The 57,671-nt window shown below is 27.7% G+C and carries 55 protein-coding genes, 1 pseudogene and 3 riboswitches (2 of these 59 cut by a window edge); of the genes and pseudogenes, 43 read left to right on the top strand and 13 right to left on the bottom strand.

All coding sequences use genetic code 11. The features are described 5' to 3' along the window. The 6 genes from I2A66_RS05500 to I2A66_RS05475 form a co-directional block, all read left to right on the top strand. A protein-coding gene (locus tag I2A66_RS05500; RefSeq protein ID WP_195251171.1) for a beta-glucoside-specific PTS transporter subunit IIABC crosses the window boundary here: on the top strand, positions 1–930 show its 3' portion. 987 nt of this gene lie to the left of the window's left edge; 930 of the gene's 1,917 nt are visible here — the last part of the coding sequence; its start codon lies off the left edge, out of view; its stop codon occupies positions 928–930. Between the two features lie 82 nt (positions 931–1,012). After that, positions 1,013–2,440 (top strand): 6-phospho-beta-glucosidase, encoded by a 1,428-nt coding sequence (locus tag I2A66_RS05495; RefSeq protein WP_147516257.1) that lies wholly within the window; start codon positions 1,013–1,015, stop codon positions 2,438–2,440. Between the two features lie 13 nt (positions 2,441–2,453). Beyond that, positions 2,454–3,911, top strand: coding sequence for a glycoside hydrolase family 1 protein (locus tag I2A66_RS05490; protein WP_195251169.1), 1,458 nt, complete (start codon positions 2,454–2,456; stop codon positions 3,909–3,911). 164 nt (positions 3,912–4,075) lie between these two features. Beyond that, positions 4,076–4,573: an RNA polymerase sigma factor gene (locus I2A66_RS05485; RefSeq protein ID WP_147516258.1), complete on the top strand. Its 498-nt coding sequence runs from the start codon at positions 4,076–4,078 to the stop codon at positions 4,571–4,573. Positions 4,574–4,579: 6 nt separating this feature from the next. Beyond that, a complete protein-coding gene (locus I2A66_RS05480; RefSeq protein WP_243113381.1) occupies positions 4,580–5,434 on the top strand; it encodes an anti-sigma-V factor rsiV in 855 nt (284 codons plus the stop codon). Positions 5,435–5,499: 65 nt separating this feature from the next. Continuing rightward, a complete protein-coding gene (locus I2A66_RS05475) occupies positions 5,500–6,387 on the top strand; it encodes a polysaccharide deacetylase family protein (RefSeq protein ID WP_122640131.1) in 888 nt (295 codons plus the stop codon). A gap of 77 nt (positions 6,388–6,464) precedes the next feature. Here the strand turns inward: I2A66_RS05475 and I2A66_RS05470 are convergent, their stop codons facing one another. Further along, positions 6,465–6,944 (bottom strand): NADH-quinone oxidoreductase subunit NuoE family protein, encoded by a 480-nt coding sequence (locus tag I2A66_RS05470; protein WP_147516259.1) that lies wholly within the window; start codon positions 6,942–6,944, stop codon positions 6,465–6,467. A 336-nt stretch (positions 6,945–7,280) separates the two neighbouring features. On the opposite strand from I2A66_RS05470, the gene I2A66_RS05465 reads away from it, so the two are divergent. The 10 genes from I2A66_RS05465 to I2A66_RS05420 all read left to right on the top strand — a co-directional run bounded on the left by I2A66_RS05465 (position 7,281) and on the right by I2A66_RS05420 (position 18,742). Further along, a complete protein-coding gene (locus I2A66_RS05465) occupies positions 7,281–8,675 on the top strand; it encodes a PTS transporter subunit EIIC (protein ID WP_122640129.1) in 1,395 nt (464 codons plus the stop codon). A gap of 23 nt (positions 8,676–8,698) precedes the next feature. Continuing rightward, complete coding sequence (locus I2A66_RS05460) at positions 8,699–10,105, top strand: glycoside hydrolase family 1 protein (RefSeq protein ID WP_122640128.1); 1,407 nt, start codon at positions 8,699–8,701, stop codon at positions 10,103–10,105. A gap of 141 nt (positions 10,106–10,246) precedes the next feature. Then, positions 10,247–10,419, top strand: a riboswitch (Lysine riboswitch). Between the two features lie 127 nt (positions 10,420–10,546). Beyond that, on the top strand, positions 10,547–11,977 hold the full coding sequence (locus tag I2A66_RS05455; RefSeq protein WP_207734734.1) for a YfcC family protein: 1,431 nt from the start codon (positions 10,547–10,549) through the stop codon (positions 11,975–11,977). A 157-nt stretch (positions 11,978–12,134) separates the two neighbouring features. Continuing rightward, positions 12,135–13,154, top strand: a complete 1,020-nt coding sequence (locus tag I2A66_RS05450) for an ABC transporter substrate-binding protein (RefSeq protein ID WP_122640126.1) — start codon at positions 12,135–12,137, stop codon at positions 13,152–13,154. A gap of 9 nt (positions 13,155–13,163) precedes the next feature. Further along, the gene (locus I2A66_RS05445; RefSeq protein ID WP_243238667.1) at positions 13,164–14,255 is read left to right on the top strand and encodes a FecCD family ABC transporter permease; all 1,092 of its coding nucleotides are present in this window, start codon (positions 13,164–13,166) and stop codon (positions 14,253–14,255) included. Continuing rightward, complete coding sequence (locus I2A66_RS05440) at positions 14,255–15,016, top strand: ABC transporter ATP-binding protein (protein WP_122640125.1); 762 nt, start codon at positions 14,255–14,257, stop codon at positions 15,014–15,016. The genes I2A66_RS05445 and I2A66_RS05440 overlap by 1 nt, the downstream gene beginning before the upstream one ends. A 110-nt stretch (positions 15,017–15,126) precedes the next feature. Next, positions 15,127–15,804, top strand: a complete 678-nt coding sequence (locus tag I2A66_RS05435; protein WP_279265881.1) for a sensor histidine kinase — start codon at positions 15,127–15,129, stop codon at positions 15,802–15,804. 134 nt (positions 15,805–15,938) lie between these two features. After that, complete coding sequence (locus I2A66_RS05430; RefSeq protein ID WP_195251167.1) at positions 15,939–17,291, top strand: alpha-amylase family glycosyl hydrolase; 1,353 nt, start codon at positions 15,939–15,941, stop codon at positions 17,289–17,291. A gap of 116 nt (positions 17,292–17,407) precedes the next feature. Then, positions 17,408–17,908 carry an MATE family efflux transporter gene (locus I2A66_RS05425; RefSeq protein WP_122640124.1) on the top strand — a complete coding sequence of 167 codons (501 nt, stop codon included), beginning with the start codon at positions 17,408–17,410 and terminating at the stop codon, positions 17,906–17,908. A gap of 27 nt (positions 17,909–17,935) precedes the next feature. Continuing rightward, entirely contained in the window at positions 17,936–18,742 is an 807-nt protein-coding gene (locus tag I2A66_RS05420) for an MATE family efflux transporter (protein ID WP_195251165.1), read from the top strand. Here I2A66_RS05420 and I2A66_RS05415 read toward each other — a convergent pair. Both I2A66_RS05415 and I2A66_RS05410 read right to left on the bottom strand, forming a co-directional pair. Further along, positions 18,735–19,190: a threonine/serine exporter family protein gene (locus I2A66_RS05415; RefSeq protein WP_147516264.1), complete on the bottom strand. Its 456-nt coding sequence runs from the start codon at positions 19,188–19,190 to the stop codon at positions 18,735–18,737. The two genes, I2A66_RS05420 and I2A66_RS05415, sit on opposite strands and share 8 nt — an antisense overlap. Further along, entirely contained in the window at positions 19,190–19,978 is a 789-nt protein-coding gene (locus I2A66_RS05410; protein WP_122640121.1) for a threonine/serine exporter family protein, read from the bottom strand. Before I2A66_RS05410 ends, I2A66_RS05415 begins: the two co-directional genes overlap by 1 nt. A gap of 240 nt (positions 19,979–20,218) precedes the next feature. Here I2A66_RS05410 and I2A66_RS05405 point away from each other — a divergent pair, with 240 nt between their 5' ends. The 5 genes from I2A66_RS05405 (at position 20,219) to I2A66_RS05385 (ending at position 23,990) form a co-directional block, all read left to right on the top strand. Beyond that, complete coding sequence (locus I2A66_RS05405) at positions 20,219–21,103, top strand: FUSC family protein (protein ID WP_122640120.1); 885 nt, start codon at positions 20,219–20,221, stop codon at positions 21,101–21,103. A gap of 161 nt (positions 21,104–21,264) precedes the next feature. Beyond that, positions 21,265–21,954: a DUF969 domain-containing protein gene (locus I2A66_RS05400; RefSeq protein WP_147516265.1), complete on the top strand. Its 690-nt coding sequence runs from the start codon at positions 21,265–21,267 to the stop codon at positions 21,952–21,954. Then, a complete protein-coding gene (locus I2A66_RS05395) occupies positions 21,954–22,883 on the top strand; it encodes a DUF979 domain-containing protein (protein ID WP_147516266.1) in 930 nt (309 codons plus the stop codon). The genes I2A66_RS05400 and I2A66_RS05395 overlap by 1 nt, the downstream gene beginning before the upstream one ends. 34 nt (positions 22,884–22,917) lie before the next feature. Beyond that, positions 22,918–23,559 (top strand): pyroglutamyl-peptidase I, encoded by a 642-nt coding sequence (gene pcp / locus I2A66_RS05390; protein ID WP_122640117.1) that lies wholly within the window; start codon positions 22,918–22,920, stop codon positions 23,557–23,559. Then, the gene (locus I2A66_RS05385) at positions 23,559–23,990 is read left to right on the top strand and encodes a gamma-glutamylcyclotransferase family protein (protein WP_195251163.1); all 432 of its coding nucleotides are present in this window, start codon (positions 23,559–23,561) and stop codon (positions 23,988–23,990) included. Before pcp ends, I2A66_RS05385 begins: the two co-directional genes overlap by 1 nt. Positions 23,991–24,039: 49 nt before the next feature. Here I2A66_RS05385 and I2A66_RS05380 read toward each other — a convergent pair whose 3' ends face one another. Then, positions 24,040–24,735 carry a GntR family transcriptional regulator gene (locus I2A66_RS05380; RefSeq protein WP_147516268.1) on the bottom strand — a complete coding sequence of 232 codons (696 nt, stop codon included), beginning with the start codon at positions 24,733–24,735 and terminating at the stop codon, positions 24,040–24,042. A 185-nt stretch (positions 24,736–24,920) separates the two neighbouring features. Here I2A66_RS05380 and I2A66_RS05375 point away from each other — a divergent pair, with 185 nt between their 5' ends. The 6 genes from I2A66_RS05375 to I2A66_RS05355 all read left to right on the top strand — a co-directional run bounded on the left by I2A66_RS05375 (position 24,921) and on the right by I2A66_RS05355 (position 33,386). Further along, a complete protein-coding gene (locus tag I2A66_RS05375; protein ID WP_195251161.1) occupies positions 24,921–26,816 on the top strand; it encodes a beta-glucoside-specific PTS transporter subunit IIABC in 1,896 nt (631 codons plus the stop codon). 18 nt (positions 26,817–26,834) lie between these two features. Then, positions 26,835–28,304, top strand: coding sequence for a 6-phospho-beta-glucosidase (locus I2A66_RS05370; RefSeq protein WP_147516270.1), 1,470 nt, complete (start codon positions 26,835–26,837; stop codon positions 28,302–28,304). A gap of 231 nt (positions 28,305–28,535) precedes the next feature. Beyond that, positions 28,536–30,008, top strand: coding sequence for a protein adenylyltransferase SelO (locus I2A66_RS05365; protein ID WP_147516271.1), 1,473 nt, complete (start codon positions 28,536–28,538; stop codon positions 30,006–30,008). Positions 30,009–30,105: 97 nt separating this feature from the next. Beyond that, positions 30,106–30,191, top strand: a riboswitch (cyclic di-GMP riboswitch). 205 nt (positions 30,192–30,396) lie between these two features. After that, the gene (locus tag I2A66_RS17125; RefSeq protein WP_243238666.1) at positions 30,397–31,005 is read left to right on the top strand and encodes a hypothetical protein; all 609 of its coding nucleotides are present in this window, start codon (positions 30,397–30,399) and stop codon (positions 31,003–31,005) included. Between the two features lie 42 nt (positions 31,006–31,047). Next, entirely contained in the window at positions 31,048–32,577 is a 1,530-nt protein-coding gene (locus I2A66_RS17120) for a pectate lyase family protein (protein WP_243238665.1), read from the top strand. A gap of 224 nt (positions 32,578–32,801) precedes the next feature. Beyond that, positions 32,802–33,386: a helix-turn-helix domain-containing protein gene (locus tag I2A66_RS05355; RefSeq protein ID WP_195251158.1), complete on the top strand. Its 585-nt coding sequence runs from the start codon at positions 32,802–32,804 to the stop codon at positions 33,384–33,386. A 64-nt stretch (positions 33,387–33,450) separates the two neighbouring features. Here I2A66_RS05355 and I2A66_RS05350 read toward each other — a convergent pair whose 3' ends face one another. After that, positions 33,451–34,134 (bottom strand): YczE/YyaS/YitT family protein, encoded by a 684-nt coding sequence (locus tag I2A66_RS05350; RefSeq protein WP_243113376.1) that lies wholly within the window; start codon positions 34,132–34,134, stop codon positions 33,451–33,453. A gap of 108 nt (positions 34,135–34,242) precedes the next feature. Then, complete coding sequence (locus tag I2A66_RS05345; RefSeq protein ID WP_122640111.1) at positions 34,243–35,196, bottom strand: calcium/sodium antiporter; 954 nt, start codon at positions 35,194–35,196, stop codon at positions 34,243–34,245. Positions 35,197–35,442: 246 nt separating this feature from the next. Here I2A66_RS05345 and I2A66_RS05340 point away from each other — a divergent pair, with 246 nt between their 5' ends. The 14 genes and pseudogenes from I2A66_RS05340 (at position 35,443) to I2A66_RS05270 (ending at position 48,967) form a co-directional block, all read left to right on the top strand. Then, positions 35,443–36,132, top strand: a complete 690-nt coding sequence (locus I2A66_RS05340) for a Crp/Fnr family transcriptional regulator (RefSeq protein ID WP_122640110.1) — start codon at positions 35,443–35,445, stop codon at positions 36,130–36,132. Between the two features lie 42 nt (positions 36,133–36,174). Next, on the top strand, positions 36,175–37,668 hold the full coding sequence (locus tag I2A66_RS05335) for a YjjI family glycine radical enzyme (protein WP_122640109.1): 1,494 nt from the start codon (positions 36,175–36,177) through the stop codon (positions 37,666–37,668). Positions 37,669–37,670: 2 nt separating this feature from the next. Continuing rightward, positions 37,671–38,486, top strand: coding sequence for a YjjW family glycine radical enzyme activase (locus I2A66_RS05330; RefSeq protein WP_195251156.1), 816 nt, complete (start codon positions 37,671–37,673; stop codon positions 38,484–38,486). A 50-nt stretch (positions 38,487–38,536) separates the two neighbouring features. Then, a riboswitch (cyclic di-GMP riboswitch) is annotated at positions 38,537–38,620 on the top strand. 128 nt (positions 38,621–38,748) lie between these two features. Next, a complete protein-coding gene (locus tag I2A66_RS05325; RefSeq protein ID WP_164489039.1) occupies positions 38,749–38,919 on the top strand; it encodes a hypothetical protein in 171 nt (56 codons plus the stop codon). Between the two features lie 392 nt (positions 38,920–39,311). Next, a pseudogene (locus I2A66_RS17115) lies at positions 39,312–40,019 on the top strand (N-acetylmuramoyl-L-alanine amidase family protein). Positions 40,020–40,078: 59 nt separating this feature from the next. Beyond that, positions 40,079–40,297, top strand: coding sequence for an alpha/beta-type small acid-soluble spore protein (locus I2A66_RS05310; protein ID WP_147516275.1), 219 nt, complete (start codon positions 40,079–40,081; stop codon positions 40,295–40,297). Positions 40,298–40,547: 250 nt separating this feature from the next. Continuing rightward, the gene (locus I2A66_RS05305; protein WP_195251154.1) at positions 40,548–41,726 is read left to right on the top strand and encodes an SAM-dependent methyltransferase; all 1,179 of its coding nucleotides are present in this window, start codon (positions 40,548–40,550) and stop codon (positions 41,724–41,726) included. Positions 41,727–42,166: 440 nt separating this feature from the next. After that, positions 42,167–42,529: a C-GCAxxG-C-C family (seleno)protein gene (locus I2A66_RS05300; RefSeq protein ID WP_122640104.1), complete on the top strand. Its 363-nt coding sequence runs from the start codon at positions 42,167–42,169 to the stop codon at positions 42,527–42,529. A gap of 102 nt (positions 42,530–42,631) precedes the next feature. Next, on the top strand, positions 42,632–43,723 hold the full coding sequence (gene nagZ / locus I2A66_RS05295) for a beta-N-acetylhexosaminidase (protein WP_147516277.1): 1,092 nt from the start codon (positions 42,632–42,634) through the stop codon (positions 43,721–43,723). 67 nt (positions 43,724–43,790) lie between these two features. Next, positions 43,791–45,668 (top strand): carbohydrate-binding domain-containing protein, encoded by a 1,878-nt coding sequence (locus I2A66_RS05290; RefSeq protein WP_195251152.1) that lies wholly within the window; start codon positions 43,791–43,793, stop codon positions 45,666–45,668. 163 nt (positions 45,669–45,831) lie between these two features. Next, a complete protein-coding gene (locus tag I2A66_RS05285) occupies positions 45,832–46,188 on the top strand; it encodes a GntR family transcriptional regulator (RefSeq protein ID WP_122640102.1) in 357 nt (118 codons plus the stop codon). 9 nt (positions 46,189–46,197) lie between these two features. Continuing rightward, complete coding sequence (locus I2A66_RS05280; protein ID WP_147516279.1) at positions 46,198–46,890, top strand: ABC transporter ATP-binding protein; 693 nt, start codon at positions 46,198–46,200, stop codon at positions 46,888–46,890. Then, on the top strand, positions 46,883–47,701 hold the full coding sequence (locus I2A66_RS05275) for a hypothetical protein (RefSeq protein ID WP_147516280.1): 819 nt from the start codon (positions 46,883–46,885) through the stop codon (positions 47,699–47,701). The genes I2A66_RS05280 and I2A66_RS05275 overlap by 8 nt, the downstream gene beginning before the upstream one ends. Before the next feature lie 12 nt (positions 47,702–47,713). Next, positions 47,714–48,967: a hypothetical protein gene (locus tag I2A66_RS05270; protein WP_147516281.1), complete on the top strand. Its 1,254-nt coding sequence runs from the start codon at positions 47,714–47,716 to the stop codon at positions 48,965–48,967. Between the two features lie 51 nt (positions 48,968–49,018). On the opposite strand, the gene I2A66_RS05265 is transcribed toward I2A66_RS05270, so the two are convergent. The 7 genes from I2A66_RS05265 to I2A66_RS05235 form a co-directional block, all read right to left on the bottom strand. Continuing rightward, complete coding sequence (locus I2A66_RS05265; protein ID WP_122640098.1) at positions 49,019–49,996, bottom strand: aromatic acid exporter family protein; 978 nt, start codon at positions 49,994–49,996, stop codon at positions 49,019–49,021. Between the two features lie 60 nt (positions 49,997–50,056). Beyond that, positions 50,057–51,268 carry a sensor histidine kinase gene (locus tag I2A66_RS05260; RefSeq protein WP_147516283.1) on the bottom strand — a complete coding sequence of 404 codons (1,212 nt, stop codon included), beginning with the start codon at positions 51,266–51,268 and terminating at the stop codon, positions 50,057–50,059. A gap of 2 nt (positions 51,269–51,270) precedes the next feature. Further along, the gene (locus I2A66_RS05255) at positions 51,271–51,942 is read right to left on the bottom strand and encodes a response regulator transcription factor (RefSeq protein ID WP_195251150.1); all 672 of its coding nucleotides are present in this window, start codon (positions 51,940–51,942) and stop codon (positions 51,271–51,273) included. Positions 51,943–52,097: 155 nt separating this feature from the next. Then, positions 52,098–52,787, bottom strand: coding sequence for a DUF4956 domain-containing protein (locus I2A66_RS05250; protein WP_147516285.1), 690 nt, complete (start codon positions 52,785–52,787; stop codon positions 52,098–52,100). Then, positions 52,781–53,533: a polyphosphate polymerase domain-containing protein gene (locus tag I2A66_RS05245; protein ID WP_147516286.1), complete on the bottom strand. Its 753-nt coding sequence runs from the start codon at positions 53,531–53,533 to the stop codon at positions 52,781–52,783. The genes I2A66_RS05250 and I2A66_RS05245 overlap by 7 nt, the downstream gene beginning before the upstream one ends. 172 nt (positions 53,534–53,705) lie before the next feature. Then, entirely contained in the window at positions 53,706–54,338 is a 633-nt protein-coding gene (locus I2A66_RS05240) for a biliverdin-producing heme oxygenase (RefSeq protein WP_122640093.1), read from the bottom strand. A 110-nt stretch (positions 54,339–54,448) separates the two neighbouring features. Further along, positions 54,449–55,045: a DUF3793 family protein gene (locus I2A66_RS05235; protein ID WP_195251149.1), complete on the bottom strand. Its 597-nt coding sequence runs from the start codon at positions 55,043–55,045 to the stop codon at positions 54,449–54,451. A gap of 154 nt (positions 55,046–55,199) precedes the next feature. Here I2A66_RS05235 and I2A66_RS05230 point away from each other — a divergent pair, with 154 nt between their 5' ends. Both I2A66_RS05230 and nrdD read left to right on the top strand, forming a co-directional pair. Next, positions 55,200–56,354: an aminotransferase class I/II-fold pyridoxal phosphate-dependent enzyme gene (locus tag I2A66_RS05230; protein ID WP_195251148.1), complete on the top strand. Its 1,155-nt coding sequence runs from the start codon at positions 55,200–55,202 to the stop codon at positions 56,352–56,354. Positions 56,355–56,663: 309 nt separating this feature from the next. Next, a protein-coding gene (gene nrdD, locus I2A66_RS05225) for an anaerobic ribonucleoside-triphosphate reductase (RefSeq protein ID WP_122640090.1) crosses the window boundary here: on the top strand, positions 56,664–57,671 show its beginning. 1,122 nt of this gene lie beyond the right edge of the window; only the first 1,008 of its 2,130 coding nucleotides appear in the window; the start codon lies at positions 56,664–56,666; the stop codon falls past the right edge of the window.

The raw sequence follows: 57,671 nt of genomic DNA, 5'->3' as shown, positions 1-57,671 counted from the left end.
TCAAATATGATGACTATGGGATTTGATACAATATTAGTTGGAGCATTTGCACCATCTTTTGCACAAACAGCAGTAGTAGCGGCAATGTACTTTAAGTTAAAAGATAAAAAGATAAAAGAGTTATGTATACCAGCAGTTATATCTGGTATATGTGGAGTAACAGAACCTGCAATTTATGGTATAACTTTACCTAGAAAGAAACCATTTATATACAGTTGTATAGGTGGAGCGGCAGCAGGTGCTGTAATGGGTGTAATGAATATAAAAGGATACGTAATGGGTGGACTTGGAATATTTGGGATACCTAATTATATAAATCCAGCAACAGGAGATATGACAGGAGTTTATACTTCAATAGTAGCAGCAATAGTAGCGGCAATAGTAGGATTTGTATTAACATTCTTATTATGGAAAGATGATACTGTAGTAGAGGAATCTAATGATAATAAAGAACAATCAACAATAGTAAAAACTAAAAGAGAAATAATATATAGTCCAATAAAAGGTGAAGTAAAAGCTTTAGACCAAGTACAAGATGCAGCATTTTCAAGCGGAGTATTAGGACAAGGTGTAGCAATAGTACCTAAAGAAGGTAAGGTAGTAGCTCCATTTGATGGAACAGTAATGACTTTATTTCCAACAAAACATGCAATAGGAATAGTATCTGACAATGGATGTGAGTTATTAGTTCATATTGGGCTAAATACTGTCCAATTAGATGGGAAATACTTCAAATCCTTTGTAAAACAAGGAGATAAAATTAAAAAAGGTCAGACATTAGTAACATTTGATATAGAAAAAATATCAAAAGAAGGTTATTGCTTAGAAACACCAGTAGTGGTTACAAATTATTCTGATTATGTAGATGTTGTAGGAAAAACACCAAAAAATATAAACAATAGCCAAGAACTAATAACTGTTTTAGCTTAGAGTTTTTATAGGAGATAAGATATATATATTTACTTTTATCTCCTAGGGGATTTAATATACATAAATTTATGGAGGTAGAGTTATGGCACTTAGAGAAGATTTTTTATGGGGCGGAGCAACTGCTGCTAACCAATGTGAAGGTGGATATAAAGATGGTGGTAGAGGTCTAGCAAATGTAGATGTAGCACCACACGGAAAAGATAGATTTCCAGTTTTAGCTGGTAAAATGAAGATGTTTGAATGTGATGATAATCATTATTATCCTTCACATGAAGCTATAGATATGTATCATCATTATAAAGAAGATATAAAATTATTTGCAGAAATGGGATTCAAATGTTATCGTTTATCAATAGCTTGGACTAGAATATTTCCAACTGGACTTGAAGAAGTTCCAAATGAAGAAGGGTTAAAATTTTACGAAAGCTTATTTGATGAATGTTTAAAATATGGAATCGAGCCATTAGTAACGATATGTCACTTTGATGTTCCTATGTACTTAGTAGAAAAATATGGAGCATGGAGAGACCGTAAATTAGTAGAATTATACGTAAAGTACTGTGAAGCAATATTTACAAGATTCAAAGGTAAGGTAAAGTATTGGTTAACATTTAATGAAATAAATATGATACTTCATTTACCTTTTATTGGTGCAGGTCTATATATAGAAGAAGGTGAAAATGAAGAACAAATAAAATATCAAGCTGCGCACCATCAACTAGTTGCAAGTGCATTAGCTACAAAGTTAGCTAAAGAAATAAATCCAGAGTTTAAAATAGGATGTATGTTAGCTGCAGGAAATACTTATTCATATACTTGTCATCCAAATGATGTATGGAAATCTATAGAAAAAGATAGAGAAAATTACTTCTTCATAGATGTACAATCTCGTGGAGAATATCCAGCATATGCAATAAAAGAATTAGAACGTAAAGGTATAAACATATTAATAGGAGAAGATGATAAAAAGATATTAAAAGAAAATACAGTGGATTTTATATCATTCTCATACTATTCATCAAGACTTACAAGTGCAGATCCGAAGGTAGATGCTCAAACAGAAGGAAATGTTTTTGCAACTCTTAAAAATCCATACTTGGATTCAAGTGAATGGGGATGGCAAATAGATCCATTGGGTCTTAGAATAACTATGAACTCTTTATACGATCGTTATCAAAAACCATTATTTATAGTAGAAAATGGACTAGGCGCAGTAGATACTCCAGATGAAAATGGTTATGTAAATGATTATTATAGAATTGATTACTTACGTGAGCATATAAAGGCTATGATAGATGCTGTTGAATTAGATGGTGTAGATTTATTAGGGTATACTCCATGGGGATGTATTGATTTAGTAAGTGCTGGTACTGGGGAAATGAAAAAACGTTATGGATTCATATATGTAGATAAAGATAATGGTGGAAAAGGAACTCTAAAACGTAGTAAAAAGAAAAGTTTTGATTGGTATAAAAAAGTGATAGCTTCAAACGGTAAAGATTTAGATTAAGGGGGATAATAGTATGTCTTTTAGAAAAGATTTTTTATGGGGGGGAGCAACTGCGGCTAACCAATTCGAAGGAGCATGGAATGTAAACGGAAAAGGGCCATCTTGTTCAGATATGTGTACAGGAGGGTCTCATACGGTAAGTAAGAGAATAACAAGAACTATAGAAGATGGAATATTTTATCCAAGCCATGAAGCAATAGATTTTTATCATAGATACAAGGAAGATATAGCTTTATTTGCAGAAATGGGATTTAAAGTATTTAGATTTTCTATAGCATGGACTAGAATATTCCCAACAGGAATGGAAAATAGTCCAAATGAATCTGGTCTTAAGTTTTATGAAAATGTAATAGATGAATGTTTAAAATACAATATAGAACCATTAATAACAATATCTCATTATGAAGTACCATTTGCTTTAACAGAAAAATACAATGGATGGGCTTCAAGAGAAGTAATAGACTTATACATGAATTATTGTGAAGCAATATTCACTAGATACAAGGGAAAAGTAAAATATTGGTTAACATTTAATGAAATAAATTCAGCAACTATGCCTATTGGAGGATTTTTATCTCAAGGTATATTAAATGAAGGAACTACAGATTTTACTAATCAAGTAGATATACCTAAATTGAGATTCCAAGGATTACATCATCAATTTGTTGCAAGTGCAAAGGCTGTTAAATTAGCGCATGAAATAGACCCGAGCTATAAGGTAGGATGCATGCAATTATTTGCAACAATGTATCCATTTACATGTAATCCTGATGATATAGTAATGACTCAAAAAGATAGTAGAGTAATGAATTATTTCTGTGGAGATGTTCAAGTACGTGGAGAATATCCAACATATATGAATAGATATTTCAGAGAAAATAATATAGAAATAAAAATGGAAGATAGAGATTTAGAAATTCTAAAAGATGGTTGTGTTGACTTCTATACATTTAGTTACTATATGTCTATATGCGTAAGTAGTGATCCTGAGAATGCAAGCACAGGAGGCAACATTTTAGGTGGAGCAAAAAATCCTTACTTAAAGTCAAGTGATTGGGGATGGCAAATAGATCCAAAAGGTCTTAGATATACATTAAATGAAATATATGATAGATATAGAATACCAATGATGATAGTTGAAAATGGATTGGGAGCTTATGATAAAAAGGAAATTAATGGAAATATTAATGATGATTATCGTATAGAGTACCTAAAAGAACATATAGAGCAAATGAAAGAGGCTGTAGAAGATGGAGTAGACTTAATAGGATATACTCCACGGGGTTGTATAGATTTAGTAAGTGCATCTACAGGAGAAATGGCGAAAAGATATGGATTTATTTATGTAGATAAGTATGACGATGGTAGTGGAGATTTATCTAGAAATAGAAAGAAAAGTTTTTATTGGTATAAGCAAGTCATAGAATCTAATGGAGAAAAATTAGAAAATATTGAAACTGTATTAGCATAAAAGTAAATAAAATTAATAATAAAGAAAGAGCATAGTTATGCTCTTTTTTATTATTAATTTTATTTTGTTTAAGATGTATTAAAAAAAATAATTAATAAAAAATAAAAAAAGAAAACTTTTTACAACATATAAATCGTCATATATATGAGAGGTGGACGAATAAGATGAAATTACTAAGCTTAGGAATTAAAAAAAAGGAAAAAGAGGTAAAAAAATATATTGTCGACAATAAAGAATCATTATATAGATTTGCTTATACTTATGTAAGAAATGAAGATGACGCATTAGACATAGTTCATGATGCTATATGCAAATCTTTAACTAATGTAGACACTCTCAAAGATATAGATAGTATTAAACCTTGGATTTATAAGATAGTAGCTAATACAGCAATTGACTATATAAGGAAAAATAGCAAGTATGTTATAGGAAGTGATGACTTAAATTTAGAAGAATCTGCTGAGTATGATACATACGAAGATATAGATCTTCAAAGAGCACTAGAGGTATTACCTGAAAAGTATAAAGATGTGATTGTTTTAAGATACTTTGAAGATATGAAAATATCTGATATAGCAAAGATTTTAGATGAAAAAGAAAGTACTATAAAAACTAGGCTTTATAAAGCATTATCTAAACTGAAAATAAGCATTACTGAATAAAAGGAAGTGAAAACTTTGAAAAGTGATAAGAAAATAGAACAATTAAAGAATGATTATATGAATATAGAGATACCAGATAAATTAAATATCGTTGTAAATGATGTACTTAATAGACGTAATAAAAAAAGTATAACTAAGGTGTCAACACTAGTAGCATCATTAGCAGTAGTAGTAGGAATTGTTAATATTAATCCAACATTTGCAAATGCTTTAGAAAATATACCTGTAATAGGTGAAGTCATAAAAGTAATTAACTTTAGAAATTATAAAATTGATGAAGGTGGACTTGATATATCAATAGACGTGCCTAATATAGAAGGTATGAAAGATACTAATTTACAATATCAAATGAATAAAGAGTTCGAAGAAGAAGGTAAAAAATTGTATGATCAGTATTTAAAAGAATTAGAACAATTAAAACTGCAAGGAGAAGAGGGAAGAGAATCCTTTAAATCCTGGTATGAAGTAAAAACAGATAATGATGATATTTTATCTATAGTTATATACAACAACACTATAATGGCATCAAGTGATACAACTCGAAAATTTTATAATATAGACAAAAGGAATCAAACAATTTTAACTTTAGAAGGCATGTTTGGAGGAACTGATTATGTAGATATTATAAGTGAAAACATAAAACAACAAATGAGAGAAAGAATGAAGGCTGATTCAGAAGTACATTATTGGATAGATGCTAATGATGGAAGTTATACATTTGACAAAATAGATAAAAATCAAGGGTTTTATATAAATGATAAAGGTGAAATTGTAATATGTTTTGATAAATATGATGTAGCACCGGGATCACAAGGATTAACTGAGTTTGTAATACCTAAATCAATAACAGATAAATTATAAATATAAATTGAAAATAACGGACATACAAACTAGAAAAATGACATTAAAGAAAGGCACTAAGAGAGATGAGAAACGTAAGAAGAAATATAAACCAAAGTAGATTAATAATATTAATACTAATATGTTTATTTTTTATAGGAATAACAAGTAAGGCTTGGTCTTACTTTGAAGAACAAAAGCAAATAAAATTAGAGCAACAAAGAATTGAAGAAGAAAGAAGAAAAGAAGAAGAAGAAAAGAAAAAGTATATGGTTGGATGTAGTAATGATGCTAAAAAATATTCTTATGATGCTAGAAAAGTAGCTGAAAAACTTAATAGCTATGATTATTCTAATAATGGAGAAAAAATAGTATTTTTGACTTTTGATGATGGAACTTCAACAACTGTAACTCCTCAAGTTTTAAAAATATTAAAAGAAAATGATGTTCATGCAACTTTCTTTGTTACAGGGGAAAATATTGAAAGAGGTGGAGAAAAAGCAAAAGAACTTTTAAAACAAGAACTAAATGAAGGTCATGCTATTGCAAATCATTCATATACTCATGATTATCGCATATTATATCCAAATAGAGTATTAGATTTAGAGGCATTTAAAGCTGATTTTGAAAAAACTGATAAATTATTAAAAGATGTTTTAGGTAAGTATTTTTCTACTAGAGTAATAAGATGTCCAGGTGGTCATATGTCATGGAAAGGTATGGATAGTTTAGATGCTTATTTAGATGAAAATAACATGGCATCAATAGACTGGAATGCATTAAGTAAAGATGCAGAAGGAGCTAAAAAAGATGCTGATCAATTAGCTAATATAGCAATACAAACATCTAAAGATAAAGAAATGGTAGTTCTTTTAATGCACGATACTTATGGAAAAGAAGAAACAGCAAAGTCTTTACCACAAATAATAAAATATTTTAAAGAAAATGGATATGAGTTTAAAACTCTTTCATAGAAGACAAAAAGATGGACGTAATATACAGTCCATCTTTTTTATTAAGTTTATTATTTTTACTATATATAAATTAAAAACTACTTAAGTTCTTTTAGAATTAAAGAAACATCCTTAAGAGTTACATTATCATAAACTCTTCCATTTATAGTAATGACTGGAGAACGACGACATGAACCAACACACCTTGATGAATCTAAGCTAAACTTTAAATCACTACTAGTTTCACCACATTTTAAACCTAGCAATTCTTCAAATTCAGCAAGTATATTACTACTATCATTTTTAGCACATGCACCACTTAAACATACTTTTATTTTGATTTCACCTTTAAGGTCAGTTGTAAAGTAAGAGTAAAAATTAACTAAGTCATGAATCTTATCAAATGAAATGTTTAGTTTTTTAGAAATATATTTTTGAACTTCATTTGGAAGATATCTAAATATTTTTTGCGCATAATGTAAAGTACGAATTACATTATCCTCGCTTTTATCAAGTGAATTTATAAATATATCTAACTCCTCAAATGATTTACTATTACGAGAAATAAAATCACACATATAAAACTCTCCTTTATATATTATACAGATTAAACTATACAATTAATAAATATACTAAAGGCATTGTAACAATAAGTACTAAAATATTAATTAAACACCTTAATATAATAATTATTATTAATACCCTTAAATTACTAGTATAAACTTTATAAGAAATAACATTAGTAAAGAATATATTAAAGTACTTATATAATTGATATTTAAACTTATAAGTAATTATCTAAAATTATAAATAATTAAATTAGGATTATTAAATAAATGAAAATATTTGATTATCAATAAAAATAATGGATAAATAATAAAGGACATAAAGTTATAAGAAATAGGAGGTTAGATATGAATTTTAAACAGATTGCTAAAGAAGTTTTAGAAAATGTTGGTGGCAAAGATAATATAAAAGATGTTATACATTGTCATACAAGATTACGATTTACATTAATAGATTTTAGTAAAGTAAATAAAGAAAATCTTTCACAAATAGAAGGAATTATAACTGTAGTAGAAAGTATGGAACAGTTACAAGTAGTTATAGGAAGTAAAGTAGATAAAGTATTTAAAGAACTAGAACCTATGGTTGGTAAAACTAAGAATAAAAATAATGAAGAAATTAAAAAAGGTTTTTCATTAAATAAGGTACTTACAACTATTGCTCAGATATTTACGCCGATTATATATGCACTAGCTGGTTCAGGAATGATAAAGGGGATATTAGCAGTTATATCTATGTACTACTTAAATAAGCATAATATAGATATAAAGCAAAATGATACATATATTATCTTAAATGCAGCATCAGATGCAGTGTTTTATTTTTTCCCAATAATACTTGGATATACAGCTGCTAAAGTATTTAAAACACATGAAATTATATCAATGGTACTTGGTGCAACTCTATGTTATCCTAGTATAGTAGCATTAATGGCAGAAGAGAGAGTAGTAAGTTTATTTAATATTAGTATTACAAAAGCAAGTTATACTTCATCAGTAATACCGATAATTATTGCAATTTGGATGTTATCTTTCTTAGAGAAATTCTTAAAAAAAGTAATACCAGATGTAATTGAAATGATAATGGTTCCTACACTTTCAATATTAATAATGGTTCCATCCACTTTATTAGTATTTGGGCCAATAGGAATATATATAGGTAATGGAGTTAATTGGTTCTATCAATTACTTATGAACTTTAGCCCAGTTCTTTGTGGAGCATTTATAGGTGGAATGTGGTGTGTATTAGTTATATTTGGAGCTCATAGACCAATATTACCAATAGCAATAAATGATATAGCTCAAAATGGACGTCAAAATTTACTAGCATTTGCAGGAGCAGCAAATTTCTCACAAGCAGGAGCAGCATTAGGTGTATTTTTAAAATCGAAAAATAAATCACTAAAAACAGTTGCTTTATCGGGGAGTATAACTGCTTTATTTGGTATAACAGAACCTGCAATTTATGGAGCTAACTTACGCTTAAAAAGGCCAATGATATGTGCAGTAATATGCGGTGCAATAGGTGGTGGAATAATGGGATATGGAGGAGCATTTGGTATAGCATTTGCAAATCAAGGTGTACTTACAATTCCAGTATATGCACAAGCTGGAGCTAAAGGATTTTTAGCTTACTTAATAGGATGTGTTTTTGCATTCTTTGGTTCAGCACTACTTACATATATAGTTGGATTTAAAGATATAGAGGAAGAGCAAGAAGAAACTTTAAAAGAGGTTGCTTAATATAGACATTAGGAGGACGTAGTATGAAAAATACATTCCCGAAAGATTTCTTATGGGGGGCATCATCTTCAGCATTTCAAATAGAAGGTGGATGGAATGAAGATGGAAAAGGAATGACAGTTGCAGACTTTAATTCATTTAAAAAGTCAGAAATTCAAGCAGACAGTAAGGTAGCTAGTGATTTTTATCATCACTGGAAAGAAGACATAGATCTTATGAAAGATTTAGGGCTAAATATATATAGATTTTCGCTATCATGGGCTAGAATTATACCCACTGGAGATGGAGAAATAAATCAAGCTGGAATAGACTTTTACAATAAGGTAATAGATTATTTAGTAGAGTGTAATATAACTCCATTTGTTACCTTATATCATTTTGATTTACCATATGCATTAGTTGAGAAGTATAATGGATGGGAAGCTAGAGAATGTACATTTGCATTTGAAAGATATGCAAAGATTTGCTTTGAAAACTTCGGAGATAGAGTTAAGTACTGGCAACCACATAATGAACAAAATTTAATGATGCGTGTAAAAGAGCGTATGAATATATATGAAACTGATAATTATAAAGTTGAAAAAATGAGAGCACAGATGGATTATCATATGTGTTTAGCTCACGCATTAGCAACAATAGCTTGCCATAATATGGTTGAAGGTGGGAAAATAGGGCCATCAATATCGGCTACAGTAACTTATCCATACTCAAATAAGCCAGAAGATGTATGGGCAGCAAAATTAAATGATAACTTTAAAACTAATTATTTATTAGACATGCACTATAATGGACAATACCCAGCATATTATATGAATTACTTAGAAAAACTTAACATAGTTCCTAATATGCTTGAGGAAGATAAAGAAATACTTAAAAATGCTAAAATGGACTTTATAGCATTTAACTATTATCGTACACTATGTGCAAGACATCTTGAAGCAACAGAAGAAAATCCAGTTGGAACTCGTGTTAGTGAGATAGATTATGATTTATATGGATATTTTAAAATTGAAAAAAATCCTAACTTAAGTGCAACAGAGTATGGAGCGCAAATAGATCCTGTTGGGTTAAGAATAGCATTAAATGAATATTACAATAAATATCATTTACCTCTTATAATTACAGAAAATGGTCTTGGAACAGCAGATACATTAACTGAAGACGAAAGAGTCCATGATGATTATAGAATTAATTACTTAAGAGATCATATAGATGCTTGTAGAAAAGGAATTGAAGATGGTGTAGAGCTAATTGGATACTGTCCTTGGTCAGTAATTGACTTATTAAGTTCTCATCAAGGGTTTAAAAAACGTTATGGATTTGTATATATCAATAGAGAAGATCATGATTTTAAAGATTTAAGGAGAATTAAAAAAGATAGTTACTTTTGGTATAAAGAAGTAATAAGATCTAATGGGGAAAAATTATAGAAATATATTAAGGCTGAACTAAAGTAGTTCAGTCTTTTATGTTAAAATGATATAAAATTAGAAAAATATGAAAATAAAGTTAATTTTCACTTTACAATAGAAATAATATAGGTTATATTATATATAAATTAAAAATTAAATAAAAAAGATAGAGGTTGCGATCTTTAAGAGTAAATTTACAGAGTTAAGCACAGTGAAGTAAATTGAAAGGAAATATCGCCGAAACATATAACTGAGGCTTTAAGGTTATATAGTTGGGATTATGTAGAATATGCATAATACTGTCATAAATTTTATGATGAGCTATCATGACAGATATATTTTAATAAATTGGTATTTCAATTTGTAAATTATTTGAATGAAAGAATATAGTCTTGAGTGATTTCGCTCAAGACTTTTTTGTATTTAAGAAAATTATAAAAATAAAAGGGAGTGAAAGTATTGAATTTAGCACAAGCAAGAACAGAAAGAGAAAATAAAAGAGAATTAAAGGTACCTCATACTTTAGTAATCATTACTTCAATAATTATACTTGTATCAATTGCAACTTATATTGTACCAGGAGGGGCTTATGAAAAAGTAGTAAAGGTGGTAAATGGAAGTGAAAAAACAATAATTGTAGATGGCTCATTTAAATATATTGAAAGTCAGCCACAAGGAGTATTTGAAGTTTTACAAGCACCAGTAGAAGGTATTATTGGTGGTGCAGAAATAATAGCATTTTTATTTGTAGTTGGGGGAGCATTTAATTTAATTACTAGAACTAAAGCAATAGATTTTGGAATAGTGAGAGTTACTAATATATTTAAAGGAAAAGAAATTTTAGTAATTCCAATGCTTACATTTTTATTCTCATTAGGTGGTGCTGTATTTGGAATGAGTGAAGAGGCAGTTCCTTTTGTAGCAATAATTGTACCTTTAGCGCTATCTTTAGGATATGATAGTATAGTTGCAGTTGGAATTACATATTTGGCTTGTGAATTAGGATTTTCATCAGCTATGCTTAATCCATTTACAGTAGGTATTGCACAATCAATAGCAGAAATACCGATGTTCTCAGGAATAGAATATCGTACAATTATTTGGTTTATAACTACTTGTATAGGAACTGTATTTTTAATGATGTATGCATCAAAAATTAAAAAGAATCCAAAACTTAGTTTAGTTTATGAAAGTGATCAAATTAAGCGTGCAAACTTAGGTAACTATGGAAGTGAAAATGAAGATTTTAGAATGTCACATAAAATAATATTACTTTTATTGGCATTATGTATAGGAATAATTGTATGGGGAGTATTAACTCAGGGATTTTGGATTCCTCAAATAGCTGCAGTATTTTTAGCAACTGGACTTATGAGTGGTTTTATTGGAAAACTTGGAACTGATGAAATGGCAGATGCATTTATAGAAGGTGCAAAGGGAATGATAGGAGCAGCTGTTATGTTAGGATTTGCTAGAGCTATAGTAATAATTGCAGAGAATGCTAATATAATAGATACAATTTTATATAATTTATCTCAATTAATTGGTAACTTACCACCAATGATAGCAGCTTATATAATGTATCCTATACAAATGTTTATAAACTTCTTTGTTAGTTCGGGTTCAGGACAAGCAGCACTTACAATGCCAATTCTTGCACCACTTGGAGATTTAGTTGGAATATCTCGTCAATTAACAGTATTGATATATCAATTGGGAGATGGATTTTCTAATACACTATTCCCAACATCAGGAATATTAATAGCTTGCTTGGGTCTGGCAGGTGTGCCTTATGGAAAATGGTTAAAGTGGGTTTTACCACTTCAAGGGATATTATTTATATTATCACTTGGTTTTATAACAATCGGATCACTAATGCAATGGGCATAAAATAGATGGACATTCTAGTCCATCTATTTTTTTATTATTTTTACTTTTTTGTGTAAAGTGACACAGAAATGACACAAAAATGACACAAATAGGATTAAGTTTATATGTATAATATTGTAAGGTATTTATTGTAAATATATATGAGAGGATTTAGAAAATGAAGATGATTAAGAAAAAAATTACATTACTTTTAAGTGGTTTAATTATATTAAGCCTTACAGCATGTAGCACAAATAATACAAATGAAGTAGAAGATAAAGAATTAACAGAAAATATAGTTAATGAGAGTTCACATTATCCTGTTACAATAACTACATATAATTATGAAAAAAAACCTGTAGAAATAACTTTTGAAAAGTCACCTGAAAAGGTTGTAGCAGTATATCAAAATTCAATAGAAACATTACTAGCATTAGGTTTAGAAGATAAGATAGTAATGGCTTCTGGATTAGACCATGAAGTTAAGAGTGAATATAAAGAAGCTTTTAATAAAGTAAATTATTTAAAAGAATTTGCACCATCTAAGGAAACTATTATAATGGAACAACCAGACTTTATATTATCTTGGTACTCATTATTTGATGAGAAGAATTTAGGTGATGTGGACTATTGGCATAAAAATGGTACAAATACATATATGTCATTAAATAGTGGAGCAGTAGCAAGTAGAAAAGTGGAAAATGAAAAGATTGATATATTAAATTTAGGTAAGATATTTAATGTTGAAGATAGAGCTAAGGATTTAGTAAATGAAATTGATTTAAAAGTAAAATCTGTAGCTGATTCAGTAAAAAATAATGAAAAGCAAACTACTTTAATAATAGAATATATGGATGGACAGATATATACTTATGGAGCAAGTACATTAGGTGGAGATATGGTTTCAATTCTTGGAGGTGAGTTATTAAATCCTAATGGTGGAAATATAAGTGAAGAAGATTTAATAAAATTAAATCCAGATTCAATATTTGTAGTATATATGGATAGAAATGACGAGAATGTACCTAAAGAAGCTGTAGAAAATATTTTAAATAATAAGTCACTTGCAAGTTTAGATGCTGTAAAAAATAATAGAATAAATGCTATTGCATTAGGAGAAATGTACTGTAGTGGAATAAGAACAATAGATGGAATAAATACATTTGCAAATGGATTATATCCAGATTTAAATGAGTAGGCTAATTATATGGATAAGAAAGCTATAATAAGTAAAAGTAGAATAAATATAAATGAAGGAGCACCTATGTATGTAGGTGTTTCGCTAATATTATTATTAATATTAGCTTTATCTATAGGATTTGCAGTGAATTTAGGTTCTGTTGATATAAGTATAAAGGAAGTTTATAATATTATTTTTTATAAAATATTTGGAATAGGAAATGAAGAAATATTATCTAATGGAGCAGTACATGATGTAGTTTGGTTAATAAGGTTACCTAGAATTATATTAGCTATGTTAGTTGGTATAGGATTATCAGTTGTAGGAATTGTAATGCAGGCAATTGTGAAGAATCCGCTCGCAGACCCATATATACTAGGGATATCATCAGGAGCATCACTAGGTGCGACAATATCGGTTATGCTTGGAGTAGGAGCCATATTTGGAAGTAATGCAATAGGTATATGTGGATTTATTGGAGCACTTGTAACATCAATGCTTGTATTATTAATAGCTAATATTGGTCAAAGAGCAAATTCTATAAAACTTCTTTTAGGAGGTATGGCGCTTAGTTCGGTTTGTAGTGCATTCTCTAGCTTTATAGTTTATTTTGCTAATGATGCTCAAGGAATGCAGACTATAACATTTTGGTTAATGGGAAGTGTAGCTGGTGCAAAATGGGAGCAAATAATGTTTATAATGCCATTTGTTTTAATAGGGACTATATTCTTTTTAACTCAACATAAGATATTAAATTTAATGTTATTAGGAGATGAAGTATCTATAACATTAGGAACAGATCTTCATAAATATAGACATGCTTATTTAATAATAGCATCTTTGATGATCGGAATTTTAGTTTACGCATCTGGAATGATTGGATTTGTAGGGCTAGTAATACCTCATATTGTTAGAATAATTCTAGGACCAGATCATAAGAAAATAATTCCAATAGCAGCGCTGCTAGGTGCAATATTCTTAATATGGGCAGATATACTATCTAGAGTAATTATAAAGGGAACAGAGATACCGATAGGAATACTCATTTCAATGATAGGTGCACCATGTTTTATTTTGTTAATGATTAGAAATACTTACGGCTTTGGAGGTAAAAGCTAATGAAAATAAATGTAGAAGATATTAAATTTAAAATAGGGAAAAAGGATGTATTAAATGGAATTAATATAGATGTAAAAAATAAAGAATTTATAGGTATAATCGGACCTAATGGAAGTGGTAAATCAACATTATTAAAATGTATTTATAGAATATTAAAGCCAACAAGTGGAATTATTAGATTAGACGATATAAATTTAAATGATCTTACTACTAAAGAAAGTGCAAGAAAGATGGCAGTGGTTTCACAGCATAACTATTATGATTTCGATTTTAGTGTAAGTGAAATAGTTTTAATGGGAAGATCTCCTCATAAAAAATTAATGGAAAGAGATTCTTTAAATGATTATGAAATAATGGAGGAATCTTTAAAGAAAGTTGACATGCTTAATTGTAAAGATAGAAACTTTAATACACTTTCTGGTGGAGAGCAGCAAAGAATTATATTAGCAAGAGCTCTTGCTCAAAAAACAGATTGTTTAATACTTGATGAACCGACTAATCACTTAGATATAAAATATCAATTACAGTTAATGAATACAGTTAAGAATTTAGATATAGAAGTAATTGCTGCCATTCATGATTTAAATATGGCATCAATGTATTGTGATAAAATATATGTTTTAAAAGACGGATACATAGTTGCATATGGAAATCCAAAAGAAATTTTAACAAAAGAACTTATTAAAGATGTATATGAAGTTGATGCAGTAGTAAATTACGATGATGGACTTGATCTAGTAAATATAATATATAAGTTGTAAAAACTAGTTACATAAATTTAAATATATTAAATAAAAGTATATTAAGGAAGTTACATTAAATAAATTTTTAAATATATTAATAATTATAAGAGAGTAAAAATAGTTATTTAATTAATTTATCTCATGAGTTAAGAAAACCTTTGAATGTTATAAATAGCACAAATCAACTAATCTTAGGTTTAATGAAAAAAGGTTCAAATCTTGAACACAGTAAATTGAGCTATTATATAGATATATCACAAAAAAATTGTGATAGATTATTAAATTTAGTTAACAACATAGTTGATAATACTAAACTACAAAATGATATGTATGTTATAAATTTAAAAGAAGTAGGTATAGTATACTTAGTTGAAGAAACTTCATTGGCACTAGTTGATTATGTACAATCAAAAGGTATTGATATTATAATAGACCCAGATGTTGAGGAGAAAACTATATTCTGTGATTCTTATGAAATTGAAAGATGTATAGTAAATTTAGTTGGTAATGCAGCTAAATTTACACCAAAGGGTGGTAATATAACTGTAAGTGTAAAAGATTTAAATGATAGGGTTATGATAAGTGTTAAAGATACAGGCGTTGGAATAGATGAGAAATATCATAAAACTATTTTTGAGAGATTTAGTCAAGTAACAGAAATGAGTAATAAAGCAAAATTAGGAAGTGGACTTGGGCTTGCAATAACTAATCAAATTGTAAAGTTACATAAAGGCGAAATTTATGTGGAGAGTAAGCTTGGAGAAGGTAGCAATTTTGAATTATATTACCAGTTAATCCAAATTTAAAAGATAAAAAATGAGCAACAAATAAAAGGACTAGCTAAGCGTAGCTAGTCCTTTTATTATATACAACTGAATAACAAATTAAAAAAACTAATATAATGAATATAAGGTATTTAACTATGAAAGGAGAGATTGTTATGGCATGGTATGATAAGGCTGTAATATATCATATATACCCTCTTGGACTTTGTGGTTGTAGACATGAAAATAGTGGAGTGGCAGAAAATCATTTTGAAAAACTTAATAAATGGGCAGAGCATGCTAAAAAAATAGGATGTACATGTATTTATATAGGTCCCTTATTTGAATCTGGTTCACACGGATATGATACTATAAATTATAGAAAAGTGGATAAAAGACTTGGAAATAATAAAGACTTTAGAAATTTTATAAGTAATTGCCATAAAATAGGGCTAAAAGTAATTGTAGATGGAGTATTTAATCATGTAGGTAGAAATTTTTTTGCTTTTGAGGATTTAAAGAAAAATCGTGAAAATAGTAAATATAGAAACTGGTTTTGTAATGTAAATTTCTTGGGAAATAATGAGTATAATGATAGATTATGTTATGAAAATTGGGGAGGATATAATCTTCTTGTCAAATTAAATAATAACAATGAAGAAGTAGTGAAATACCATCTAGATACAGTTAAGTTTTGGATAGATGAATTTGATATTGATGGAATACGACTAGATGTTGCAGAAGTTTTAGATTTTAATTTTATGAAAAGACTTAGAATATTTACTGAAAACTTAAAAAATGATTTTTGGTTAATGGGTGAGGTAATACATGGTGATTATAGTCGTTGGGCAAATAGTGAGATGTTACATTCTGTGACGAATTATTCAATGTATAAATCTATTTACTCAAGTCATAATGATCACAATTATTTTGAGTTAGCACATAATATTAAACGTATGATAGAAATGACAGGGAAATTAAGGCTTTATACATTTGTAGACAATCATGATGTATCACGTATATATAGTATTTTGAAAAATAAAGAACATATATATAACACTTTATTACTTCAATACACCATACCTGGCATTCCTTCTATATATTATGGTTCAGAATTCTGTATAGAAGGGAATAAGAATCAAGGTGATGATTGGAATCTTAGGCCATGTTTAGACTTAAACAATTATAAAGATTATTATTATAAAAATAAAATAACTAATCTTTTATGTAAACTAGGAGAACTTAAAGCAAATTATTTAGAATTAACTTATGGTGATTATAAAGAACTTAAATTAACAAATCGTCAATTTGCATTTGCTAGAATATTAGAAAATCATGCAGTTGTAACAATAGTTAATAATGATTACAAATCTATAACTATGGAAATAGATATGCCATTTGAAGTAAGTAATGCTGTTGACATTTTAGATACTACTAAAAATAATAATTTATTAAAGATAGATACAAAAAGAAAGAAATTAATTATAGATATTCCTTCTAACAGTGGGGGGCTTTTATATATTAAGTAAGAGCAAAAGTATTATTAAATAAATTTATTTATATGATTAAAGTATCATGAAACTTAATTGATTGTAATATAAAACAATATGAGAACTTAATGATAATAGAAAAATAAGGTGATTTTATGGATATAGAATGTGATAAATTAAATCAAAGTGAATATCTAAAGATTGCAATACCATTTATGTTATCAACACTTACTCAACCTTTATTAGGTATAGTTGATACTGCAGTAGTTGGAAGAATGGAAAGTCCTATATTTATAGGGGGAGTATCCATAGGAGTTACTATATTTAATACATTATATTGGTTATTTGGATTTTTGAGGGTAAGTACTACTAGTTATAGCGCTCAGGCCATAGGGGATGATAATAATAAAAAGAAAATAGAAGCTTTTATACATCCCTTAATTATAGCTATTATAGTAGGATTAGGATTTATATTAATGAAGGATATTATATGGACACTGGCAATGAAGATATTAGCACCAGAAAAATTAGTAATGGAGCAGTCACGTATATACTATAATATATTAATTTATGGAGCTCCTGTTGTATTTGTAAATTATGTTATTTTAGGATGGTTAATGGGGCAATCAAAAGTGAAAGAGTCTGTTACAATGTAGGTTGTTGGCAATATAGTCAATATAGTATTGGATGTATTATTAGTATGGAATTTTGGAATGAAGGTAGATGGAGTAGCTATAGCTACTTTATTTTCTCAATTATTTACATTAGTATTAGGTATTAAATTCATGTTCAGTTCTAGTGGATTTAAATGTAAAGATGTATTAAATAAAAATATATTAGATAAGAATGAAATACTTAATAAGATATTTGCTAATTCAGATTTTATAATACGTACTATATGTCTTTTGATAGTGAATAATATGTTTATGGCAAGTAGCTCATCTTTTGGAACTGAGATACTTGCAGCAAATACTATCATTCTACAACTAGAAAGTGTGATTTCATATTTATTTGAAGGATTAGCAAATGCATCTAGTGTATTTGCAGGAAGGGCAGTAGGAAATAAAAATAGTAATTTATTAAATAATACAATAAAGATAACCTTTAAGTGGAGTTTTATATTTATGGTTTTACTTACTATACTTTATATATTTTTTAGAGAGAGAGTAATTTTTTTATTTACAAGTATAGAAGAAGTTGTTACAAATGTTAAGATTTATGATTTTTGGATAATCATTTATCCATGTATAGCATGTATGAGCCTTACATTTTATGGGGTTTTCACTGGAGCTATGGAAACTAAAGCGATAAGAAACTCTACATTTTTATCAATGATATTATTTATAATAACTTTAAAAATAACAGCTCCTATATTTAAAAATCATGGTCTTTGGTTTGCGTTTTTAACATATTATTTTGGCAGAACTATATTTTTATTAATTTACCTAAGAAAATTGAATAGCAATATAAAAGATAAAGCTGCTATTTAGCAGCTCTTTTTAATTCAGATATGTTAACTGTTTTTACTAATGATGTTACAACAAGTACACCTAGAGTTATTGCACCACCAACGAATAGCACACTAGAACCTTTAGATATTGCTAAGGCGAAATTACTTTGTACTAAGTAAAGCATGGTCTTATACATACCAAGTCCAGGGACAAGAGGTATAATTCCGGGAATCACAAAAACTATAGCTGGTTGCTTTAATTTTCTTGCTAGTATTTCACTTACTAAAGAAACTAAAAAAGCAGCTATAAAATTTGAAAAAGGATCATTATATGTAAATGTATATAAATAATAATATACACTCCACCCCAATCCTCCGGTAAATCCACATGGAATCAATGTAGATTTAGGTGCATCTAAAAATACGGAAAAGCCTATAGTAGCAAAGAATGAATATAAAAAATGCATATAAACAGGCATATTTGTCATTAAAGTATACCTCCTAATCTGATCCAAATATCTAAAATAATACCAACTCCGCAGGCAATACTTATAGCAGTAACAGTCGCGTCAAAAGCTCGAGCTACACCGGAAATTAAATCTCCAGAAATTAAGTCTCTAATTCCCTTAATAAATGAAACACCAGGAAGAAGAGGCATAATAGATCCTACGATTAGCATGGTTGGTGTATCTACTATATTAATATGGGATAATAAAACCCCAATAAAGGCTATAAAAATAGATGCAATTAAGCTAGAAAATGCAGGTATACTACTCAACTTCATAGTTTTATTGTAAATAATAACTGCTAAAATAGATGTAATAAAGGTAGATATAAAAGTTTGTAAGTTATCTCCACTTAAAACACCTGCGAAAAAGGCTGAGCCAATTCCTGTACAAATATAAGCTACTATAGGAGAATATGAATTTACACTATTTAATCTTTTTAGTTCTATCATAGCATCTTTAACGGATAAATTAGTATCATTTACAAATTTCCTAGAAAGGCTATTTAATAATGAAATTTTGTTTAAATTTATAGATCTAGACTTTATAGTTTTCATAAATGCATAACCATCAAATCTATAATCAGAAATGATTATAACTGTAGGAGACGTAAAAACATTTATATGGTTAAAACCTCTAGACTTACAAATCCTAAGTATTGTATCTTCAACACGATAAGTTTCAGCTCCATTTATAAGCATAAGTTCACCAATAAATAGTGCCAGTCGAAGAACATTTTTTTTATAATCATGATCAAACTCTTTGTCCATAAATAAACCTCCTATAAATTTAGCAAGAGTTATAATTTATTTTTCCTAAATAGTCCATCTTATATTTATGTAATATAAAAAAACTAGGTTTTATCTTGTAAACTTATTGGTAAGTATAAAATACAAATTTAAATTTTATTTACAAGATACTAGAACAAGTTGTTCTAGTATTTTTATGTGTTTAAATAATTGTATATAATTTACATTATGATATAGTAATATTGAGTGGAGGTGTTGAATTTGAAATTACAAAAACCTGGAATGAGAACTATAAAAACCGGTATAGGTGTTATGTTGTGTATATTAGCTGGAAAGTTAAATATAGCTGATAACACTTTTTATGCTGCAATATCTTGTGTTATATGCATGCAAGCAACAGTAAAAAGTTCTTTAGTCGTAGGTAAAAATAGGTTAAAGGGTACATTTGTAGGTGGTGTAGTAGGATTTTTATTTGTAAGTATTAGACCTGGTGACCCTATATTATCATGTTTAGGAGTAATTGCGACTATATATATATGTAATATTTTAAATATAAACAAATCTATAAATATTGCATGTATAGTATTTTGCGCTATAGAATTAGGAACTGGAAGTTCAAATCCATTGAGCTATTCTATTTATAGAATATTAGATACATCGATAGGTATCCTTATCGGAGTAGCTGTAAATTATATAATATATAGACCTAACTATTTAGATAAAATCTATAATGAAATTAAAACAATAGAGGATAAATCTATTGAGCTATTAAGATATGAGGTTGAAAATGGAATTCATATGGATAAATCTTCTTTAATTAAAGATATTTCTAACCTTGAAGCACTATATAAAAAATTCTTAGAAGAGCTAGAATATAGTAATTCAGAAATTGATGATAAAAAAATTAACAATATAATAGAGATTTGTAAGCAGATATACATGCATCTTCAAGTTTTAGAAAGTATGAAGAAAAAATGTTATATAAATGAAGAAAATTATAATAAATGTAAAGATTTATATGATGAATTAGCTAATGATATAGAAATAAAAGATGATATAAGTCCAGTTTATAACTATCATATAAGTATCGTAATTCAGCATATAAATGAAATTCGTAATATATATGAAGAAAAATCAATTAGCTAGCAAAGCGAACTCTAAATAGAGTTCGTTTTTTTATATATAGAGAAATAAAATATAAGTAAAAATTTTTAGAAAATTTTAAAAAGTATGTCGAAAAATGTTTACATTTAAAAATTAACATTATATAATAAATTAACTGAATATTAAAAAAAGGAGAAGTCAATATGGAATTAATAGGAATATTGATAATTATAATTGGATTTGCGCTAAAATTAGATACTATAGCAGTTGTAGTTTCAGCTGGAATTGCTACAGGGTTAGTTGCAAATATGAGTATAACAGAAATTTTAAGTACCTTAGGAGAGGCATTTATAACAAATAGAACAACTTGCTTATTTATGCTTACAGTACCAATAATAGGATTATGTGAAAGATATGGGTTAAAAGCTAAAGCAATAATGCTTATAAAAAAAGCAAGTAATTTATCAACAGGAATACTATTAAGTGGATATACACTTATAAGAGAAGCAACGATAGCAATGGGGGTTACATTAGGTGGTCATCCTCAGTTTGTTAGACCATTAGTAAGCCCAATGGCAGAAGGTGCAGCCATTGCAAAGTATGGAGAATTAGACGAAGAAGACTTAGATAAAATAAGAGCTTATTCAGCTGCATCAGATAATATAGGTAATTTCTATGGTCAAAATATATTTATGGCTAATGCAGGAATACTTTTAATAGCATCAACATTAGAAGGTCTAGGAATGAATGTAGATACACTTCAACTGGCGAAAGTAGCTATACCAGTGGGTGTTTTAGCTATAATACTATGGGTTTGTCAAAATAGATTATTAGATAGAAAATTAAAGAAAAAATATATGTCTAGAAAAAATAATGTAGGAGGTGCAGAATAATGGATATAGCAAAGCTTTCAAATACATTATTAGAAATATTTTATATGATGATAGGGTTATACATGATAGTTACTATGGTGTTCACTATAAAAGATAAAAATCATAAAACAAGAATAGGAACTTCAATATTTTGGGGAACTCTAGCAATAGTGTTTATGTTTGGAAATTACATACCAAGTACACTAGTAGGAATATTAGTAGTGTTAATAGCATTATTATCAGTGACTAAACAAATAAATATAGGAACATTAAAGCAATTAGATGAAACGTTTACTAATTTAAAAGCAGAAAAATTAGGTTTAAAAATATTTATACCATCTTTATCAATAGCAGTAGTAGCAATGATTATAGCATCGTTTACATCTTTATCAGGAACAGTAGCAATAGGTATATCAGCTACAGTAACTTTATTATTAACATTTGTAATAACTAAAGCAAATGTTGGTGAATTTTTAGAAGATAGTAATAGAATGTATCAATCAATGGGAGCATTTACAATATTACCTCAATTATTAGCTTCATTAGGCGTTTTATTTACAGCAGCTGGAGTAGGAGATAAGATATCTTCTATAATATCTGGGGTTATACCAACTGGAAATATATTAGTTGGAGTTATAGCTTATTGTGTTGGTATGGCATTATTTACAGCTATAATGGGTAATGCATTTGCCGCATTCTCAGTTATAACAGTAGGAGTAGGTTTACCATTTGTATTTGCTCAAGGAGGAGATCCTATAGTATGCTCTACTCTTGCGCTAACAGCTGGATATTGCGGAACGCTATTAACTCCGATGGCAGCAAACTTTAATATGTTACCTGCAGCATTACTAGAGCTTAAGGATAAAAATGCGGTAATAAAAGCACAAGCGCCAGTGGCATTAGTATTACTTATAGTTCATATTTTCTTAATGTATACTTTAGGTTTTTAATTTAAATTAACAGATATTTTTAGGAGGAAATTATATGAAAATATTATTAACAGGATTTGATCCATTTGGAGGAGACGCAGTAAACCCAGCAGAAGAAGCTGTAAAAATGGTAAAAGACGAGATAAATGGTGCTCATGTAATAAAAATAACTATACCTACAGTTAGAACTAAGTCAGTTCAAGTTATAGAAGATGCAATAAAAGAGCATAATCCTGATTTTGTAATATCTGTGGGACAAGCTGGAGGTAGATTTGACATAACTCCAGAAAGAGTAGCTATAAATATAGATGATTTTAGAATAGAAGATAATGAAGGCAATCAGCCAACTGATGAAGTGATACAAGAAGATGGTCAAGCTGCATACTTTTCAAATTTACCAGTAAAAGCAATGGTAAAACATATGAATGAAAATAATATACCAGCAACATTATCTAATACAGCAGGAACATTTGTATGTAATCATGTTATGTACGGAATATTATATATGATAGATAAAAAATACCCTAATATAAAAGGTGGATTTATACACATACCTTACATGACTTCTCAAATTATAGATAAGAAAAATACACCATTTATGTCTTTAGATGAAATAGTAAAAGGACTTGAGCTTGCAATAGAAGCATGTACTTTGTATGATAAAGATATAAATGCTATAGGTGGAGAAATTTGCTAATGAAAAATATAAATGTTTTTGTCTATGGAAGTTTAAGAGATGGATTTTTTAACTATGAGAAATATTTAGCTGGTAAGGTATTAGAGAAAAAAACTGCAAAGTTAGAAAATATGAGATTATATCACATGCCTTATAAAGGATATCCAGCTATAATATCAGGTGAAGACATTGTAAATGGAGAAATTATAGTGATAGATCCAAATTTCTATGAGGAAACTATAAAAGCAATGGATGAAATGGAAGGATTTAAAGGAAAAGATAATCCAGAAAATGAATATGATAAGATAATTCTTGAAGTTAAGAATATAAGCGATAATGAAATTGAAAAATGCTTTGTTTACTTCTACAATAAAAATAATGATCAACGTTTTGAGAAAGAATCAATTTATATTCAAAGTGGGGATTGGAAGAAATATATGCTTAGTAAGTAAAAAAGGAATGTCTAAAGTGATTTTAATCATTTTATGACATTCCTTTTTTTTAAGATTGAAAGAAAAACTTAGAGTTTTCATAATGATAAGTTACCTTAGAAGCATTAAAAAGAACTCCTGATGTCAAATAAACTTGTTCATCTACTATTAATGCAGGATCCCCAGAATTTAAACCTAATAAACTAGCAGATTCACTGTCTAATTTTTCTATAATCATATAGATATCAGAAAATGCAAAATTTAGATTTAATGCTTTTTCTAAATACTCGTAAATTGAACATTCTACTATATCTTTAGTTAGATAGGGAACAATGCTCTTTTTATAGTAAGCTTCTTCAATACAGAAAATCACATCATCTAAGTATCTTAATCTTTTTACCATATAAACTTCATCACATTCATTACATTCTAGTAAGTCTGCAATTTCTTTTGTTGCATTAATAAGATTAAATTCTAAAACTTTTGAAGTTACTTTAGAACCTTTAAAGTTATTTGTGAATCCAGGAACTGTTGAGAAGTTAACGTATCCTTTTCTATTTTTTCTTCTAACAAATATTCCACTACCTTGAACTTGATACACCATGCCTTTTGTTACTAATAATTCTAAAGCCTTAACTATAGTACTTTTACTAACATTGTAATCAGAAGCTAAAGTTTCTACTGTAGGAAGCTTTGTTCCTTGAGATAAATCATTATCATATATGTAATTTTCAATATCATTTGCAACTTGTTGATATTTCAGCATATTTACTCCCTCATTACTTTAATCATATTTTGTATAAGTATAGCATAAAACATAAATTAATCCAAGTTAATGAAAATGTTTGCAAAAACTGTTGACTAATTATACCGGTATAATTACAATATAAATATACAATAAATTTATCAAGATACACTTTGGGATAAAATTGATTAAATGGGGGAATAAAAATGTCAAATAGCATTCGTGACTATGAAAAGTTAGCAGTGGATATTATTGAAGCTGTTGGTGGGGAAAAAAATATAACAGGCGCTGCAAGATGTGCAACAAGGCTTAGGTTAGTATTAAAAGAAACACCTAAAGATGCAGTAGATAAAGTATCTTCACTTACTGGTGTTATAACTGTGGTACAAAATAATGGACAGTTCCAGGTTGTAATAGGGACACATGTAGGGAAGGTATTTGATAAGGTATCAAGTATAGTTAATTTAGAAAATTCATCAGATGAAAGTGAAGCAAAAGGAACTATTTTAAATAGGGTAATAGCAACAATGTCTGCAGTTTTTGCACCTTTTATATACATATTAGCAGCAGCAGGTATATTACAAGGATGTTTAATATTAGCAAATTTAGCATTTCCAAATTTTTCAGGTACAGGTGTAAATCAAGTATTAGATTTTATATCTTGGGCACCATTTACCTTTTTACCAATATTCATAGCTATAACAGCATCTAGACATTTTAAATGTAATACATATATAGCGATAGCATGTTGTTGTGCATTAGTAAGTCCAACTTGGTCTGATATAGCATCACAAATAGCTAATGGATCAGTTGTGAGCTTTATGGGAATAAAGTTATCAGAAACAGTTTATACTTCATCAGTTTTACCACCGTTATTTTTAGTATGGATATTATCATATGTTGAAAGATTTGTAGAAAAAAATTTACCAGAAGTGGTTAAATCATTGTTTACACCTCTTTTATGTATGGTAATTATGGTACCACTTACAATAGTAGCAATAGGACCAGCTTCTGATGGTTTAGCTACAGCAATAGCAAATGGATATAATTATCTGGTTGCTTTATCACCAGCAGTCGCAGGTGCAATAATAGGTGGATTATGGCAAGTAGTAGTAATATTTGGAGTTCACTGGGGAGTAACTCCTATGGTATTAGCAAACTATGATATGTATGGTATGGATACATTCCAAGCATTCCAAACAATGGCAGTTGTTGCTCAAGCTGGAGCTGTTTTAGGAGTATTTGTAAAAGTAAAAAATAAACAGACTAAGAATATAGCACTTTCAGCTGGTATAACAGGAATATTTGGTATAACGGAGCCAGCTATATATGGAGTAAATTTAAAGTACAAAAAGCCTTTTATATGTGGTTGTATAGCAGGAGCTGTAGCTGCAGTAGTAGCATCTTTCTTTAATGCTCACTACTATGCGTATGCAGGACTTCCAGGTGTACTAACAGTAGTAAATGCTATAAATCCAAGCAATCCAACATCAATAGTAGGAGAATTAATAGGTTGTGCAATAGCATTATTTGGTGCAATAATATTAGTTCAAATAGTTGGATTTGGAGAAAAAGAAGAAGAAAAAGAAGTAATTGAAACAATTACTAGTATGGAACCTAGTTTAATAAATAGTAATGAAGAAATAAAAAATCCTATAAGTGGAAAAGTTATAGCACTTTCAGAAATATCTGACCCAGTGTTTTCTTCCGGGGCTATGGGAAAAGGAATTGCAATAGAACCAAGTGATAATAAAGTATATGCACCATTTGATGGAACTGTAGAATTTATAGCAGAATCTAAACATGCAATAGGTCTACGTTCTGAAAATGGAGTAGAGCTATTAATACATGTTGGTATGGATACAGTTCAAATGAAAGGACAAGGATTTGATATAAAAACAAAAGTTAATTCGAGAGTAAAATGTGGAGATTTACTTCTAGAATTTGACAGAAAGGCAATAAATTCAAAAGGATATTCTTTAATTACGCCAGTTGTAATAACTAATTTTGATTCTTATGAAGAAAGTGCATTATGCATAAATGAAGAAGCTAGTTACGGAAAAACAATAATTAATCTTAAAGCAGTACCACAAAATATATAATTATTAAGGAGAGATATTATGAATCAATTACCAAAAGATTTTTTATGGGGAGGAGCTTTTGCAGCTCATCAATTTGAAGGTGGATGGAATGCAGGTGGAAAAGGTCCTAGTGTTATAGATGTAATGACTGCAGGTGCTCATGGTGTTCCTAGAGAAATTACTGAAACAATTATGCCAGATAAGTTTTATCCAAATCATGAAGCTATAGATTTTTATGGAAGATATAAAGAAGATATAGAATTACTTGCAGGAATGGGATTAAAGTGCTTAAGAACATCTATTGCTTGGACAAGAATATTTCCAAAGGGAGATGAATTAGTTCCAAATGAAGAAGGACTTAAATTCTACGATGATGTATTTGATGAACTATTAAAGTATGGAATAGAACCAGTTATAACATTATCTCACTTTGAATTACCGCTTCATTTAGCTAGAGAATATGGAGGATTTAGAAATCGTAAATTAATAGATTTCTTTGTTAGATTTGCAGAAGTATGTTTTGAAAGATATAAAGATAAAGTTAAGTATTGGATGACTTTTAATGAAATAAATAACCAAATGGATACTAATAATCCAATATTCTTATGGACTAACTCAGGTGTAACTCTTAAAGAGAATGAAGATCCTAAAGAAGTGTTATATACAGTTGCTCACAATGAACTATTAGCAAGTGCAAAAGCAGTAATAAAAGGGCATGAAATAAATCCAGACTTCAAAATAGGTTGTATGGTATCTCATGTTCCTATATATCCATATTCTTGTAATCCAGATGATATAATGGCTGCAGAGGAAGCTATGCGTCAAAGATTCTTCTTCTTAGATGTCCATACTCGTGGATATTATCCAAGTTATGCAGTAAAAGAATTTGAAAGACAAGGATATGATATAGGTATACAAGAAGGAGATGAAGAAATACTTCGTAAAGGAACAGTTGATTATATAGGATTTAGTTATTATATGTCTACGACAGTTAAATCTGATGTACATAATGATAATACTGGAGATATAGTGAATGGTGGATTAGAAAATGGCGTTGAAAATCCATATATAAAATCTAGTGATTGGGGATGGGCAATAGATCCAGTTGGTCTAAGATATACATTAAATCGTATATATGATAGATATCAACTGCCTATGTTTATAGTTGAAAATGGATTTGGAGCAGTAGATGTAGTTGAAGAAAATGAAGAAATTCATGATATAAATCGTATAGATTATTTAAAACAACATATAGAAGAAATTAAAAAAGCTGTAAATTATGATGGAGTAGACTTAATGGGATATACTCCATGGGGAATAATAGATTTAGTATCATTTACTACAGGCGAAATGAAGAAGAGATATGGTATGATATATGTAGATCGTGATAATGAAGGTAATGGTACTATGAAGAGGTTACGTAAAGATTCATACTTTTGGTATAAAAGAGTTATAGAATCTAACGGAGAACAAATCGAAGTAGACAATGTAAAAGAAAAATGTTTTTAATAAATTTAAAAACAAACTAAAAGTCACTCTGATTAAATCAGAGTGACTTTTAGTTTGTTTTATATTACCGTTATGAACATTATAAGTGAAAATACAGTTGAGTTTTATAATTAAATTTTACTGTCTAAAATTACAAAAAAAGGATTAAAGATTTGTGTTAAATAAGATTATTTGAAATGATTAATAAGGGTATATTAATTAATAAATCTAAATTAAAATAAAGGAGGAAAAATGACTTATATAAAAAATGCAAATAACATGGGATGGAATTTTGATAATACGTATATAAATTTATCTGATTTTTTTTATAGTAAAATTAATATAGATCCAGTATCATCACCAAAGTTAATTATATTAAATGAGCAATTGGCAAAAAATTTAGGTTTTAATATTGATTCCTTAAAAAGTTATGAAGGAACTTTAATATTCTCAGGAAATAAGAAAATAGAAGGTGGAGAATATATTGCTCAAGCATATGGAGGTCACCAGTTTGGGCACTTTACAATACTAGGTGATGGAAGAGCTTTATTAATAGGAGAGCAAATAACACCGTTAGGTGAAAGATATGATATTCAACTTAAAGGTTCAGGAAAAACTCCATACTCTCGTGGAGGAGATGGAAGAGCGGCACTTGGTCCAATGCTTAGAGAATATATAATAAGCGAAGCAATGTATGGACTCGGAATTCCTACTACGCGTAGCTTAGCTGTAGTTAAAACTGGTGATCCAGTAATTAGAGAAGATATAAAAAAAGGTGCAATATTAACTAGAGTTGCTTCAAGTCATATTAGATTTGGTACATTTCAATATGTATCGAGCTTTGGGTCACACCAACAACTTAAAGATTTAGCTGATTACTGTTTAAAAAGACATTTTCCTCATATCAAAGATGATAGTAATAAATATATTAATCTACTTAATGAGGTTATAAAATCTCAAGCAAGTCTTGTTTCTAAGTGGCAATGTGTAGGTTTTATACATGGAGTTATGAATACGGATAATATGACTATAAGTGGAGAAACAATTGACTATGGGCCATGTGCATTTATGGATGAATACAATCCTAATACTGTATTTAGTTCTATAGATAGAAATGGAAGATATTCATATAAAAATCAACCTATTATGACAGAGTGGAACTTATGTAGATTTGCAGAATCATTATTACCTTTGCTAAATGAAGATAGGAATAAAGCTATACAAATAGCTCAAAATGCTATTTCTAACTTTTCTGAGATATATTATTCAAATTGGATATCTATAATGAGGTCTAAGCTTGGATTATTTGATGAAGAGGTTGAAGATAAATCTATTATTAAAGATTTGCTTAATATGATGGAGAAGTATAATGAAGATTATACTAATACATTTATCTCATTAACATTTGATAATAATAAAGAAAGTTCAATGTATAATAGTCAGGAATTTAAATATTGGTATAAATTATGGCAGGAAAGATTACAAAGACAAGGAAAGTCAAAAGAAATGGTTAAAGGACTAATGATGAATTCAAATCCAGCTGTAATTCCAAGAAATCATAGAGTTGAAGAAGCTCTTGATGCTGCTAATAAAGGTAATCTTAATGTTATGAAAAGACTTCTTGAGGTTCTATCTAAACCATATGAACATTCAAAAAAACAAGAAGAGTATTCTAAATTACCTAAGCCATCAAATTGTCCTTATAGAACTTATTGCGGAACATAATAAAAATAACAATACTAGAAAAAATTTTCTAGTATTGTTATTCTTATAAAGATATTCTATTGAAATAGATATAAATATATGATAAATTGTTTTTACAATAAAATAATGGCAAATTTGGAGAAATCCAAAGACGCAAAGCTAAAGGGGCTAAGGTAATTATTACTATGCCAGCCAGTTGCCGAAGAATATTTATTCTTTGTTCTTATAAAATAAGATTATATTTATTTAATATATTTAATTAAATATAGATTAGGTTGTAATGATTTATATGGAAACTATCCTCTTTCTTAAGTTAGGATAGTTTTTTTATTGCAAAATAAAACTAAAGAATTAAGATTTTACCGGAATACCCTTAGCTACAATAAATTTATAAAAGGGAGATTTAAATTTGAAGATGAAAATTTTATCAAAAGCTATAGCATCTATGACTATAGCGTCAATAATATCTACTAATGTAGCTATTATTGCAAGTGCAATAGAGAATAATACAGGCCATATAACTCAATTAAGCAAAGTTTCTATATTAGAAAGTAAAGGATGGTTAGAAAGTATAAGTGTTGAATGGAAGCCGATAAAAGAGGCTAAAGGGTATAATGTTTATTATAAGCTAGCCTCTGAATCATATTATAAATATAAAAAAATAGACGATGAACTAATAAGGCAATACTCATCATATTTTAGAGCAGATATACTGGGGCTTTCAGAAGGCGAATACATTATAAAAGTAATTCCTACAATAGATAATAAAGAAGAGGTATCTTTACAAGGAATAATAACAGATATAGAAGTTAAAAATCATACAAGAGAAGGTTTTGGGTTCTCTAAAGAATCTCCTATGAAGACTAGCTCAGGAGGATATAATGATAATGGAACAGTTAAGAATGATTCAAAAATAATATATATAACATCAGAAAATGTTAATACAGTAACGTTAGATGTTATTACTAATAGCAAAGGTAGTAAAACTAAATGTACAGGTATAGTAGATATACTATAAAAACGTCCAAAAGGTTATGATAAAACACCTTTAATAATACGTATGATTGGAGAAATAAAAGGATCAGATATTATAGGACTTAATTCAAGTGGATATTTACAATTAAAGGGAATATATAATGTTACTTTTGAAGGTGTAGGAGAGGATACTACAGTATATAAATGGGGATTTTTAATTAGAGATTCTCATAATGTAGAATTAAGAAATGTTGGTATAATGTTATTCCCAGATGATGCAATTTCACTGGATACAGGTAATGAGAATATATGGATTCATAATAATGATATATTCTATGGAAGTGCAGGAAGTGATGTAGACCAGGCAAAAGGAGATGGTTCAGCTGATGTTAAGGGAAAATCAACCTATGTAACAATTTCATACAACCATTTTTATGATTCGGGTAAAGCTTCACTTTGTGGAATGAGTGATACTGAAGAGTTTTTTGTAACGTATCATCATAATTGGTTTGATCATTCAGACTCAAGGCATCCTAGAATAAGAGTCGGTACAGTGCATATTTATAATAATTATTTTGATGGAAATTCAAAATATGGAGTTGGGGTAACTAAAGGCAGTTCAGCTTTCGTAGAAGCTAGTGATTTTAGAAATACTAAATATCCAATGCTTATTTCATTACAAGGCAGTGATATATATGGAAATGGTAAAGGAAACTTCTCAGGTGAATCTGGTGGTATGATCAAAGCATATAACAACAAGATATCAGGTGAATCAAGAATTGTATATGCAAGTCAAAATTCAACACAGTTTGATGCTTATTTAGCAATTTCGAGAAATGAAATAGTTCCAAGTACATATAAGACTTTAAGTGGAGCAAATACATATAATAACTTTGATACAAGTTCTAAAATGTATGAGTATACTCCAGATAATATAGAAGATGTAAGAGGTATTGTTACAAACTATTCAGGAAGAGTAAATGGTGGAGATTTTGAGTGGAAATTTACAAGTGCTGATGATATTAGTTCTAGCGTAAATATAGAGTTAATGAATGCAATCAAAGGATACAAAAGTCAATTAATTTCTATTGGTGGTGGATCAATAGAAACATTAGAGCCAGTAATACCAGATGAACCACAACAACCTGAAGAAATTCCACCAGTTACACCAGAAGAACCGGAAAAACCAGAAGTAGATCAAACACCATCGACTCCTGATGAATCAATAATAGTTAAGCATAACTTTACAACGGATAATAAAAGTAGTAACTTCTTTGATATATCAGGAAATCTTTCAAGTACGAAAGTAACAGTAAAATATAATGATTTAAAACTTACTAAATGCTTAAAAATGGAGTCTTCAACAAGTATTAAATTTATAACTGAAAATAATTCAAAACTTATATTGGTATTAAATTCAACATTTAATAAAGACGTGGTGATTGATGGACAAGAATATACTGCAAATAACGGAGTTATAGAAATGGAATTAGAAGTAGGAGAGCATATAATAACTAAAGGTGATACAGGTAATTTATATTACATAGGTTTAGAAATAAATAAAACATTTAAAGCTAATGAAAGATTGAATTCTCAACAGGTCCTGTATATATAGAAATTAATAATGATAATCAAGAGGTTATAAACAGGGAAAAATATTATAACTCGATAGATTTATAAAGGGAATATAAGAAAATAATATATTATTATAATGAAAAATCATATGTTTAAGACTATTACTATATTAGAGCAGAACCTATAGATTAAGAGAAAACTCTACGGAGAGTTTATTGAATGATTTTACTAAATAGTTTAAATTATATCTAAGGAGTGATGTTAATGGACTGTAAAAAAATAGGTAAATTAATATATAATCTAAGAAAAGAAAAGAACATGACACAAAAACAAGTAGCTGATTTAATGAATATTAGTGATAAAACAATAAGTAAATGGGAAAGAGGATTAGGATGTCCAGATATATCATTACTTTCAGAGTTAGCAGAAATCTTTTGTGTAAGTGTTGATAGAATATTAGAAGGAGAGATAAATTTAAACAACTTAGTAGGAGGAAATATGAATAAATTAAAATTTTATGTATGTCCACAATGTAATAATTTAATGACAGCTACGGGCAATGCAGAAATATCATGTTGTGGGAAAAAATTAGAAGCATTAGAAGCAAAGAAATCAGATGAAAAACACGTTTTAAATATAGAGCCTGTGGAAGATGAGTTATATATAACGTCTAATCACTTCATGGACAAAGAACATTATATATCTTTCTTAGCATATTTAAAAGGAGATAGTGTACTTATTGCAAAGCAATATCCTGAATGGGATCTTCAACTTAGATTGCGTAAGCGAGGACACGGAAGATTATTCTATTATTGTACAAATCATGGATTATTTTATCAGATAGTATAATCTGTTAAATGTAAAAAGTGTAGATAAGTTTGTTTATATAGACTATCTACACTTTTTATATAATTTATTTAATAAATAATTGCTTACTCTCATTTTCTTTATTTAAAAGATTTCTTATATAATTAATGTCATCAACAATATACCTATGCTGAACTTTAGTACCATCAAATTTACATAATTTAAATGTAAGCTGAATAAAATAACCTAATCCAAGTGCACTAATAACAGTTCCTATTCCAACAGTACCACCTAAAAAATAACCTACACTAAGTGCTATAATTTCCATTAGTCCTCTTATAAGTGTTAGCGATTTACCTGTTCTTTTTTGAATTGCAACCATCATACCATCTCTAGGACCACTTCCAAATCCAGAACCTAAATAAAGTACACATCCAATTCCCATAAAAAACATTCCGACTAACATCATAATAAGCCCAGGAATAAAGTTATTAGCTATAGGAACTAGATTATTTAACATTAGAATATCCATGAGAACTCCAACTAAAATCATATTAATAATAGTACCCCAACCTAAATTCTCACCAAGCACTATATCAATAATAACGACTATAACTCCAATTATAATACTTGCTTTTCCCATAGTTATACCTGTTAGATTATATATACCTTCGTGTAATACATCCCAAGGTGACAAACCTAAGTTAGCATTTATCATCATTACAATACCTAAGGCACAAAAACAGAATCCTACTATCATTTTAAAAAATCTGAATATAACTGATTTCAATTTACTTATACTCCCCTCAATAATAATATCCTTATATAGGATACCATAACTATCATAATATTTATAAAAAATGACTGCAAATAATTTGAATTATTTGCAGTCATTTTACTATCTTAGAATAGTATAAATCATATATGCAACATATATAATAACTAATATTAAGCCATGCTTTTTTACAAGAGAAGAATCTTTCTTCATAAATAAATATAAAAGAACTGTTATAGCAACCATAAATGCTATATCTATTAAAGCGAACATGCTTATAGTTATAGGATAAATTGTAGTGGCTAATCCTAAAACTAATAGTATATTAAATAAGTTAGATCCAATAACATTCCCAATAGCTATTTCAGTTTCACCCTTTTTTATAGCAACAATAGATGTAACAAATTCAGGTAAAGATGTACCAACAGCAACAATTGTTAACCCAACTAAGTTAGCACTCATACCAAATGAAGTTGCTATAGAAGTAGCAGAATTTACAACCATATCACCGCCAATAACTATACCTATTATACCTATGATACATAATAATAATGTTTTAAGCATAGGAATTTCACTTACAACTTCATCTTCTATAGCTGTTGTAGCAATTTCATCTATAGATGAATTTTTACTAGATGCTTTTGCACTTTTTATAGTATTTATTAAGAAGTAAGTAAATAAGGATAGTAAAATAATACCTTCTATTCTACTTATTTTTAAATCTACTCCGAATAATAATAGAATAGCACTCACAATTATTAAAAATGGAGCATCTTTTTTTATTGTATTTTTCTCCACAGGCAATTTAGCTATTAAAGATGATACACCAAGAACCATAAGGATATTAAAAAAGTTAGAACCAACAACATTAGCAACACTCATATCATTTTGACCAGCTAATGATGATGTTATACTTACAGCTGCTTCAGGTGCAGATGTTCCCATTGCAACTATAGTAAGTCCTATAATCATAGAAGGAACGTTAAATTTTTTAGCTATAGATGCAGCACCTTCTACAAATATATCAGCTCCTTTTATTAAGAAAAAGAATCCTACAATTAAAATTAAAAATGACATCTCAATTCCTCCAAAATAAAATTTAATATAATCATCTAAAAGAATAGAATACCATAATTAACGTTAATTTACAATTTATAAGCAGAGTATTAGTAGCAATTATTATCTTAATTAGTGTAGATTTTTTATTGTAAAGAATATATTATAAAAATGTATATAGAAGGACATATGTCCTTTTAGGAAGTATAAAAATAATGATAAAATAATTATAGAACAAATCATTTGTTCGTTAGGAGAAAATAAAATATGCAAGAAAGCTTGTTTTATAATCGGATAAAAGATAAAAAAGTAAAAGACTTTATAAATAAAATACCTAATCATATAAAAAGGCAATGTAAATTAGTAAGATTTGAAAAAGGGAAATTAATAGTACTTAAAGGAAATAGTATTGAAAGTGTATATATAAGTTGTGAAGGAAATATGCAAGTAAAAAATGAGTTTGAAAATGGGTTTGTATATAGCTTTGCAAATGTCAAACCGATAGCATATATTGGCGTAATGGAAATTATGGCTAATCAACTAACTTACTCTTCAACTCTTCAAACTACTACAGAGTGTATAGTAATAGAAATTCCTAAAAGGGATTTTATTAAATGGATTCAAAATGATCAAAAATTGACATTAGAAATTCTACATTTTGTATCAAAGACTATGTATGATCAATCATTAAGTACTGGAGAAGTACTTGCATATCCAGCAATATGTACATTAATAAACTATTTAATTAATGTTTTTGAGAATGAAGATAAAAATATAGTATTTTTAGAAAAAACTAGAGAAGAAATAGGCTCAATATTAGGTTTTTCTACTAGAACAATCAATAGAAACTTAAAAACATTAAAAGAGGAAAATTTAATTTCAGTAAGTAGAAAAGGTATTACAATAACAAAAGATCAGTTTTATAAACTATCAGAAAAATTGGATTCAATAAAATAATTTTTAAATATAAAATACATATAAATTTAGGGGGAAATACTTATGGAACAAGTATTAAACATTATAAAAAATGAAACATTAACTTACAACCAACAAGTACTGCAATTAGCTGGACAAGCTGAAAGTACTCTTAATGTATTAAATATAGATGAAGAAACTAAACCTCTTCTTGATGCAGAAATAATCTGCACTATGTTTGAAGGAAATGCACCTTATAGACCAAGATATGTAATACCTAATTATGAAGTATTAATGGAAAAAGGATGCGAATTTTTAGATCTAAAACCACCAACAGATATATGGGAAGCTACTAATAGCTTACTTATACTATATAAGCATGTACCATCGATAACTTCGTACCCAGTATACTTAGGAAATATAGATACATTATTAGAGCCGTTTGTAAAAGATGAAGAAGAAGCATATAAAGCTATAAAATTATATCTAACTCATATAGATAGAGCGCTTACAGATTCATTCGTTCATGCCAATATAGGTCCAGTAGATACTAAGGCAGGTAGACTTATATTAAAAGCAATGAAAGAGCTAGAGTGTGCGATGCCTAACTTAACAGTCAAATATGATAAAGATATAACATCAAAAGAGTTTATAGAATTATGTGCAAGTACAGCTTTAGTTACAGCTAAGCCTAGTTTTGCAAACCACAAAATGGATACGAAAGATTTTGGAACTGAAAACTATGCTATTGCAAGTTGTTATAATGGATTTATAATAGGTGGGGGTGGATATACCCTAGTAAGATTAGTTCTTAGTAGATTGGCACAAACAGCAGAATCGATAGAAGATTTCTTAGATAATAAGTTACCTTTTGCTGCTGAAAAGATGCTTGAATATATAGATGAAAGAGTAAGATTTTTAGTAGAAGAGTCTGCATTCTTTAAGTCAAACTTCCTTGTAAAGGAAGGGTTTGTAAATAAAGATCTGTTCACAGGAATGTTTGGAATGGTTGGACTTGCTGAAGCAGTAAACTATTTATTAAATGCTAGAGAACAAAAGGATAGATTTGGTCACTCAAAAATAGCAAATGATCTAGGTGAAAGAATAATAGAAAAACTTAATTCAATAGTAACTTCATATAAATCTAAATATGTAGGATGTTTTAATGGAAATCATGTAATGCACTGTCAGGTAGGGATAGATTCAGATACAGGGATATCACCAGGGTGTAGAATACCTGTAGGTGAAGAACCAGAAATATTTGAACATATAGTTCAATCTGCTCCGTATCATAAATATTTCTTTAATGGTATAGGGGATATATTTGTATTTGAAGATACTTATAAAGATAATCCAGAAGCTATAGTAAATATTGTAGATGGAGCATTTAATAATGGCATAAGATATATATCAGCATATTCAGGTGGATGTGATGTTGTTCGTGTTACTGGATATCTTGTTAAAAAATCAGAGGTTGCAGAATTAGAAAGTGGAAAAGCAGTTAAGAATAATGCTACAGTATTTGGTATGAATGCTAAAAATGGAGCAAAAGCATTTGATAGAAGGCTTAGAGATTAATTATGGCTTTAGTAAATAAAATAATACCATTTTCTTGTATAGATGGACCAGGAAATAGAACGGCTATATTTTTCCAAGGATGTAATTTAAGGTGTACTTATTGCCATAACCCAGAAACTATAAATATGTGTACTAACTGCGGCAAGTGCGTTTTAACTTGCCCAGTTGAGGCACTAAAAATAGAAGATAAAAAGGTAGTTTGGAATAAAGATATATGTGTAGAGTGTGATAATTGTATAAAAACATGTGAAAATTTATCAACTCCAAAAACAATAGAATATTCAGTAGAAGAATTATTTGAAGAAATAAAAAAAATAAGACCATTTATACAGGGTATAACTGTTAGTGGAGGAGAATGTACACTTAATGCAGATTTCTTAGTGAAATTATTTACTAAGGTAAAAAGAGAGTTAAATCTTACTTGTTTCGTTGATACTAATGGGACATTAGATTTAAGTCAAAGAGAAGATTTAGTAAATATTACTGATAAATTTATGTTAGATGTAAAATGTATGGATAAAGATGAACATATAAAAATTACAGGTAAAAAAAATGAGATTGTAATAAAAAACTTGCATTATCTTTTAGAAAAAGATAAACTTCATGAAGTTAGAACTGTAGTAGCACCTAACTTAAATAATGAATATACAATAAAAGAGGTAGCAAAAATTATAGATAATAAATGTAGATATAAACTTAATGCTTATAGAAAATATGGAGTAAGAAAAGAAGGTTTAGAACTTCATGGGGAAGTAGGTCCTAATGAAGAAGAAATGAAAAATTTCTACAATTATACAGATATATCTAATAATATATAAAATAAATATTGTAAAAAATTTATTTTGATGATATTATTTAAGAGAAATTAAAATTTTATAGGCAAATTTAGAGAAATCTAGAGACGCAAAGCTAAAGGGGCTAAGGTTAAAAGCTATGCCAGCCAGTTGCCAAAGAATAACTATTCTTTGTTTAAGCAGAAATCTTATGCTAATAGTATAGGTATATTTTCTGTTGTTTATTTGGATTGGCAACTACCCTTTTATTAACAAGGGTAGTTTTTTTATACGAACGGTATATATTATGAAAATAATGTTATTGATATTAATTACATCATCAATAGCTATTAATATATCACCAGAATTAAATATTTTTACTGACGAAGTAGGAGTAGGTATCAAAGACACGAAGTTGTCACAAGCTGAAAATAAAAAACTAATTGAAACAGAAAAAATAAACTTAAAAACTTATTAAATTATTCAAACTTACTAGATATAAGTAGGGCTGGAACAACTAATAATACTATAGAAAAGTGGAATAATTTTAAGAATGCTAGAAGTAGAACTAAACAAACTTTATATGATACAAACAAAACTATAGAAGAGTTAAGTTATATAAGATGGTATTTACATTACTGTATAGAAGAATTACAAGTAAAATAGATATATTAAAGCTATATAATTAAAAATTAATATAGAAAGTTTCAAACTCCAATTATTTAAAATATCCATGTATAATTACTATTTAGTTATGCATGGATATTTTTATTGGTAAAATCTCAATATATATTAAGTTTATTTTAAGGTTTGAATAGTATTATGAAAAAATACTTGATATATATTTAGGTAAGGGAGAAATATAAAAATATGATAAACAAAAGAATAAATAAAGATCCATTTAAAGTTATATCCATAATTTTATTAATTTTATTTGGTATTAGTATTTATATAATGCTAAATAATAAAGACGAAAATAATGTTGTATTAAGTAATAAGGTTAAGTGTACTTCACAAGAAGATAAAAAAATAGTAGTTATAGATATGGGTCATGGAGGAAATGATGTGAGGGCACAAAGTATAGATGGAGAAACTAGTGAAAAAGACATATCTCTTGAGATTGGTCTTAAAGTCACTGAAATAATAGGAGAGAATAGTAACATAGAAGTGTTAAATACTAGAGATACAGATGAATATTTATCTTTAAGTGATAGAATTGAATTTTGTAATGATAATAATGCTGATATATTTGTATCTCTACATTGCAATGCAGATCCTAATGGAACATCATCAACTAATGGAGTTGAAACATTTTATTGGAAAAACGATACAGATGAGTCATATGATCTTGCTAATTCAATTCAATCAAGTATAATAAACAGTTTAGATGTTAGGGATAGATAAGTTAAAAGAGATGATTATGCTGTTGTTAAAAGTACTGATTGTCCTTCTGTATTGGTTGAAATGGGTTTTTTGACTAACAACGTAGAATTGAATAATTTATCAGATGAGGAGTATCAAACCAAGATGGCACAAGCTATAGTAGATGGAATACAAGAATACTTAAATATTGAATAATTTTATAAAATAAGAACACTATAAATAAGAATATTTAAGTTGAATAAGAGGTGATGTATATGTCTAGTAAACCAGTTGATCCAAATGCAAAAGAAGCATTAAATCAAATGAAATTAGAAATTTCAAATGAATTGGGTATAAATAATAGTACAAATGGTGCTAATGATACTTCTTTCAAAAATGGAGAATTAGGTGGAAGAGTTGGTGGGCAAATGAGCAGAAGATTAGTTGAAATGGGAAAAGAAGCATTATTAAGACAATATAATAGTAAAAAATAAAAACAAAGTATGGATTATATATATGATAATCCATACTTTGTTTTTTTATGTATATATATTAAATTATATTATTTATATTAAGTATTACTAAATACAATTTAGTAAATAATAATCAACATATTAGGAAAAAATAGGAATAAGGCTGATTTAAATAAATAGAATGATAAGTAGTTATAATTAGAGAAATAATTTCTACTATTAATAGAGAGAATTTTAGTTAATATATAAGTTAAATAAGGAGGGATAAAGAATGGATTTAGACAAAATTTTTCTTAAATCATTTTTAAAAATATTTGAAAATGAATCTTTTACTGTTGAATTTTGGGATAAAGAAGAAATTAAATTAGGAGGAGAAGAATCTTTATTTAAGATTATTTTAAAGAAACCTATTAGTAAAAAGGATATACTCACAAGTACTTCATTAGTATTTGGAGAGGAATATATGAATGGAGATTTAGAGGTTGAAGGTGATTTTTTATTAATGCTTAATACAGTTTTAAAGTATAAGGAAAAATTTTTAACGAATTTTAAAGCATTACCAAATTTATTTTCACATAAAACATCTAAAAATAAGCAAAAAGAAGAGGTTTCATATCATTATGACTTAGGTAATGATTTTTATAGCCTATGGTTAGATAAAACTATGAGTTACTCATGTGGTTATTTTAAGGAAGATAAAAACTCATTATACGAAGCTCAAATGAATAAAATTAATCACTTATTAAAAAAATTAAACTTAAAAGAAGGATTAAGTTTATTAGATATAGGTTGTGGTTGGGGAGCATTACTTATAGAAGCAGCAAAAAAATATAAAATAAAGGGATTAGGTATAACATTAAGCGAGGAGCAGTATAAAAAATTTAAAAGTAGAATAGAAAGTGAAAATTTACAAGAGTATTTAGATGTTAAGTTAATGGACTATAGAGAGTTAGAAAAATCAGGTCTTATGTTTGATAGAGTTGTAAGTGTTGGTATGTTAGAACATGTTGGTAGAGAAAATTACGACTTGTTTATGAAAAATGTTTCTACCGTTTTAAATAAAAGTGGAATATTTGTACTTCATTATATAAGCGGTTTATGGGAATCTGGGGGAGATGCATGGATGAGAAAATATATATTTCCAGGTGGAGTGATTCCAAGCTTGAGAGAAATTATATATATATCTTCAAATTATAGATTTTACGTAGAAGATGTTGAAAGTTTAAGATTACATTATATGAAGACTTTATTAAAATGGGCTGAAAATTTTGAAAAAAATATAGATTTAATTAGAGAAAAGTTTGATGAAAGATTTATAAGAATGTGGAAAATGTATTTATATTCTTGCGCATCTTGCTTTTATAATGGTGTGATAGATCTTCATCAAATTGTATTTACAAATGGCGTTAATAATGAGCTACCTTTAACTAGGAATTATATTTATGAATAAAAACGGAAAAGCACCTATCAAAGATAGATGCTTTTATTTGGGCTAGCGTAATACTTATATATTTATATAAGTTCCCACTAATATTTAGTATAATATAAAAAAAATTTTATGTAAAGGAAAACATTTAAATTAAATTTAAAATAAACTTTAAGAACTCTTCATGATAACTTTACATTAAATTCATATAAGAGTTGTATTATATAGTTAAAGAAGAGCCAATAAAAAGTGGCCAAGTATAATACCCTAGTTTTATATAGATCTAATAGTAGTTCTCCCTCAAAATTTACTACGTTATTAGATTCAAAGGTTGTATAGTGTATAAATTACAATATACAGCCTTTTTTGCGTAGAAATTAAAATTAAAAGGTTAATGTAGTATTAAATGTGTTAATATTTAATAAGATAGAATATTAATAAATGATAATGAAAGGGGATATGATATGACGAAACCAGCAGTATATCATAGTCAAGGATATAATTGTGCAGAAGCACTAATTAAATCATATAACGAGGAACATAATACAGATATACCAGTATCTATAGGAAGTGGCATGGGAACAGGTATGGCAGTTGGAAGTTTGTGTGGAGCTATAAATGCAGCAGTAGTTGTAATTGGATATTTAAAAGGTAGAGACAGTGAATTAAGTCAAAATGAAGCTAGACAGTACTCTAAGGCATTAATGAGTAAAGTAAGAGAAAAATATAATTCTGAAATATGTTTAGATTTAAAAAGAAACAAAGTAGGATGTGGAGAAATAATAGATTTTACATATGATGCATTAAATGAAGTTTTAGGAAATTAATTATAAAAAAGATTATATTAAGGCAGAAATACCTTATTATAATCTTTTTTATTTATAACGCATTTTATTTTAATAATTCAATTATATGGAAATAATCATAGTATGAAGAAGATTAAGATTTGTATAATTATATTTTTTATTATATTTTTTGCTGGGTGTAGTGATGAAGATGAAGTTTTAATTAATAAAATAATTACTAGTATGACCTTAGATGAAAAGATAGGGCAGATGATTTTAGCAGGATTTGATGGGACTATTATAAATGAAGAACTTAATAATTTAGTAAATGAAAATAAGGTGGGAGGAATTATTTTATTTAAAAGAAATATAGAATCATCATCACAGATAAAAAAGTTAATTAATGATGTGAATGAATCAAATAAAGGAGTTCCATTATTTGTATCAATAGATGAAGAAGGAGGAAGAATAAGTAGAATTTCAGATGACATGGGAAATTTTAAAAGTGCATCAGAAATCGGAAAACAAAATAGTACTGAATATGCTTATAACAATGGCCTTGAAATAGGAAAAGTACTAATTAGTCATGGAATAAATATGGACCATGCACCAGTTTTAGATATTTATAGTAATTCAAAAAATACTGTAATAGGAGATAGGGCATTTGGAAACGATGAAGATATTGTATCAACTATGGGAGTTGCCACTATGAAAGGGATACAAGACAGCGGAGTTATTCCTACTGTTAAGCATTTTCCAGGGCATGGAGATACTGAAGTTGACTCACATTTTGGATTACCTATAGTAAGTAAAACATTAGATGAACTTGAAAGTTTTGAATTTATTCCATTTAAATATGCAATTAAAAATAATTGTGATGTAGTAATGGTATCACATATTGTTTTAGAGAATATAGATAGAGAAAATCCTGCTACAGTATCATCAAAAATTATAAATGGAATTCTAAGAGATAATCTAGGATTTAATAAAGTTGTAATTACAGACGATATGAATATGAGAGCTATTACTAATATAATGAGTGTAGAAGATGCAAGTATAAAAAGTATACAATCAGGAAGCGATGTTATTTTAATAGGAGGAGGTCAAGAAACCGTAACATCAGTAATAGAAAAAATTAAACAAGCAGTTGAAGAAAATGATATAACTGAAGAAAGAATAAATGAAAGTTTATATAGAATTTTATCATTAAAAATTAAGTATTCAATCATAAATTAAGTATTTTAAGATTTATTTAAGGTACTCATGCTACTATATTTTTATAAAAATAGTAGGAGGAAAGAATATGAATAAGAGATTTATATCATTTTTATCGATACTTTCTTTATGTGTAGTTATGAGTGGATGTTCGGCGAATACTAGTAATTCATCAACTACAAACACAGAAAGTAAAGAAAGTACACAAACAACAACTACTCAAGAAACAGAATCTATAGGAGATATAGATACATATATAAAACTATCAGATAATAATAGTACAATTGAAGGATTAGGTGTAACTGTTGAAAACAATACAATTACAATAACTGAATCGGGAACATATAGTATAAGTGGGAGTTTAAGTAATGGACAAGTAATAGTTAATACTAATAAAGAAGAAAAAACTTATATAGTTTTAGATGGTGTTGATATCAACTGTTCAAATAGTTCAGCAATATATATAACTAGCTCTGAAAAAACAGTAATTTCACTGGCTGATGGAACAACAAATGTAATAAAAGATGGTAGTAGTTATGTTTTTGAAGATGAAAGTAGTGATGAACCAAATGCAGCCATATTTAGTAAAGAAGACTTAACTTTTATAGGTAGTGGTTCTTTAGAAGTGGATGGAAATTATGATAGGGGAATAGTAAGTAAGGATGATCTAGTTATTCAAAATGGAAATATAAGTGTTGCATCAGTTGGAGATGGATTAAGAGGTAAGGACTCTGTAGTCATAACTGGTGGTAATGTAACTATTAATGCAGGTAAAGATGGAATAAAATCAAACAATAGTGAAGATACATCAAAAGGGTATGTTTCTATAGAAGGTGGAACATTAGATATCACTGCAGGGCAAGATGGAATACAAGGAGAAACTAACGTATTAATAAGTGATGGAAATATAAAGATTTCCTCTGGAGGAGGAAGCGAAAATAGTAGTTCAAGTAGTAATGAGTGGGGTAACTGGGGAATGCCACCTGATCAAAATCCACAGCAACAAACAATCACAAGCGATTCATCAACTGAAGAATCAACTAGTGCAAAAGCTATAAAAGCTACTAGTAATATAACTATAGATGGAGGAATTATAGAAATAGATTCTTCTGATGATTCGATACATTCAAATGATAGTTTAGTAATAAACAACGGAACAATTACTATGTCTTCAGGAGATGATGGTATACATTCAGATTCTACCTTAGAAATAAATGGAGGAACTATAGACATTACAAAATCATATGAAGGTATTGAAAGTCAAGTTATAACTATTAATGATGGAAATATTCATGTAGTAGCAAGTGATGATGGTGTAAATGCTGGGGGAGGGAATGATTCTTCATCGACAGGCGGGCGACCAGGTCAGAATAATTTCTCATCATCTTCAAGTTCTGAGATAAATATAAATGGAGGATATTTAGTTGTTGATGCAACTGGAGATGGATTAGATGCGAATGGATCAATAACTATGACTGATGGTGTAGCTATAGTAAATGGGCCAACTAATGGTGGAAATGGAGCACTAGATTATGATTCGACATTTAATATAAGTGGAGGTACTTTAATTGCATCAGGTAGCTTAGGTATGGTTCAAACAACAAGTACTTCATCTAGCCAAAACACTTTAAATATTAGTGTATCAGCACAGGAAGCTAATTCCATAATTCATATAGAAGATGAAAATGGTAATGAGATAGTAACATTTGCACCATCAAAAACATATCAGTCAGTAATAGTTTCATCACCCAAAATAAAATCAAAATCTACATATAAGGTATATGTAGGTGGAAGTTCAAGTGGAAGTGAAATTGATGGATTATACTCTGATGGAACTTATAAAAATGGTACAGAGATAGGTAGTTCTAGTGTATCAAGTTCGGTAACAAGTATTACTCAATCTGGAATTACATCAACAAGTAATATGGGGCAACCTGGGGGAATGCAAGGTGGAAGAAGACCTTAACATAGATAAATAATAAGTAAAAGAGAGCAGTATTAGTTTACTGCTCTTTTTTATTTATTTAATTAAACTTAGTAAAAATATATTGCATAGATAGTGTATTAGATATATAATACACCTAAAGAGTTGTACTTCTGATATAGTACAGTAATACGGAGGTGATAAAATGAATTTTATTCCAAATGATAGAGAACCGGTGTATATTCAAATTGTAAGATATATGAAACAACAAATAGTAAATGGATCTTTAAATCCAGGAGATGCTATACCTTCTAGAAGGGAAATGGCAGTGAGTATAAAGGTAAATCCAAATACAGTTCAAAAAGCATATAAGGAGATGGAGGACATGGGAATTATTAATACGGCTAGAAATTATCAAAGTACTATAACTACGGATATAAATGTTATAAATGATATAAAACAAAATTTAATTGATGAATCTTTAGAACTATTTATAGAAAGTATGAAGGCTATAAATGTAGATAAAGATGAGATTATAAAAATTATAAATGATAGATACTAGGGGGACTTTATGATAGAAGTAAAAAATGTTGTAAAGAGATATAAAAAAACAAAAGCTCTTAATAATATATCTTTTAATATACATGAAGGAAAAATCACTTGTATATTAGGTACAAATGGAGTAGGAAAATCTACAATATTAAAAGCAATTGCAGGACTTGTTAAGATAAATAGTGGAGAAATATTAATAGATGGAGAAAAAATAAATAATAAAATATATAACAAATTAGCATTTGTTCCAGATATAGATATTCATTTTCCACAATTAAATATAAAAGAAACATTTGAATTTATGAGTGTATTTTATAAAAATTGGAATAATGAGAAGGCCTATGAAATGCTTAAGAGCTTTAATCTAACAGATGACAAAGTTATATCCAAGTTGTCGAAAGGAAATAAGGCTAGAATAAAAATAATATTAGGTTTTGCTCAAGAAGCAAAATATATATTACTTGATGAGCCATTTTCAGGAATTGATATATTTAAAAGAGAAGAAATTATAGAAATGATGGTAAAGTATATGACTGATGAGCAAAGTATAGTAATAACTACTCATGAGATACCTGAGATAGAAATGATTGTAGATGATGTAATACTTATAAATAATGGCAAGTTAGTATGTAAGTTTAATGCTGAAGAATCTAGAGAAAAAGACGGTATGTCAATTGTAGATAAAATGAGGGAGGTATATAGGGGTGAATAAGATATTAACTTTATATGATATAGAATTTAAAAGAATATATAAATTATACCTTGGAGCACTTTTAGCATTTATTGCTTTTAATATAGGTGTTGTTTTTGTGATGTTAAGTGATGTAGTAATTGCAGTAGCTAACAAGCTTCAAACTAATAAAAGTATTCAACTTTTACAAAAAGCATCAGCTGCAAGGATGATAAGAGAAAGGTATATAGATAGGGCATTTACTTTTATATGCATGGCCTTAGTTGTAGCCATTGTTATATGTTTGATTTATGGATTTATAATTTGGTATAGAGACTTTATAGGAAAAAGTAAAACTGCATATACACTATTTATGTTACCAAATGATAAATTTGATATGTACATAGCAAAGTTAATGACGGTAGTACTTCTTATATATGGAGTGATTATTGCTCAAGCCTTATCTTGGATAGTATCTATATTAATAGTAACATCATTAACGACAGTTACTCTAAGCCAAATTGTAGAAGTTGTAAATCACAGGATGTTATTTGAGATGTTAGGGTTTATGCAATTTGATTTTATATCATTCATAATGATAAATATAATAGGTGTAATAATTACTGTAATGATTATATTTACAGGAGTAATAATTCAAAAATCATTTAAAAAAGTAGGTATATTACTTGGAGTGGTATATATATTTATCCTTGCGAGTACTAACTTTTTTGTAATGGCAGATAAATCATACAGCGGACAATTACTTATATATCAAAGTGTATGTTATATAATAACAGCTTTAATATCGGTAGGGATATCATATAGACTTTTAAATAAAAAGATATATCTTTAGGGGTGAACAGATATGAAAATAAAATTATCAAGAATAGCTATTGTAAGCACAGTAATAATAATGATAGGTTTAAGTATTTTTATAGGGAAAAATAATAAACAAGAAATTATAATAAAAGAAATAAATGGAGAGAAATCTGCTTTAGGAGATGTAAGCATAATTGCTCAAGATATGCAAAGTATATATAAAACATCTAAAAGTACTATAAATAAAGATGGAATTAGTGAAGAGAAATTTACTAAAACTACGTCAACTAGATATAGTAATGCTCAAGACTTAATAACTAATAAGGAATTATTAGATTATTCCCAAGGAGACAATGGAACATACCAATATGATAATTATGTAGGTGTTGTAAGTGTAAGTACATATTATACAGAAGAAAATGCTGATGATGAACAAAAAGAAATAGTGGCAACTGTTATGGAAGAAAATATAGAAACTAAAGAAGTTAAAAATTATTCTATAAATTTACATACTTATGTTAAAGATAATGAGAGTAATGGAATATCAACAACAACTGTTCCTATTGTATTTGAAGATGAGCTATATGTGGTAGTAGGCTTAGATATGATAAATTATAATAATACTAATAAATATGAAAATCAAACAGAAGAATCAAGACTTTATGTATATAAATTAAATTTAAAGGATAAAAGTGCAGAACATATATTAACTAAAAAACTTAGTGAGGATGGAGAGTCAAGCATCGGATATAATACTGCATTCTCAAAAGATAGTACAGCTTATTTCGTAAATAGATTATATAGTAAAAACAATAAAAATGAAACTGAAACAGAGTTCCAATTATTATCATTTGATTTAGAAACTAGAAAATTTGATACTTTAAGTTTAGGAAGAAATATAGATGGACAAGGTTTATGGAATATATTTAATTATTATTTAATCGATGATATAGCTTATCTTATATATGACTATGAACTTGGTAAAATATTTAATATATCTGAAATTGAAATTAATTTAAATACTAATAAAATAACTAATAAAGAAATAAAGTACTCATTAAAACTTGATGAAAATATAAATACTAATGATGTTGGGTATAGTTTAGATAATCTAAGATGTATAGATAATAAATTATTTATATCTCTTGAAATTCAAAATAATACATCTACAACTTGGAATAGTAGAGGTCATGTATCACAATACATATATGTAGTAGATAGAGATAGTAAAGAAACTTTATACGCAGCAAAAATAAATAATAGCAAGAATAATAATATAACTTTAAGTGTAGTAAAATAAAAAGAATACCTATATAATAGAATTTTAAAATCTATATATAGGTATTTTTATTTATAAATTATAAAAGTAATTATCTCTAAGCGCTTGTGCATTTTTACGATTAATTAAGAACTTTTTTAGTTCAGTTAGGCATAAAAATAAGATTGCCCTATCTTCAAATTCTATTCTATCTATAGGAAGAGGTTGATTTTTCATAGTAGCAATCAATCTATCTAACTCATCTAATAAATCAGCAACAGTTTCAGCATTAAAAGATGTATAGCCAATTTTATGTATAAAAGCAGATACAATATGGCCTTGAAGTGGAGTACTACTTAGTTGAGATACATATGAATATAAATTTTCTAATATATTTCTCTGACTTTTTATAATCTCCATATGGTCTAAGAGATATTTAGTATCACTTAATAAATTATTATTTATATTATTATAGGCTTCTGAAATACTATTACTTATTAAGTTATTTAATGTATTTAAATCTTTATTGTATTTATTTTCACTAGTAGGATTTACTATCAAGTCCGCAATATCTATAAGGATAGAACTAACTTCATTTTGTAATCTTTTTTGATTTTCATATATTTTTTCAATATTAGATGGTATATACATATTTATTAAAACACCGATTCCAGCACCAATTAAAAATAAACAAGATTCATTTACAATCCAATGTACAGACATAGTACCTTGAAGGAAATAGTGTGAAGAAATTACAACACACATAGCAATAACATCTGATATATTTAGTAAGAAACAAAAACTTATAATAATTAATATATATAATGCAAATGCATATAAATGATACCCGAAAATATTAAAGCACAAATACGAAAATATATTACATAAAATAAAACCGTATATTTTACCAAGGGTACCTTTAAGAGTTTCTTTTTTTGTATTTTTTACTGTAAGTAAGGTTATAACTCCTGCAACAGTAGAGTATTCTAGTTTTAAGAGCCAAGCAATAAAAATAGCAAGGGAACTTCCAAGTGACAGTTTTATTACCTTAAGTATATTAGCTTTATTCAAATATAAAACCTCCCTATGTATTATTTTACCAGAGACAATTTTAACATAGTTCAGTTAATTTTAAAACTTAATAGGAAGCTCCACAAAAAATACTGTATATTCATTAACCTTGCTTTTAGCATATATTTTACCTTTATGCTGTTCTACTATAGATTTTGCAATAGAAAGACCTAAGCCATATCCTCCAGTTGCACGAACCCTAGAGCTATCAATCCTGTAAAACCTTTCAAATATTTTATTTATATGTTCAGACTCTATACCTTCACCTGTATTTTTTATAGATAATTTAACTGTATTTTTTTCTAAGAATAATTTAACAGAAATAGTACCTTTATTTTTAGTATGTTTTATAGCATTATCCATAATTATACTAAATAATTTTTTCATACTTTCCATGTTACCATTTATAAAGATATCTTTTTCTATATACGTTTCTAAATTTATAGAATTTTCATAAATAATCGCATCAAATTGTAAAAGCATAGCTTCAACTATTCTACTTATATCAATATAAGATAGTAATAGAGTATTTTCTTTTGTGTCTAATTTAGCTAATGATAACATCTCATTTACTAGTTCAGATATTCTATCTGTTTGCAAATTTATATAATTAATCCATTTAGTTTGATTTTTTACAGTGTCATCAGGGTTACTGAGAACCAATGAGGTATTAGTTTTTATTATAGTTAAGGGTGTTTTTAATTCATGAGATGCATCTGCAATAAATTGTTTTTGTTTCTCAAAAACATCTTTTATTGGTTTTATACTTTTGTTAGTTAGATATATACTAATTAACAAAAGTATAACTAAACTTACGCCACCAACTGAAATAAAAATTTTTAATAATGATATCTTAAAATTTTCTTGATAAGAAACATCTAAAAATACTATTCTGATACCATTAACATAATTTCTTTTTAAGAAAATATATGGATTATTAGATATATTTATTTTAGATGACATATTTTCGCTGGTTATAACCTCATCAATATAGTCTTTTATAATATCTGTGTCTATATAAATATTAGGAGAAGTAGATATTTGTATAATATCTCCATTAGAATTTAAATCTACAGTTATATTACTTGAATTTATCTTAGGTCGATGATCCTTATTAGGATTATCAATCATAAGAGTATTTAAGGAAGCATTAATTTCCCTATTCATACTCTCATTAGTCATAAAGTAGAGTGTACCAAATATACTTATAAATACAACTGTTAATAAACTCATATTAATTAATATAAATTTTGAACGTAATTTGTCAAACATGATTATTCCTCCAATTTATATCCAACTCTTCTAATTGTAGCAATTTTTACATTAGAATTAATATAAGTTAACTTTTTTCTTATAAAGGAGATATAAACTTCTATATTATTATGATCTGCCTCGGAATCAAATCCCCAAAGTTTTGTTATTAAATCATCCTTATTTACAATACTTTTAGGTCGTTGCATAAAATAATTTAGAATTTCAAATTCTTTTAGAGTAAGAGTTATGGAATTTTCACCAGATTCTAGATCATAAGTAGATAAATTTAATCTTATATCACCAAATTCAAGTATATTATCATTAATAATCTCGCCACGTCTTCTTGTTAATGCTCTTAATCTTGCCAGCAATTCTTCTGTTGAAAATGGTTTTGATAAATAATCATCAGCACCTAAATCCAATCCAGTAACCTTATCATCAATACTATCTTTTGCAGTTAGTAGAATTATTGGGGTAGATATACCTTTTTTTCTAAGTATTTTAAGTATTTGAAGACCGTTTAACTTGGGAAGCATAATATCTAAAATAATAATATCGTATATATCAGTTAAACCATAATTTAAACCATCTTCACCATCGCATACAGCATCAACAGAATATTTATTTTTTATAAGTATTTGGCTTAAAGCTTCTGATAACTGAACTTCATCTTCAACTAACAATAATTTCATAAATTCACCTCTAAATATAGTTTGTAATTTTTATAATTAATAATCTCATATTACATTATTAGCCTTAAATGAATATTAAATTATTACAACATATAAAATAATAGCAAAAAACTGGTATATAATCTGTATAAATCTGATTATGTACCAGTTAAATTTTAGTTATAAACTTTTTCTTCAAAACCAGAAAGAGTAAGGGTTATATTTAAATTACCATTTCTACATCTCAGCTCATCAATAAATTTCTTTTGATTAGAATCAGGTTTCATATGTATTATATAACTTAATTCAAATAAAGAACCAAAGTCTCTAGTTTTTACTTTTTCTATATTCCAAGAGTTTGTGTATTTAGATAATATGTCTTCAAATACACCTTCATAGTTTAAATCTTCAGGAATTGTAATTTTAAGTTGCATAGTTTTTGTTTTTGGAATTGCGAATTTTATAGCATCTAATATAAGCATGACAGCACATAAAATTGTAGTGAATATTATTCCATACACAATATAACCCATACCACATGTTAAACCAACAGCTAATGTAAAGAAAACATAAGAAATATCTTTTGGATCACCAGGAGCACTTCTAAAACGAATTATTGAAAAAGCACCGGCTAAACTAAAAGCTCTAGCAACATTATTACCAACTAAGAGAATTATAATGGATATTATAACTGGTAGCATTATTAGAGTTATACTAAAACCAGAACTGTAGCCATTTTTTTTATTGGTTTTCATATATACAAGGCTAATAACCAGTCCAAGTAAAAGTGATGATACTATAACAAGTAGTGTATTTGTGAGAGTAAATGATTCACCAGTTGTTGATGAAATTATCGTTTCTAACATATTATTTCTTCTCCTTTTAAATTATTATTTTGATTATTTAAACAATGGGCCATAAATTCATTTCCATATTTTGAATAATGAGTATTGTATATCTTTAACTCAGAAAGAATCTTTGTAAACCAAACTGGAATAGCACCTAATATTTTTACTTCCATAAGATAGTTATTTTCACCTAGAATATCATAGCCATATAAACCGGATTCTAAATGTAAATCATTTCTTCTAGCAGTTATATGAGAATCAAACGTTAATCTAAAGTCAGGGTCATTTTTACAAAAAAATGCTTTACGGCTATAACCAATGTAAACAGTAGGAGTAACTTTATTCTTACTAAGATAATATTGTATCTCATTAATAACTTGATTGTTTAAGTAGTCAGTAGAAACTGGTCTATATCCAAATTTTAAAAATTTGTATGCTTCTTCTAATGTAAGAGAAATTCTCCGCTTATTAACTATGCCATTTATTTTTTTCTTTAATTCAAGAAAAACTTTGTCATTAATATTTTTAGGAATAGTGTAACTTCTAAGTCTGAGTTTTTCTTTATAAAATGGTTTAGAGATAGAGTGTCTTATGACATCACTATGCTTTGTATCATAATAAATGTTAAATATACTGTAGTTTTGTCCATCTTTGCAGTATTTATCAGGATTCATATATTCGAGTAATTTTGGAATTAACATATCATATTGATTTTTATCTAAAATAAATTTTTTTTCATATCGTTGAAAAGATTTTATCGACATTTATAACCAACCCCTTATTTAAGAACTATTTTATAGCTATATTGTAAAAATTTAACCTTAAATAAACCTTAAGTTAACATGGATTTAAAATGAATTAATTTTTTATAATATTAAGTAAAATAAAAAACTATCTAAAATAATATAAATATTATTTTAGATAGTTTTTGTTTTACTAATTTAGATAAAGTTTAGCTTCTAATTCATTAGAAATTGCTAGATTATATATATAAGCATTGCTAATTTCATTTATAAATTTAATTTCTAAATCAGAAGATAATTTTAAGTTATTTAACTTATTAGCATAATTCATAACATAAGATCTAATATCTTTTATTTTATCACAAGAGTAGTAGTTTAACCCTTCTGCAGGAACTTTATAATTAACACTTAATAAAGCAACAAAGGTTCTTCCTCCAAATAAATCAGCTATAAATCTTGTATAAGCATAAGCAATTACTAATTCAGGATTAGTTTTTTCTAAATCATTTATTTTATCTACAAAAGCTATAGTAGATGGAAGTAATTCTATTTCACTTACTTTATCTCCTAATAAGAAGTCTAAATCTTTTTTTATTAAATCATAACGATATAATTCTGGAGTAGCAAACTCTTTAACAGTTTCGTTATTTGTATTTCTTTCTAATGCTTGTTCTATAGAATTATACATAGCAGCTAAATTAAATAAATACTCAGCATAACTGTCTTTAGATGCATTACCATCAACTATTCTTTTTATAAATCCACTGTGTTCAGCTGCACTATGAAGTGTAGCACTATTTTTTCTTATTTTTGTCATTAAATCCATATGTATCACCTCGATAATAATTATATATAGAAAATGATAATTGTTATCATTTTCTATATATAAAATATACCCTACATACTATGAATTAAACATTAAAAATAAAATTTATTTTAAATTACACTTCTTAATTCACTAATTGAATTATTATTTATCATTTCTTTCATGATAGCTCGATCTTTAAAAAAACTATTGCATACTTCATAAGATATAGATGGATCTCCATAAATTTTCCAAACACGAGTAGTATATAGCTCATTTTTTCCATATCCCATAAATCCAAGAACATCTTTAAGTGGATATCCTAAAAATATACCTATTTCATTTGGAAAATTAGGTGAATGTAATTTGTTAATTAAAACATTAATATATGTTTCCATATCATAATCAGATGGATATCCTAGAAACTTTAAAAAATTAATACACTTTTTATTTGTGAATACACGAGACATTGATTTTTTATTAATAAATAGAACTCTAATACCACCATCATAAGTATTTATAATTTTGTAATTTATTTTACTACATTTATCAAAAAATGATTCTATTTCATTAAGTTTATTTTTTTTCAGATTCATTTCACCTGATATATTTAATATCTCAGCTGGTTTTGAACCAAGTATAACAGGTCCTAGAATTTCTAATATTTTTTTTATATAAGGTGAATTTAATTTATTTTCACAACAGTTTTTATTGCAATTTATACTCATAATTACCTCCTAATTGATAATAGTTATCATATATATAAATATTACCATAATCTATAGTTATTATCCATGGAAAAATATGCTTAAATAATGATTGACTATAATTAAAAGTAAAAATACAATGAATATTAAACAACTAAAAAGGTGGTTAGGGAATATGAACTTTATAGCAGATGAATTTAAAGATATACAAATAGGTGCATTAAATTCAGCAGGAGATGATGTAAATCTATTAGATGATATAATAGATGTAAGTTTAGGTGACCATGATATATGCACAGATAAAAGAATTATTGATTCTATTTATAAAAATGAATATATAAGTCATACAATGTATACTCATCCATTAGGAGATGAGAGATTCAGAGCTGAGATATCAAGTTATTGTAATAGATATAATATAGATATTGATATAAATGAAATAATGGTTACTATAGGAGCTGGTCATGGACTTTATTTAGCTTTAAAATCAATAATAAATAAAGATGATGAAGTAATAATAATAGCTCCATATTATCCTACATATATAGATCAAGTTAAATTAAACTTAGGGAAAGTTGTAGTTGTAGAGACATGTATAGAGGATGGATATATCCCGAGTATTGAAGACATAAAAAAGTGTATAACGAGCAAAACTAAGGCGATAATTATAAATTCACCAACAAATCCAAGTGGAAGTGTATATTCAAAGGAGTTGTTAAAAGAAATATATAATTTAAGTAGAGAGAATAATTGTATAATTTTATCAGATGAGGTATATACAGTGTTTACATATGGTAAAAATAAGTTTACATCAATGTTAGAGATTGATAAAAAGCTTACAAATACAGTAGTAATAAAAACTATGTCAAAAGATTATGCAATGACAGGTTGGAGAATTGGATATATAATATCAAATTCGAAAATTATAGATGTATGTAGATTTGTAAATGATTCAATAACATACTCAGCACCAAATATATGTCAAAGTGCATCTATAGCAGCTTTAAAACTTAGTGATGATATAGGTGAAAATTTAAAACATATATATTGGAAAAGAGTAGAGTACGGGTATGAAAGAACTAAAACTATAAAAAATCTAAATATTAGTAAACCCCAAGGTGGAATTTACTTATTTATAGACTTATCTCAAACTAAGTTTGATGGAAATGAATTTAGAGACCTTTTATTAAAGGAAAGAATTTTAGTGTTACCAGGAGAAATTTTTGGAGATAAATATAAAAATTATATTAGAATCACTTGTAATAAAGATATAAAAATTTTAAGAAAAGTTTTTGATAAAATTGAAGAGCTGTGTAATAACTATATATAGGATTAGTATGTGTATTTCTTATAAAAAAAACATAAAAAAACATATAAATAAATTTATAAAAGAATGGTTTTGTTGTCGAAAAATGTGTCAATAAGGCCATTTTTTAATGCTTAAAAAATAAAAAATAAAAATGAAAAAATAACTTGCTTACATACTATATATAGTATAGAATAGTTAAGTACTTACTATATATAGTACGACAAGTAAGGGTATATAGTCATTAAAGTCAATACTTGAAATTAAAAAAATGTATATTTTATGAAAAATAAGAAGTACAAGGATTACATAATTGGTTAAAAGGAGAATGCTATGATCAAAGAGTTAATGATAATAAAAAGAGATGGAAATAGCGTTGGATTTGATAAATTCAAAATAAAAAATGCAATATTAAAAGCAATGAAGTATGGTAGCGGAATTTATAAAGAAGAAATAGCTAATAAAATAGCAACAGATATAGAAACCTATTGCTATGAAAATTCTATATCACCAACAGTACATCAAGTTGAAGATATGGTTTATAAGATGTTAATAGATAATAAACAAGAATTAACTGCTAAAGCTTATGAAGGATATAGAGCTGTACAATCTTTTAAAAGAGAAAAAAATACAACTGATGGAAGTATATTAGGATTATTAGACAGAAGCAATGAAGAGGTAATGAATGAAAATTCTAATAAAAATGGAATGTTAGCTTCAACTCAAAGAGATTTAGTTGCTGGAGAGGTGTCTAAAGATATAGCTAGAAGGAAGTTAATTCCATCACACATAGTTCAAGCACATGATGAAGGTGTACTTCACTTCCATGACATGGACTATACGATACAACCTATTCATAACTGTATGCTTATAAATCTAGAAGATATGTTAACTAATGGAACAGTTATAAATAATAAGTTAGTTGAATCACCAAAGTCATTTGCAACAGCTTGTACTATTATAACTCAAATCATAGCTCAAATAGCTAGTGGTCAATATGGAGGAAATTCTATAACTATAAAACATATAGCACCATTCTTAAGAGTCTCATACGATAAATATTTTAATAGATATAAAGTAAAGTATTCTGAAGAGATGGCTAAAGAATTGGCAGAAGAAAGAATGATGGAAGAGTTGAGATCTGGGATACAAACAATACGTTACCAACTTTCAACACTTCATACAAGTAACGGTCAGTCTCCATTCTCAACTATTTATTTAGAAATAGAAGAAGGTCATAAATATGAAAGAGAAATGGCATTAATTTGTGAAGAAATGATACTTCAAAGATTAGAAGGGATGAAAAACTATAAAGGAAATGAAATCGGAGAAGAGTTCCCT

Origin of the sequence: Romboutsia sp. 1001713B170207_170306_H8 (assembly GCF_015550495.1) — a bacterium.
In the GTDB taxonomy this organism is placed as follows: domain Bacteria; phylum Bacillota; class Clostridia; order Peptostreptococcales; family Peptostreptococcaceae; genus Romboutsia_E.
This window is presented reverse-complemented; position numbering and strand designations above follow the sequence as displayed.

What these genes read in the sequence shown, in the direction of transcription:
- I2A66_RS05495 (WP_147516257.1), top strand. Translation starts at nt 1,013, where the DNA reads ATGGCACTTAGAGAAGATTTTTTATGGGGCGGAGCAACTGCTGCTAAC.
- I2A66_RS05490 (WP_195251169.1), top strand. Translation starts at nt 2,454, where the DNA reads ATGTCTTTTAGAAAAGATTTTTTATGGGGGGGAGCAACTGCGGCTAAC.
- I2A66_RS05485 (WP_147516258.1), top strand. Translation starts at nt 4,076, where the DNA reads ATGAAATTACTAAGCTTAGGAATTAAAAAAAAGGAAAAAGAGGTAAAA.
- I2A66_RS05475 (WP_122640131.1), top strand. Translation starts at nt 5,500, where the DNA reads ATGAGAAACGTAAGAAGAAATATAAACCAAAGTAGATTAATAATATTA.
- I2A66_RS05470 (WP_147516259.1), bottom strand. Translation starts at nt 6,944, where the DNA reads ATGTGTGATTTTATTTCTCGTAATAGTAAATCATTTGAGGAGTTAGAT.
- I2A66_RS05465 (WP_122640129.1), top strand. Translation starts at nt 7,281, where the DNA reads ATGAATTTTAAACAGATTGCTAAAGAAGTTTTAGAAAATGTTGGTGGC.
- I2A66_RS05460 (WP_122640128.1), top strand. Translation starts at nt 8,699, where the DNA reads ATGAAAAATACATTCCCGAAAGATTTCTTATGGGGGGCATCATCTTCA.
- I2A66_RS05450 (WP_122640126.1), top strand. Translation starts at nt 12,135, where the DNA reads ATGAAGATGATTAAGAAAAAAATTACATTACTTTTAAGTGGTTTAATT.
- I2A66_RS05445 (WP_243238667.1), top strand. Translation starts at nt 13,164, where the DNA reads ATGGATAAGAAAGCTATAATAAGTAAAAGTAGAATAAATATAAATGAA.
- I2A66_RS05440 (WP_122640125.1), top strand. Translation starts at nt 14,255, where the DNA reads ATGAAAATAAATGTAGAAGATATTAAATTTAAAATAGGGAAAAAGGAT.
- I2A66_RS05430 (WP_195251167.1), top strand. Translation starts at nt 15,939, where the DNA reads ATGGCATGGTATGATAAGGCTGTAATATATCATATATACCCTCTTGGA.
- I2A66_RS05425 (WP_122640124.1), top strand. Translation starts at nt 17,408, where the DNA reads ATGGATATAGAATGTGATAAATTAAATCAAAGTGAATATCTAAAGATT.
- I2A66_RS05415 (WP_147516264.1), bottom strand. Translation starts at nt 19,190, where the DNA reads ATGACAAATATGCCTGTTTATATGCATTTTTTATATTCATTCTTTGCT.
- I2A66_RS05410 (WP_122640121.1), bottom strand. Translation starts at nt 19,978, where the DNA reads ATGGACAAAGAGTTTGATCATGATTATAAAAAAAATGTTCTTCGACTG.
- I2A66_RS05400 (WP_147516265.1), top strand. Translation starts at nt 21,265, where the DNA reads ATGGAATTAATAGGAATATTGATAATTATAATTGGATTTGCGCTAAAA.
- I2A66_RS05395 (WP_147516266.1), top strand. Translation starts at nt 21,954, where the DNA reads ATGGATATAGCAAAGCTTTCAAATACATTATTAGAAATATTTTATATG.
- pcp (WP_122640117.1), top strand. Translation starts at nt 22,918, where the DNA reads ATGAAAATATTATTAACAGGATTTGATCCATTTGGAGGAGACGCAGTA.
- I2A66_RS05385 (WP_195251163.1), top strand. Translation starts at nt 23,559, where the DNA reads ATGAAAAATATAAATGTTTTTGTCTATGGAAGTTTAAGAGATGGATTT.
- I2A66_RS05380 (WP_147516268.1), bottom strand. Translation starts at nt 24,735, where the DNA reads ATGCTGAAATATCAACAAGTTGCAAATGATATTGAAAATTACATATAT.
- I2A66_RS05375 (WP_195251161.1), top strand. Translation starts at nt 24,921, where the DNA reads ATGTCAAATAGCATTCGTGACTATGAAAAGTTAGCAGTGGATATTATT.
- I2A66_RS05370 (WP_147516270.1), top strand. Translation starts at nt 26,835, where the DNA reads ATGAATCAATTACCAAAAGATTTTTTATGGGGAGGAGCTTTTGCAGCT.
- I2A66_RS05365 (WP_147516271.1), top strand. Translation starts at nt 28,536, where the DNA reads ATGACTTATATAAAAAATGCAAATAACATGGGATGGAATTTTGATAAT.
- I2A66_RS17120 (WP_243238665.1), top strand. Translation starts at nt 31,048, where the DNA reads ATGATTGGAGAAATAAAAGGATCAGATATTATAGGACTTAATTCAAGT.
- I2A66_RS05355 (WP_195251158.1), top strand. Translation starts at nt 32,802, where the DNA reads ATGGACTGTAAAAAAATAGGTAAATTAATATATAATCTAAGAAAAGAA.
- I2A66_RS05345 (WP_122640111.1), bottom strand. Translation starts at nt 35,196, where the DNA reads ATGTCATTTTTAATTTTAATTGTAGGATTCTTTTTCTTAATAAAAGGA.
- I2A66_RS05340 (WP_122640110.1), top strand. Translation starts at nt 35,443, where the DNA reads ATGCAAGAAAGCTTGTTTTATAATCGGATAAAAGATAAAAAAGTAAAA.
- I2A66_RS05335 (WP_122640109.1), top strand. Translation starts at nt 36,175, where the DNA reads ATGGAACAAGTATTAAACATTATAAAAAATGAAACATTAACTTACAAC.
- I2A66_RS05330 (WP_195251156.1), top strand. Translation starts at nt 37,671, where the DNA reads ATGGCTTTAGTAAATAAAATAATACCATTTTCTTGTATAGATGGACCA.
- I2A66_RS05325 (WP_164489039.1), top strand. Translation starts at nt 38,749, where the DNA reads ATGAAAATAATGTTATTGATATTAATTACATCATCAATAGCTATTAAT.
- I2A66_RS05310 (WP_147516275.1), top strand. Translation starts at nt 40,079, where the DNA reads ATGTCTAGTAAACCAGTTGATCCAAATGCAAAAGAAGCATTAAATCAA.
- I2A66_RS05305 (WP_195251154.1), top strand. Translation starts at nt 40,548, where the DNA reads ATGGATTTAGACAAAATTTTTCTTAAATCATTTTTAAAAATATTTGAA.
- I2A66_RS05300 (WP_122640104.1), top strand. Translation starts at nt 42,167, where the DNA reads ATGACGAAACCAGCAGTATATCATAGTCAAGGATATAATTGTGCAGAA.
- nagZ (WP_147516277.1), top strand. Translation starts at nt 42,632, where the DNA reads ATGAAGAAGATTAAGATTTGTATAATTATATTTTTTATTATATTTTTT.
- I2A66_RS05290 (WP_195251152.1), top strand. Translation starts at nt 43,791, where the DNA reads ATGAATAAGAGATTTATATCATTTTTATCGATACTTTCTTTATGTGTA.
- I2A66_RS05285 (WP_122640102.1), top strand. Translation starts at nt 45,832, where the DNA reads ATGAATTTTATTCCAAATGATAGAGAACCGGTGTATATTCAAATTGTA.
- I2A66_RS05280 (WP_147516279.1), top strand. Translation starts at nt 46,198, where the DNA reads ATGATAGAAGTAAAAAATGTTGTAAAGAGATATAAAAAAACAAAAGCT.
- I2A66_RS05270 (WP_147516281.1), top strand. Translation starts at nt 47,714, where the DNA reads ATGAAAATAAAATTATCAAGAATAGCTATTGTAAGCACAGTAATAATA.
- I2A66_RS05260 (WP_147516283.1), bottom strand. Translation starts at nt 51,268, where the DNA reads ATGTTTGACAAATTACGTTCAAAATTTATATTAATTAATATGAGTTTA.
- I2A66_RS05255 (WP_195251150.1), bottom strand. Translation starts at nt 51,942, where the DNA reads ATGAAATTATTGTTAGTTGAAGATGAAGTTCAGTTATCAGAAGCTTTA.
- I2A66_RS05250 (WP_147516285.1), bottom strand. Translation starts at nt 52,787, where the DNA reads ATGTTAGAAACGATAATTTCATCAACAACTGGTGAATCATTTACTCTC.
- I2A66_RS05245 (WP_147516286.1), bottom strand. Translation starts at nt 53,533, where the DNA reads ATGTCGATAAAATCTTTTCAACGATATGAAAAAAAATTTATTTTAGAT.
- I2A66_RS05240 (WP_122640093.1), bottom strand. Translation starts at nt 54,338, where the DNA reads ATGGATTTAATGACAAAAATAAGAAAAAATAGTGCTACACTTCATAGT.
- I2A66_RS05235 (WP_195251149.1), bottom strand. Translation starts at nt 55,045, where the DNA reads ATGAGTATAAATTGCAATAAAAACTGTTGTGAAAATAAATTAAATTCA.
- I2A66_RS05230 (WP_195251148.1), top strand. Translation starts at nt 55,200, where the DNA reads ATGAACTTTATAGCAGATGAATTTAAAGATATACAAATAGGTGCATTA.